Source organism: Bacillus cereus group sp. BceL062, assembly GCF_051780025.1.
Lineage (GTDB): Bacteria > Bacillota > Bacilli > Bacillales > Bacillaceae_G > Bacillus_A > Bacillus_A toyonensis.
Genome location: NZ_JBPWGY010000007.1, coordinates 288,356 through 346,026, shown reverse-complemented (window position 1 = coordinate 346,026; position 57,671 = coordinate 288,356). Strand labels below are relative to the sequence as shown.

Genomic DNA, 57,671 nt, shown 5'->3' with positions numbered 1-57,671 from the left:
TCGGGATATACTGTTCGATCAACAATCCCATCTTCCATTAACTCTTTTAATTGGTTCGACAAAACTTTATGAGAAATGCTTGGGAATAACCGTTGTAATTCGCTAAAACGATGAGGCCCTTCCACACCAAGATGCCACAGTATCACAACTTTCCACTTTCCACTAATAATAGAAAGCGTCAATTCCTTTTCACAATTAAAATTACCATTTTGTAGTTTCTCTTGAATATCTTTTCGAATATTTTCGGACATTAATAATCTCCTAACTCTGTATAAACTAAAAAGCTCTCTCACTATTGTAAATGAGAGATACTAAGATGTCTAAAAAGTAATGATACAGAAAAAAAGAAGCCGCATAAACGACTCCTTCTTTTTTTATATTAGTTGTCATCCATTTTCAGTACAGCCATGAATGCCTCTTGCGGTACTTCTACAGAACCAACAGACTTCATACGTTTTTTACCTTCTTTTTGCTTATCAAGAAGTTTACGCTTACGAGAAATGTCACCACCGTAACATTTTGCAAGTACGTTTTTACGCATCGCCTTAATTGTAGAACGTGCTACAACCTTGTTTCCAATAGTAGCTTGAATTGGCACTTCGAACTGTTGTCTTGGAATCAATTCTTTTAATTTCTCTACGATTACTTTACCACGGTCATACGCTGAATCACGGTGCACAATGAATGATAAAGCATCCACTTGTTCATTATTTAAAAGAATATCCATTTTCACAAGTTTAGACGGTTTATAACCAATTAACTCGTAGTCAAATGATGCATATCCTTTCGTATTTGATTTCAATTGATCGAAGAAGTCATATACGATTTCTGATAACGGGATTTCATATGTTAATGTAACACGCGTTTCATCTAAATATTGCATATCAATAAACGTTCCACGTTTACCTTGGCAAATTTCCATTACAGCTCCAACATAGTCATTCGGAACCATAATTGAAGCTTTAACAAACGGCTCTTCTACACGATCGATAGACTGTGGATCTGGCATATTAGATGGATTATCAACAATAACATCTTCACCGTTTGTTAAATAAACTTTATAAATAACGCTTGGCGCTGTTGTAATTAAGTCAATCTTAAATTCACGTTCAATACGTTCTTGAATGATTTCCATGTGAAGTAATCCTAAGAATCCACAACGGAAACCAAATCCTAGCGCTTGAGATGTTTCTGGTTCAAACTCAAGAGCAGAATCGTTTAACTCTAATTTTTCTAACGCATCACGTAAATCGTTATAACGAGCAGAATCAATTGGATACAGCCCACAGAATACCATCGGGTTTAATTTACGGTAACCTGGTAACGCCTCTGCAGCCGGACGTTTCGCATGTGTAATCGTATCACCAACACGTGTATCACCTACGTTTTTAATAGATGCTGCTAAGAAACCTACATCACCTACAGTTAACTCATCACGCTGCGTTGTTTTCGGTGTAAATACACCTACTTCTGTTACTTCAAACTCTTTACCAGTTGCCATCATACGTACTTTATCGCCAACTTTTACCGTTCCGTTTACAACACGGATATATGCAATTACACCACGATATGGATCATATAAGGAATCGAAAATCATACATTGTAACGGCTCTTCTGAATCACCCGTCGGAGCTGGTACTTTTTCAACGATTTGTTCTAAAATGTCCTCAATACCAATGCCTGCTTTTGCCGAAGCAAGTACAGCTTCCGATGCATCTAAACCAATTACATCTTCTACCTCTTGACGTACGCGTTCTGGATCCGCACTTGGTAAATCGATTTTATTAATAACTGGTAAGATTTCTAAATTATTATCAAGCGCTAAATATACGTTTGCTAATGTTTGCGCCTCAATCCCTTGCGCTGCATCAACAACAAGAATTGCACCTTCACAAGCCGCTAAACTACGAGATACTTCGTACGTAAAATCGACGTGTCCTGGCGTATCGATCAAGTGAAGAATATACTCTTCACCGTCTTTCGCTTTATACGTTAATTGTACTGCATTTAATTTAATTGTAATACCGCGCTCACGCTCTAAATCCATAGAGTCAAGCAACTGAGCTTTCATTTCGCGCTGTGTTAACGCGTTTGTTTTCTCCAAAATACGGTCTGCCAACGTTGATTTCCCGTGGTCAATGTGAGCAATGATGGAGAAGTTACGAATTTTGGACTGTCTTTTTGCTCTTTCTTCTTTATTCATCTATGTTCTCAACTCCTAATAGTCTCGCCAATATACACTAGCACTGATTATATCAATAGAGCAGCAAAGATTCAATGAAAACTCGTGCTGCTTACAAGACAAATCATTCTATCTATATCTTATGCGAACAAACCATAAGAGACAAACCTTTTTCAAATTAAAAAACGGCTGTCGTACAAAACGATAAGACAACCGTTCTTCCTGCTACTCTTAGCTAAAAATCTCTTTCACTTTCCCAACAACTATATCCGTTCCAAACTTTGTTATTTCATAAGCAACACTTGCTATCGCCATACCAATTCCTTCTACGACATTAAAACTTCTTAAACTTTCTAATTGTTTTTGTTTCTCAATAGTTGAAAACGAACTTCCCAAAATTTCTGATTCAGCACTCGCACCCTCTGTCCCTGTCATATGAGCTATTTGTTCATACGACAGCTGCTGATAACCTTTCATACTTTTCAAACCATGATTAGCAAGCGCAACTCCTGCTATCATCATAAGTAAACATAAAACTGTACTACATATACACAGAAGTGCAAAACGACTTAAACTATCATCGTCTCTCCCCCTCAATGTGTATATGCTCCTGTATTATCTTGGTCAATTTGATGATGCAGCGCTGCATTTAACCCACTCGCTATTACATTTGCCATATCCTCTATAAAAGCATCTACTTCTTTTGGGGTCACCATTAAATTATGACCGAGAGGAGACAGTACTTCATAGATCAATTTTCTTTTTTCTTCTTCTTCCAACGTACCAATAGCACCTAAAAACATATTCCGACTTTTTTCATCCGGCATATCTTCTTCTGTTAATTTTTTCTTTTCTCCGAATGAAAATCCCGCTGGTAATAAAGACCGTGACGGCTTATGTCCCTCTTTCATCTCTCTTCCAAAGTGCTTCAAAATAAAATCGATCGTATCACTCGTAATAGAAACTGCGTCTACTACAGTTGGAACACCAATCGCAATAACAGGGATTCCTAATGTTTCTTTACTTAGCTCCTTACGTTTATTCCCAACACCAGATCCAGGATGAATCCCTGTATCCGAAATTTGTATCGTACTATTTACACGTTCAATAGAGCGTGCAGCTAACGCATCAATTGCAATTACAAAGTCTGGCTTCGTCTTCTCAATGATTCCATAAATAACATCGCTCGTTTCAATTCCTGTAATTCCCATTACTCCCGGACGAATTGCACTAACAGGCCTAAAACCTTCTTCTATACTTTCAGGCTGCAATTGAAACAAATGTCTCGTTACCAATACGTTTTCTACAACTATCGGTCCAAGTGCATCCGGTGTTACATTCCAATTCCCAAGACCAACAATTAAACAGCTCGCTTCTTTTGTAACGCCAACCTCTTCTAAGAAATAAGAAAATTCTTTCGCAAAAATACGCTCTACCTTTTGTTGCAGTTCCGTATCTTGTTGACGTATACCTTGCACTTCAAGCGTTAAATAATTTCCAGGTTTTTTACCCATCGATTCAGATGCAACTTCATCAATTGTGACTTTTGTAATTGTAATACCCTCTTCTTCCCTCTCTTTTACAATAACTCCTTGTACCCCTTTTTGTTCTTCTTGGCGTTCTTGCAACATTTGATGCGCTTCTACAGCAAGGTCAGTTCTAACACTATATTTACTTAAATCTAATGGTTCTTTCATCGTATCTCCTCCGTAATTCATAGTAAATATCGTTAGATTTCCCAAAGTTATATAAGGTCATTCTTTCCTTTACGTGAAATTTCATTGATATACTATTGCAATTCTCTTCACCGTTTGATAGAATATCACTTGTTCTATGTTAAGAATCGAGTCATTCGATTGCACCAGGGAGGTGAAAAGTATGGCAAACATCAAATCTGCTATCAAACGCGCTAAACTTAGCGAAGAGCGTCGTGCACATAACGCTTCTATCAAGTCTGACATGCGTTCTGCTGTTAAAACTGTAGAAGCTTTAGTTACTAATAACGATCTTGAAAATGCTAAAGAAGCTTTCAAAACTGCTTCTAAAAAACTTGACAAAGCAGCTCGTAAAGGTCTTATCCACCAAAACGCTGCAGCTCGTCAAAAATCTCGCTTAGCGAAACAAGTAAACGCGTAAGGCGTTTAAAAAACGATCCATTTGGATCGTTTTTTTATATACAAAAAAGTTCACGTAACAAGTACATGAACTTTTTTGTATCACTACATATGATTTAGCCGCAGCAGGAAAAACTCAAGCACAAGTTTCTTATCCATTTTCCCCGTCTTCATACTATAATCAGCTTCCGCTAATTCTATAATAACTTTTTTTAATTCTTCAAAAGAGAAAAACTTCGTTTGATTCATCGCCAACTTTACACGATACGGATGTACACCAATATGAGACGCGATTTGATTTTGTCCGTAACCACGTTGTTGCAACTCTTTCACTTGATGCAGCAAGCGGAATTGACTCACTAATAACGCAAGCAATTTAATCGGTTCTTCCTGCTGCGTAAATAATCCATCTAAAATTTGCATTGCACCCGCAATATCCTTTTTCACTACTTTTTCTGTCAAAGCAAATACATTTTGCTCCACAGACTTCGGCACAAGCTCTGTAACAAGTTTTGGTGTAATCTCTCCGCCCATACCAACGTATAACGTTAACTTGTCCATTTCCTTCGCCAACATCGTTACATTACTTCCCACAAGCTCTAATAACAAACTAACAGCTGCATTATCAATATGCACATGTACTTCATCAGCACGAGCACCAATCCATTTCTGAACATCTTGCACTTGCATCGCATTCGCTTCTACTACATCCGCTGTTTTCTTTAATAGTTTTGTAATTTTTTTTCGTTCATCGAGTTTTTCGTAAGGCGCAACAAAAACAAGAATAGAAAATGGAGAAGGTTCACCAATATATTCTTCTAAAATTTTTATATTTTGTTCTAACTTTTCTTTTTGTGAAGTTAAAAAAAGTGGTGATTTCATTAATAGTACTTTCCGTTCCCCAAAAAAAGGAAGTGTACGCGCATCCTCAACCACATCTTCTAAATACGATTCTTCCAAATCGTATGTCACAACATTAAATTCTCGATCTTCCTCTTCAAGTGCTTCTGTTGTAATAAGCTTTATCGTTTCATTTATAAAAAACGCTTCCGTTCCATACAGTAAATATAACGGAGCAAACTGCTTCTTTTTAATTTTTTTATGTATATCACTCATACTTTTTTCCTACTCCCTAACTTGGCAATATATATTTATACTAATGCCCTAGCTTTTGTTTTACAAGTACAAAGGAACAGGCTTTACAACCCGCCCCTTTATTTATATTAAACGCCACGCAATAAGTCCCGGGTTTCTTATTGGTGTGCGGTAATCACCTTCCCTTTATTATTCACAATAAAAATCCGAGTATAAGTGCCAACTCTTAACATGCTTGGAAACGAAAAACTCATGTCACTTAACGAACTAGAAAGTAGTAAAAATACTCGGTTCCTCTTCATATGGAAATTGTAGATTTTTTTCTGACAATATTTTATACTAAAGTGGAATGTTGGGGAGGGATTCTAAATGAATGATTTTGAACAAAATGTTCAAAGTAAACGCAATGACGCTATTGATTCAGGGGTAGGATTTATCGTCTCATTTGGTTTTTTCGCAACACTTTTCATTATTGCAACTGTTATTAAATTCATCGGTTCTTAAAGGCTGCCATTTCATGGCAGTCTTCTCTTTTTCATCTATTATGTATTTCATCATATGTGATTTTACTTTTAAAGGTTCCGGTTTCCCCTTTAAAAACATAGGAAATAGCACCTTGTTTATCCGTTCGCCATATTTCAGTACCCATCTTCTCAAAACGCTCTATCACCTCCTTATCCGGATGTCCATACCTATTTCGTTCTCCCACAGAAACAATCGCTATACTAGGCTGTATAAGCCTCAAAAAAGGTGCTGTAGATGACGTTTTACTCCCATGATGCGCAACTTTTAAAACATCCGCCCGTAAATATGGATATGTCGATGCTAAAAGTTCCTCTCCCTCTTCTTCTAAATCACCTGTAAACAGCCATGTTAATCCTCCTAATTTGGCCCACATTACAATTGAAGAGTTATTTTCACTTTTTTCTTTCCCTTTCGGAGCTAGTATAAAAAATTCTGCTCCATTCATACTCCAATACTCCCCTTCTTCCACTATACTTATTTTCACTTCTTTTTCTAATGCCTTTTTCTTTAACACCTTTTCTAATACTGTCTCTTGTTTCTTTTGACCAAATACAACTTCTTTTACAGTTATATACGATAATAAATCCGATGCGGCACCTATATGATCCGCATCTCCATGCGTTATGATTAATTTATCAATTGTTTTCACACCTTCCTTTTGCAAAAAAGGAACAAGAATATCGTGACCAACAGAAAATTCATGCTTTTTCCGTTGCCATTCTTCTTTATTTATCCGAAGTGTTCCACCTGTATCAATAAGATAAACCCCTTTATCATATGGAAGTCGAATTAATATTGCATCACCTTGTCCAACATCAATAAATGTCACACTCCCACTCTCGCGAAAATACGGGTATACATAATGACACGTGCTAATAAAAAGAAAGCCACTCATGACTATGAACACAATTTTTTTCGGCATCCCTCTTTCCAAGACGATCAATATACTAATAATTATCACACAGTATACAACTATAAGAAGTATGGGTGTTTGCCCGAAAACTAGGCGGGTAAACGGTAAGCTTTCACAGTAACTTAGTAAATTATTAGAAATATTTAAACCTACTGACAGTACATTCGCAAGTCCTTTTGCGAGAAATGGGATAATTGGTATAAATACCAGAATAATAATACTACATGGTAATACAATTATAGATAAAAATGGAACGTATATGAAGTTGAGGAAAATACTATATGGAGAAAAATAACCAAAATGATATAACAAAATCGGGGTACTAACGAGCTGCGAGATAATAGAAATATAAATAGCATTTCGAATTACTCCATTACTATGCCTTAGTAGTATCGGAGCAGATAAAATTAAAGCGAAACTACCTACAAATGAAAATTGAAATCCTATATTAAAAACAAGATATGGGTCGTATATAAGCATACATATAGCCGTTATACTTAAGGCATCTAAACTAGATAAGCGAACAGAACAAATGAAAGCAACCAACAATAAAACACCTGTTATAGAAGCTCTTATAACAGACGGTGATGCGCCTGCTATAATCATGTACACTGGAATACAAACAATTAGAAATACTGTCGCCATCTCCTTCGTCACACCACTTCTCAGTAAAACAAAGTAAACTATCACCATTAACAGAACAATATGTGACCCTGAAATCGCCAATAAATGCACAAGACCAAATTGCTGATACTGTTCTTCAACTTCAAACGTCATTTGTTGTCGGTCACCAAATAATAATGCATTCATAAAAGCACCTGATTGCTCTGGAAACATTTCTGTAACTTTAAAGATTATGTGCTGCCTATAAAAAAGAATCCATTGCACAAATGATAATGATGTTTTTTGGCACTCAGAAATATATGTAGCATGGAATATAAAATGAATATTTTGTTTATATAAATAATCTCGGTAATCAAAACTATGAAAATTCCGAGCAGTTTGCGGTTCTTTCCTCTCACCTTTGAATACACAGGATACTCCCGCATATAATTGTTGTAATTGTTTCTTTTCCAAGGCTGATTTCATTTTGTAACTTAACTGCACTGTATTTTTATTCTGATCTTCAAATTGAAAAGATAGGCGATCCCCATTAATAAGAGGTGTATTTTGTATCACCCCTCTTGTAGCTTCATAGGGGTCTCCTAGAGGCTTATTTTGTCCTTGAACATACGAAGTGTACATAGCACCACTAAAACACGCTATCATACAAAAAATGAAGGTTTTACGCGAAGTACGATATAAACAGAAGAAAACATATAAAACGAAACAACAAGCAATCCATAAAAATGACAAGGAAAAGGCGATTGCAATCCCCATTATAAAAGAGATTGCAATATAGCCCCATTGTTCATGCAACTTATACTCACTCCTTATAGCATCATTTTTGCTTTCGTGAATACATGCTGTAATTCTTCCATTGATAAATTATCTTTTTCGAAAGACGCAAATAATTCTTTTAACTCCGTATAACGTTTTTGCTCCTCTAATGCAGCAATATCATATTCTAGTGGAACGTGCTTCACTGTTACATTCGCTTGTTCAAATAACTCTATGGCGTATGGATGATTTTTATAATCCTGCGCATAATAAACCGCTGTAATACCACTTTGAATAATTGCCTTACAACATTGTAAACAAGGGAAATGCGTAACGTAAATTTCTGCTTCCTCTGTTTTCGCACCAAACTTGGCACATTGTAATAAAGCATTCATTTCTGCATGAATTGTACGAACACAATGATTATCAATGACATAGCATCCATCATCGATACAATGCACCCCACCTTTAATTGAACCATTATAGCCGCCAGCAATAATCCGCTTGTCACGAACGATTGTTGCCCCTACTGCAAGTCTTGTACATGTACTACGTAAAGATAACAAATGACTTTGCGTCATAAAATATTGATCCCACGAAATTCGTTCCATATTTTTCACCTTCTTTTTTGTCTACTTGTAGTGTAGCGAATGAAGAAAAACTTCGTCAATCTTTTACGGAATAATAATTTGATCTTTTATTTTTTCCAAAGACTTCACACCAATCCCATCAATCTCTAATAAATCTTCTATTTTCTGAAACGGACCATGTTCCTCTCGATATTTCAAAATACTTTCCGCTTTTCGAGAGCCAATGCCTGTGATTTTTTCAAGTTGCTCTTTAGAAGCTGCATTTATTTGAACTTTCCCTTCCCCCTTTGAAGAGGTAGCCACATCTTGCACTTGCTCATTTTTATTGGGTACATAAAGAATCATTTGGTCTTGTACAATTTGTGCTAAATTCACCTTCTTTATATCTGCCTCGGGCAAAAAACCACCCGCCTTTTCAACGGCATCCTTGAACCGATCCCCTTCTTTCATTTCATACACCCCCTCTTTAACAACGGCCCCTTTCATATCAATTAGTATTTTTTTCTGTTCCTTTGCATCTAATATTTTCGGTTTACTTTTTTTCTCTACATCTTTCGCCTGAACATCCGTTGCAATGACCGATCGCTCTGTATGCTGGTTTGTTTTCCAGAAAAAAAGAAAAAGTACAGTTACAATAATAGCTACTAACCCCAACCATTTTTTCGGAAAATCCCACATCATTTTACACCTCTAATCATAAATTTATAACATCATTCATATTGTTTAGGAGAAAGCTGTTACGAAGGAGGGATGAAACATTGAACATAGGAATTATAGGGACAGGAAACATGGGGAATATACTAATCGATGCATTTTTAGAGACCCGTGCTGTCAAACCTTCGTGCCTTACAATCATTAATCGGACGCCTGCCAAAGCATATCATATAAAGGAAAAATACCCTTCTATTCATATAGCCAAAACAATCCCAGAAGTACTCGAACAATCACAACTTATTTTTATTTGCGTTAAACCGAAAGATATATACCCTATCCTACAAAAATATGCTGAATATTTTTCTGATGAAAAGTGCTTAGTTTCTATCACAAGTCCAATATCTCCATCACAATTAGAGACACTTGTACCTTGCCACGTCGCACGTATCATTCCGAGCATTACAAACCGCGCCCTATCTGGCGCATCATTATTTACATTTGGAAGTAAATGCTCTGAAGAGTGGCAACAAAAACTACTTCGGCTATTCAAAAAAATTTCTACTCCACTTGTAATAGAAGAAGATATAACGCGCGTTTCATCTGATATAGCAAGCTGCGGCCCTGCATTCTTTAGTTATTTATTACAATGTTTCATTAACGCTGCTGTAGATAAAACAAATATTACACATGAAGAAGCTACTACTTTAGTAAGTGAAATGGTCGTTGGAATGGGGAAATTACTTGAAAAAGAGATTTTCACATTACCTACCTTACAAGAAAAGGTATGTGTCAAAGGCGGCGTTACAGGAGAAGGTATTCTAGTTTTAGAAGAACATGTTGGAGATATGTTTCATAAATTAATCGAACGGACACACGAGAAGTTTGATGAAGATCTAAAATGCGTTAATCAGCAATTCAATAAACACACATAATAAATACGCCATCGCCATTCCAAATCCTTTTTATTAATACGTATCTTTTTTATGCTACATTTTCACTAAAACTAGCATTTTTGTACTTTACATGTATCATCTTTTTAATATTCTAGAAATAAAATCAAATCTTTTCTAAAAAACAAAAGCAACCTTATCGGTTGCTTTTGTTTTATCCATTCTTCTTCGCCATAAAAAAGATGCGCTCTGTTTGTTCTGTCACTTCAATTCGTTCAAAGTCTCCTGTGACGCGAAGCACTGTAAATCCAGCCTCTTCAAGCCATTTCGTTAATTCTTCAACCGAATATGCTCGTTGCACGTGACATTCATCAAAACGATGATATACATCTTCTTCTGGATCTTGTACAAAGAATGTCAAATCATGTTCCACACTATTGGATTCTTCTCCAGGGAAACAGTTCCAAATAAGTGATATTTCCTCGCCATTCACTGTATATGTTTCATTTTGAAATACGTGATGTATTTTATATAAAGAGTGTACGTCGAATAAAAACAAGCCATCTTGACGTAAATGATGGAAGACTCTTCTAAACGTTTCTTGCACTCCATCTTCTTGCAATACATAGTTTAACGAATCACAAAAGATTGTTACACAATCAAATTCACCAGGAACATCAAGTTCTCTCATATCTTGTTGGTAAAAAGGAAGAAAATAACCTTCTCCTCCTAATTTCTGCTGTGCGACAGTTAACATTTCTTCTGAAAGATCGACACCAGTTAAATCATAACCTTTTCGCATAAGCGGTAGTGTTACGTTACCAGTTCCACATGCTACATCAAGAATTTTTGCCTCTTTCATGCCCGCATGCTGCAAACTTTCCTCTGTGAACTCTACCCATTTATCATACGGGACATCATTCATCAGTTCGTCATACAGTAATGCAAATTGTTCGTATTTCATTGATCTAACTCTTCAGTAATATCTTCACGTGGTACATCGCCCCATAGACGCTCTAAATTGTAGTGATCACGCTCATCTTTATGGAATACATGAGCAACCACATCACCAAGGTCTACTAATACCCAACGAGCCTCATCAAAACCTTCCATACGTTGTACATTAATTTCGAATTCATGCGCCTTCGCTTTAATTTCACGCGCAATTGCTTGCACCTGTTTATCAGAGTTTCCGTGACAAATAATGAAATAGTCTGCAATTGGTGAAATCCCTTGCATATTTAGTACAACCATATCTTCTGCTCTCTTATCATCAGCTGCTTTTGCTGCTAATACTAATAAATCTTTATCTTTCATTTAATAATTTCCTCCTTGATAACTGCATTGTATGTTTGGAATGTTAATGGATAAATCGTTTGATCTTTTTCCATTAAAAATTGAATTGTTCGCTTTAAAGCAAACAGTAACGCTTGATTTATATCTTTATATGCGAGTTTTCTCGCTTCTTCTACACCAGGAAACTTACGCCCCGGCTCAATGTAATCTGCTACATAAATCACTTTATCTAACATCGTCATTTTCTCATGACCACTTGTATGGTATGTAATAGCTTGCAAAATTTCAGGATCCGTAATGCCTACTTCTTTTTCTACTAAGTATGCCCCAACAGGTGCATGCCATAACTCTTTGTTATAGTGAAGTAGATCCTTCGGCAAACCTTCCCCCTTAATAATCTCTTCCATTTCTGAAATCGCTCTACATTTTGCATAATCATGAAAGATAGCAGCTGTTTCTGCCTTTTTCTCATCTACATCATATAAACGAGCCAGTTCAATCGCTGTTTCCATTACACCTATTGTGTGTACATAACGCTTTTCATGCATTTGTTGTTTGACAATATGAAGTGCTTCCTCACGATTCATACAACCCATTCCTCTCGATATATACCTGTACTTTTTCCGGAAGTAAATATTTGCACGTTTTCTTCTCCATATACCTCTCACGTAACAAAGAAGAAGAAACTGCAAACTCTGGAATTTCCACTTTTACAATATTATAAGGCGTATGCAATGTATAACCTGGTCTCGTAACTCCAACGAAAGTTACAAGTGTAAGTAACTTTTCAATGTTATACCACTTTGGCAAATACTCAACCATATCTCCACCAATAATAAAGTGGAACTGCACATCCGGATACTTTTCCGTTAATTGTAACATAGTGTCATACGTATAAGATGGGCCTTCTCTGTTTAGCTCTTCTAAACAAATTGAAAAGTATGCTTCTTCCTCAGTCGCACGCTCTAACATCTTTAAACGACTTTCTACACTTGTAATATTCCGCCCTTGTTTATGTGGCGGAATTTGATTTGGCAGGAACCATACTTCTTCCAAGTCCAAAGCGTGATATACTTCATTTGCAATTAGCAAATGCCCATAATGAGGCGGATCAAATGTACCGCCAATGATGCCAATTTTTCTCAAAAGAAACGCCCCTTCCTTTTACATACAGCAACTCTCTTCCTATCAATTCGAAGAGAGTTCACTGTTAATAAAAGTTCAATTGGTTTCGCTCTCTACATCATTAAGCACTAGCAATAAAAGTACCGCATGCTAATCTTTTTATCGAGGAAGCTTAATTTGTTTATTTTCTCTTGATTCTTTATATAAAACAATTGTGCTTCCAATTACTTGAACGATTTCAGCACGTGCACCTTGTGCAAGTTCTTCTGCAACTTCACGACGATCGAATTCACAATTTTGTAGCACGCTCACTTTAAATAATTCACGAACCTCTAATGCTTCTCCAATTTGTTTCACCATATTTTCATTTACGCCGCCTTTTCCAACCTGAAAAATTGGTGTTAAATGATGTGCCTGTGCACGTAAAAATCTTTTTTGTTTTCCTGTTAACATATAATTAGCCTCCAAGCTTTCTCATTACTAATTGTTTCATTCTATCAATATTTGGCACGCGTCCTGTCCACATTTCAAATGCAAGTGCTCCTTGATAAACAAACATATCAATACCATTTTGAATGATTGCACCTTGCTCTTTTGCCTCACATAAAATTTTCGTTTCAAATGGATTATAAATTATATCTGATACAATTGTTCCTTCTTTTAAAGAACAAATTTGTAATGGCGTATGTTCGACATGCGGATGCATACCTCTTGTTGTCGTCTGAATGATAATATCATAATTCCCTTGTTCTTCTGTCGCTTTTTCTAACGATAAAGCAACAGAATGAACATCAGCCGCACATGCAGCAATAAGTTCTTTCGCCTTATCGACTGTACGATTTGCTACATCAATTTCTTTCACACCTACATCAGCAAGAGAAAAATAAATAGCTCGGCTAGCACCACCAGCGCCAAGTAATAAAATACGTTTCTCTTGAAGTGGTTCACTACTAATTGACTGTAAGGCTCGGAAAAAACCGATTCCATCTGTATTGTAGCCAATTAATTTTCCATCCTTATGAACCACTGTATTTACTGCACCAATTTGCCTTGCTAGTGGGTCAATCTCATCCAAATAATCCATAATAGCAACTTTGTGCGGAGTTGTTACATTAAATCCTGAAATACCTAACGCTTTTAAACCTCTTACTGCTTCCCCTAGCCCTTCTTCTACAAGAAACGCATGATAATGGGCATCCATATTCAAGTGTTCAAATGCATCGTTATGCATAACGGGCGATAATGAATGTCCAATTGGATTTCCGATTACACCATATAATTGTTTCATAAATCCCTCTCCATATTAAATTAAAGATTTACGCAATGAAACACTTACTCCTTTTGGTACGTGAGCAACAATTTTTGCTCCTGATTCGTTTACAGTAACCCATCCTAATCCAGAGAATACAACGTCCGTTTTCGGTTCACGAATATTAAACTCGTATTTCACCAGCTCAGGCATATTTTCTAATTCTTCTGGTGTTGGCGGGCTTAGTAAATCTCCGGCATGATTTTTATACAATTCATCTGCTTTCTCAAGCTTTGTACGATGAATTGTTAAACGATTTGAGAAGTGACAAGTAAACGCACGACGACCACCACTTACATAATCAAAGCGTGCCAATCCACTAAAGAATAATGTTTGTTCCTCATTTAATTGGAATACCATCGGCTTAATTTCTTTTGTTGGTGTAATAAGCTTTAAGCTTTCCTTTCCAACATAATGAGCCATTTGATGGTGGTTAATAATACCTGGCGTATCATATAAAGAAGATTCTTCGTCTAATGGAATATCAATTAAGTCAAGTGTTGTTCCTGGGAAATGAGATGTTGTAATTACATTTTCAGTCTCATCACTAAATTCTTTAATCATACGATTAATAAATGTAGATTTTCCTACATTCGTACATCCAACAACGTAAACATCTTTGCCGTCGCGATAATACTCAATAGCATCCGCTAATTCAGCAATCCCTTGTCCCTTCGCTGCACTAATTAAAAAGACATCCTCTGGCTTTAATCCTAACTGCTTTGCACTATAGCGCATCCAATGCTTTACTTTATCATGTTTTACTGACTTAGGAATTAAATCCGCCTTATTTCCTACAAGTAATACTTTATTATTTCCTACGAAACGATGTAAGCCAGGTAACCAGCTACCATTAAAATCAAAAATATCTACAATCTTGACTACTAATGCATCTGACCTTCCAATTCCATTTAGAATGCGTAGGAAGTCATCATCTGTTAGCGATACATCTTGAATTTCATTGTAATGTTTCAAGCGAAAACAGCGTTGACAAATCACTTGCTCTTTTTCTAAAGATGAGGCAGGCGCATACCCAACTTCATTTTTATTTTCTGTTTGAATTTCTACACCGCAACCAATACATTTAATTGTTTCAGTCAAACTTTATTCCTCCCAGTTAATTAAACCTTTTTTCTTCATATTTTTCATAATTCTTCGTTCAATTTTTCGATTAAAGCGAGTCACCAATCCATCCGTTTGCGCTACTGGCACAACTAAGATTGTATGAAGTCCTACACGATTTCCACCAAGCACATCTGTAAGCAACTGATCCCCAATTACTACAACTTCATCCGGCTGCAGGTGCATCTCTTGTATCGCACGCTTAAATGCACGAACAAATGGTTTACGTGCACTATGAATAAATGGAATATTTAATGGATCAGCAAAGTCTTTCACACGTTGCTCATTATTATTCGAAACGACCGTTACTTGAATGCCTTGCTCTTTCATTTTTAAAAACCACTCTTCAAGTTGCGGCGTTGCATTTGGACGATCCCATTCAATTAACGTGTTATCTAAATCAGTAATAACTCCTTTAATTCCACGTTTTTTCAAATCTTCTGGTTGAACATGATATACATTTTTCACATATTCATTTGGTAAAAATAATTTCAATTTCTTTCACCTCTTTGAGGATTTTTCGTAAAATTTTTCGACAACATTTTTCGATATACAACCTGTGGATAAAATTGTACACACTTTCCACATTAATTTTTCAGTCAATTTGGAATTTACTAACAATCTATACACAATTTATCCACTGTGGTATGTGGATAACCACTTGTTTGTGACTGTCATATTTTTTTGGTACATTAAATGCAACAACGAATCAATCCTTATATTATTAGGAGGTGACTCACCTTGAAAACAAAACATATGGAACAGTTATCTACTGAGTTACTCACTGAGTCTTATTATAAAGCAAAAGAACTAAAATTAAATCCCGACTTCATTTTACTTATAAAACAAGAAATTATTAGACGCTCATTAGAGGACAAGCTTGCCAAATCTTCTTGAGTACATATAGATTACTAATAACCTGTAAAAAGAGCCATCCTACGATGGCTCTCGAATAAACAAGTACTCCCATCTAGGGGATTTCATCATTAAGCATCTTTGTCCATAACTCTTATTTACGATTATAAAATCTTCTCTTTACTTGTGAGTTAATCGAGTAGCAATTTTTTCACCGAGACGAATTTCTTGTCCGCTCTTCAAATTCTGCACTACTTCTATCATATCTTTTTCAAACAATAATACAACTGTTGAACCAAATGTAAAGTATGCCATTTCTTCACCTTTTTGAACAGTACTTCTTTCATGCAAAAGCTCAATACTATTAACAAACATAGCCCCTACTTTTACAAGTGCCATATGTTCGCCGTTACTATTCACTTCTGTAACAGAACGATAATTTTTTGACAGTGGTTCTTTACCGTATTCCATACCAGCTGCATTTACCGGATATGATTTTCTACCGAGTACAAATCTTTCAGTCACAGCCCCAGAAAGTGGACTATGAATGCGATGATAATGACTTGGACTCAAATAAATGACCATGTATGTACCGCCTGCATATCGCTTTGCACGTTCTTCATTACCTAGCATATCCACAATTGAATAACGCTTACCTTTAATATCAAATGTTTTTGTATCCTCAATAGGACCGTGGTCAGCAAAAACACCATCAACAGGGCTAACGATACTCGATGTATCTGTATCAATACTACGCTTTCCTTCTTTTAGCCTACGCGTAAATAAGTCATGCAATGTTCTATATTCCTTCAAACCCTTTTCCATCTCATCTTGATTAATTTGAAAAACTTTCGCATATGATGGAATTATGATGGAGCTCAAACGAGATTGTGCAAATTTACGTAATATATAAGAAGTAAAGCGACCATTTGTAAGTTCTATCATAAGTCGATATAATGTACGTCGCAAATTGCGAAACCTCCTAACCAGTCTATAACTTTAGTTTTCCCTTATTTTCTTTCTATATCATATGTAAAACTGGTTCTTATTCCCACATATCATATAGAACTGTTCATTATGCAAATCGAAAACTAAGTTAAGTATGGTATTATTCTTAAATTGTTTAGCACCCTCTAATATTACAGATAGAATCCGTCATTTTCAACAGTGAACATGTATTTCTTCTTAATACAACTCGTTTTCTTTCCTTATTTACAAAAAGAAAAGCAGCCCATTTTAAAATTTGGCTGCTTGCAATGCACATTATTCTTTCGCTTTTTTCTCTTTCTCTGCTCTTACAAATTCATGGAACATTTTCATTAACGCACGCTTTTCAATTCTTGATACGTAGCTCCTTGAAATACCAAGTGCCTTCGCAATCTCCCGCTGCGTTTTCTCCTTATCAAGCCCAAGTCCAAAACGCTTTACGATAACTTCTTTCTCTCGTTCGTCTAAAATATCGATATACTCTTTAATCTTTTCTAACTCCATACTAAGCTGAATCATATCAATTACATCTTCAGACTCAGATTTTAATATATCAATAAGCGATATTTCATTCCCCTCTTTATCTTGCCCGATCGGATCATGAAGTGAAACGTCTTTTTTCGTTTTCTTTAGTACACGTAAATGCATCAAAATTTCGTTTTCAATACAGCGTGCTGCATACGTCGCAAGCTTTGTTCCTTTCCCTGCTGAATAACTCTCAATTGCTTTAATGAGCCCAATTGTACCAATTGAAATTAAATCTTCTGCATCTTCTCCTGTGTTTTCAAATTTTTTAACGATATGAGCTACAAGCCGTAAATTATGTTCAATTAAAAGATTTCTCGCTTGAGCATCACCTTGCTCCATTAACTCTAAGTACTTTCTCTCATCATCTGATGATAACGGCTGCGGGAACGCATTATTCTTCACATAAGAAACAAAGACAAACACTTCTCGAACCATATATCCAATTGCGGCGAATAGACTCAAACCTTTCACCTCCGCCAAAATAGTGGTCTTTATTATGTGTATGTGGGCGTGAGGTTGTTTGTGTCTGTACGATATCATTCCAATATGTTTTTACACATAATATTTGTCTCAAAAAGCTTTGCTACATATACTTAAACAAAAGATTGGAGAGTGGAATATGAAACATTTCATTACCCTCTTGTTCATAAGTAGCTTGTAAGAGATGAACTCCTTGTACGCTCTTGCAAGCTACTTGTACTACAAGGAGTAATTATACAAATATGAAATTTGAAAGAACACGTGCTTATACAAGGCACCAACGTCAGCGTACGATGCGCCGAAAGATGATTATCGTAAAACATGCATGAGGACATACACCTAAAACAGCTGTTATTTTTGCAAAAGGAAAAATTCACTGTTCCTGTGGAATGTGCACAACAAAGTGGAGAACAGAAGGACCACCTGCTAGTGTACAAAAGTGGTTATACAAAATCGATATATACGAAGAATAAATCGTTATTTCTAAAAAAAGGTCTTCTCTCGAAGACCTTTTCCTTATTCACTCCAAATTTTCTCCCCAGTATGCGCATCAATATAACGAATTTCTCGACTACAATCGAAGGATTCTTTATGATTTTCATCCGTTGTTTGTTTATACAGTAGTACGTAGTTCGTTTCCTCTACATCATTTTCTAAAAACCATTCTAAATTCACTCGCATGGCCCCTCTGTATATTTCTAGCGCTTTTTCTTTTGTTATTTTTATTGTTGTTTCATATGTAAGTAATTCTTTTATAAAGTTGCTAGACTCTCCGGAGTAGTGCATCACAGCACCATTTTCTGCATTGATATTGACCCTAAATTGGTTATACTCTGCTGGAATACCATTCACATATACGGAAAAGGTAAACCTTTCAATCCCATCTTCTGCTTCTTCACGTTCTTCCCAAAGACGTAGATATTGTGTGACATCTGGAATAACTTGTTCCAAAAATTGAAGTGCTTTTTGTATGCATTCCTCTCTAGACAGTATTTGCTTTACTTCATTATCGTCTGTCAGTTTTATAAAACCAGTTAATTCATTGGTAGATTTATCAATCATAATGCCAACAAAATTATTATATTTTAACATCGGTAAATGCTTTTTAAAAAATTCATTCATTAAATATGGATTCTTTTCTTCTTTCTGTTTCTGTAATTCCTCTTTCGGAACAAATTTCATCCTTATTTCATAATCATTTTCCTTCTCAGCTACTTTTGTAAAATTTTCTTTATCCCAATCAAACAAATCGAATATATCATCTTGTCGAATACCTTTTTTCGGGTTTTCAACAGCTACAGTTAGAGGCAATTTATAATGATCTGTTCCAAACAAATCTTTACCTGTACTTGCATCAATAAACGCATGACTAGGTTCTGGTTCATATACAAGATGATACCCTTTTACTTCCTCACCATTTTCATATTTACATGAAGAATGTGTTAAATCTACAAATACAAGTCTCATATCTTGTCTAGCTTTCAGATTTTCTAAAACGACGTTCTCCTCAACAATTTCACTTGGCCATAACGGTTTTTTCTCAATAGCTTTTTGTCCATTATAACGAAAATGTACAACATCGCCTGAAGGATGAACTCGCACAACACACCCTGCATTCGGTAATGGGTAGCCATTCACTTCTTGCATATAATTTACTTCTTTCCACCCACGCCTGTCATCCTTAACCGTTATATATGTATAAAACTCATATCCTTCTTTTGTATATTTTTTTAAGAATGCATTTGCAATCTCTCTTGCTTTATTCTCATCTATCGCTTCCTTACCACTCGAAAAATAAATTTCATCATCTATACTAAATTCAATTAAATTACCAGTATGTCTATTCAACGTAATTTGTATCGTTCTCTCCTCATCCTCTTTATGCTCCCACCATACTAGATGATATGGGTCATCCACACCTTCTTGATCATCTACAACAAGCCTATATTCATCTGGAATGTCAATCATATGAGCCACTTGCTCTTTTCTTTCTTTATCTTTTTGATTCATCATACCTCTCCTTGTATTACAATTTAAGGTAATTATAACAAACAAATCCAAAACTTATTAATAAAAAAGACTAGAGAAATCTCTAGTCTTTTACTTCGTTTCACGATGTAACGTTACTCGCTTTAATCGTGGACAATATTTTTTTAGTTCGATGCGCTCGGGATTGTTTCGTTTATTTTTTTTAGAAATGTAATTACGATCACCGCACTCCGTACAAGCTAATGTAATATTTACACGCATATGTAATTCTCCTCTCTTTCAAAGATCGCAACTAAAACGTAATGATTACGATTTATATATTATATAACTTCATTCTATTTGTCAATTACACAACAAAAGGATTCTAAATAGAACCCTTTTGTTTTTAGTAATCTATCATTTTGATTAAAACGATTCGTATGTAACGAACTCGCTAATTGGCTTTCGATATCCTCTAGGACGAATTTTAGTAGTATCACTTTTCCCTATCGTAACCATTAAAACAGGTACTATATGCCCTGGCATATTCAACTCATTTTGTACTGCTTTTTCATCAAAACCAATCATTGGACACGTATCATAGCCGTAATATTTAGCAGCGTACATAAAAGTCATTGCGCTTAACGAAGCATTTCTAATCGCTTCCTCTTCCATGAACCGCTCTCCTTTTCTTTCATATAACCCTTTCGTTTGCCTAATTGTATCTTCATATTCACATTCATCAATCATTTTTAAAACCTTCATACCAAAATAAATATTTTCAACATTTTGATACGCTCTCTTATCACCACAAACAAGCACTACAGCAGATGCACTCGCTACTTTATATTGTCCGAAAGCTAATTCTTTTAATTTTTCTTTTCGCTCTTGATCACGAATTACGACATAACGTGCATGTTGCAAATTATAACAAGAGGGGGAAAGCTTTGTTAACTCAAATATTTTTTTAAAATCCTCATCAGGGATTTCTATGCCTTGTATAAATTTCATTGCGGAACGCCTAGCAGTTGCCAATTCTTCAAAGTTCACCATATATCCTCCTTAATAACTATAAATTTAAATATACATTAATTTATACAAATGAATAAATCAAATTAAAACACTTTAAATTACAGATAATAATTATGATTTACAAAAAAAAAGACAAAAAGCTGAAACAATTAGTTCATACGAAATTCACATGAATCTATTACTATAGAAGTTGTACATAGTGAATTTATTAACAATCACGTTTACTCATATAGAATCTCACTCGAAAGGAGTTGAAAGTATGAAAACTAAATATCGTTTTATGATCTCATCATTTGCTGCTTGCGCTTATATGATTTGGTATTTAGTATAAATAACAACCTCACTTGTAAATAGGAAAAGGTGTGTATATAAATGGAATATAATCAATCAACAGTTAACTACTGGAAAGCTTTTGTATTACCGTATACATTTGCTTTAGAAGAGTTAAAAACAAAATTTGAAATTATGAACCGGGAAGCTCAATTTTTAGAGGATTACAACCCGTTTGAACATATAAAAACTAGACTAAAACAACCTGAAAGTATTATAAAAAAGCTAGAGCGAAAAAACTTATTGCCAACAATTGAAAATGCTCAAACAAATTTGCAAGATATCATTGGTATTCGTATTACATGTTGCTTCGTAGAAGACATCTATCATTTAAAAGAAGTAATTCAAAAGCGTGAGGATATGGAAGTCATAGAAGTAAAAGATTATATCGCTAACCCAAAAGGAAACGGATATAAAAGTTTACACATGATTATTAAGTATCCCTTATCACTAAATTCTGGTACAAAAGATGTATTTGCAGAAATTCAGTTACGTACACTTGCAATGGACTTTTGGGCAAGTTTAGAACATAAACTTTATTATAAATATGAAGGAAATATACCTGAATATTTAAAAGATGAACTACATGATGCAGCAATGAAAGCTGAAGATCTTGATAATAAAATGGCAACAATTCGTCAAGATATTGATGACATTGAAGCATGCTCAAATCAAATTCTGTTACCACTATAAAAAAGGTTCTCTTCAAGGAGAACCTTTTTTATTTCTTCTCTATCGTGCGGACCTCTTCGATCTTCCAGGTCTCATCTTCTTTTCCAAGCGCATACTGTACTTTCTTTTGAATAGCAATTTCCCCATCTAATTCTTTTTCCTTTGTTTCAACAATGATATACCCTGCTTTACTAGCTTTCATATCTATATGTTCCAATTCAATTTTTTTATTTCCCTTTTGAAAAGCTGCTTCTTTTTGTGTTTTTAAGTCTTCGGCACTAGGTAGCTTCTTTGAAAATAACTCCATATGTTCAGCAAATTTTCGTTCATTCGTCGTCCGTACAAATGCCTCAATAACGTCTTGAATAGACTGTTCTTCCTCTTTCGTTATCTGTACTTTTTCTTCAGTTTTTTTCGTAGTAGGTTTTTGTTCTATATTATTCTCTTGAGGTTGACATCCAACTAGCAATAATACAAAGAATAGAAGAAAACTTAAATTCCGTAAAAAAAATCTCATCTGTCCATCTCCTAAAAAGAAAAGTGAGGCATTTTGCCTCACTTTCGTTCATAATTAGCGTCTTCCTTTATTCGGGTCGCCACCGCCAACAATATCAAAGAAACGTTTCGCTATATTTGTATTCTCTTGAACACCGGAGAATAAGTATTTACCTGGTCCAAATGCATATACGTTTACATCTTCACCTGTATGTCCACCTGTTGTCCACCCTGTAACCGAACGCTTATTGAAGATATCTTCAATCGCATTATCAATCTTCGTTACATCTTTTGATGGAGCTATATCATTTACAGCTTTAATTTCTTCTGGTGTTAATTGTAAATCGATATATTTTTTCAATGTTTCTTCTACATTTGCACCTTTTGCAATCTCATTTGCCATAAAGTCTGGTGTACGTTTTGCAGCTTTAATTGGATCTACTTTAAAGTTGTACTCACCATTCGCACCTAGAGATAATCCACCTGTAGCGTGGTCTGCGGTTGCAACGACTAACGTATTTTTATCTTTTTTCGCAAACTCAATCGCTGCTTTAAATGCTTTTTCAAAGTCCTCCATTTCACTCATTGCACCGACAATATCATTATCATGCCCAGCCCAGTCGATTTGACTTCCTTCAACCATTAAGAAGAAACCATCTTTGTTTTTGTTTAAACGTTCAATTGCTGCATTCGTCATTTCTTCTAGTGAAGGTGTTTTCTCATTGCGATCAATCATTTTATCTAAACCGCCTGGTGCAAATAAACCAAGGATTTGATCATTTTTATCATTTAACAATTGATCTCGGTCTGTTACGTAGCTATAACCAGATTTCTTAAACTCTTCTGTAAGATTACGATCTTTTCTAACAAAGTTCTTTACACCGCCGCCAAGCATAACATCAACTTTATGCTTCCCTTTAATTTTTTCATCAAAATAATCATTTGCAATTGCGTCCATATTTTTACGGCTAATATCATGAGCACCGAAAGCAGCTGGTGTTGCATGTGTAATTTCAGAAGTCGCAACAAGTCCCGTTGATTTCCCTTTTTCTTTCGCTTGTTCAAGAACAGTTTTCACTTCTGCTTTATCATTATCAACCGCAATTGCCGCATTATATGTTTTAATCCCTGCTGACATAGCTGTTGCCGCTGATGCAGAGTCTGTAATATTTTCATGTTCATCTTCCGGATATGTTTTTTGTGTTCCTACAAGATGCTTATCAAATTCTGTAGATTCCATCTCGAATGTTTTTGGATTATCCTTCATATAACGATGAGCCGTCATATATGAAGGACCCATGCCATCTCCAATTAACACAATAACATTTTTAATCTTTGCATTGTTTCCGCTCTCATCTGCATTAACCTCACTAGAACGTGTAAAATTCCATGTTGCTACCGAAGTAACTGCTAACGACGCCACAACTGCAAATGGCCATGCTTTTTTTACAAACTTTTTCACTGTCTTGTCCCCCTAATTAGGTTATTCATTTCCCACTATCAAATTTAATAGAAGACTGTTAAGGGAAAATTAGTTATATGTAAATTTTTTGTTAACTTATGTAAATATAAGTTATAATTTGTATAAGTTTGTCTTTTCATATCAAGCATCGTTCCCTTTACAATCTAAATATAAACAAGTTGGATTTCCTTTAACGTAAACCTCTTATTTTACATTTCGAATCTATTTTTATGAAAACAAATAGAAATGTGGTGTACTTTTATGAAAATAGTAAAGCTAAATGAATCTTTCATTTTTGAATTACTCAATCTTTGCAAATCTGTTGGATGGTTACAAGATGAAATCTTTATGAAAAAACAATTCAAAATGTACCTCTCTATTGGCACACTTGTAGGTTATATTCATGAAAATAAACTCATTGCAACTGGAGGTGTATTTCCCTTTACAAGTAGCTTTTCTTCCATTGGCATGTTAATCGTTCATCCTCATTTTCAAGGACGAGGAATTGGACGTATGTTACTAGATAGCTGTTTGAAACACGCTCACTCAAAACAACCAATTGCACTTATTGCAACAAAAGCTGGCGAGCCCTTATACACATCTTGCGGATTTCAAACAGTAACGACGATACATCGTTTTGAAAAACAAACTACTAAGACGAATACCGTTCAAACACAACAAGTGAAAGAAAAAGACCTTATCTCTATTACCTCTCTCGATGAAATTGTAACTGGTGCCAATCGCTCTCTACTCTACTCATTATTATTACCAAGAGCTGTACACTCTTTTAAAATTGAGAGAAATAACTGTATAGAAGCTTTTTCCTTCTGTATACAGAAAGGGAATATTTTATGTATCAATCCACTTATCGCAAAACAAGAGGAAGATGCTATTCGATTATTAAAAAAGATTTGTGAGTGTTGGCATGGTATCGTACGAATTGATGTCCCGCATTCACAATTTACATTTCGTAACTTTCTTCAAACAGACAATTTCCAAGAAACGCTCCTTTCACCTCTTATGATAAAAAATGGTAGCCAACTTCCTGGAAATCGTAATATGCTATTTGCTGTGATAGATACAGCATTATGTTAGAAAGGAGACAACTAATTGAAGCAGTTTAGCTATTTTATGGTAGGTTGTCTTACTCTTACACTATTAGTAGGATGTAGTGCAGCAGAAAAGCCAGTAGAACAAGTAAAACAAGTTAAAAATACAATTACAGCAAAACTAGCTACCGAGGAAAAAATGGTAGAAATAGACGGTCAAACGATTTACTTTAAAAAAATCGGTAATGAAAAACCACCTTTACTTATGATCCATGGATTTGGAGGATCATCAGATGGTTTCCAAAAGATTTATTCCGATTTAGCAAAAGATCATACGATTATTTCTGTAGATGCTTTAGGATTCGGGCGTTCATCTAAGCCGATGGATTTTTATTATTCTTTCCCAACTCATGCAAATTTGTATTATAAGTTAATGAAAAAACTAGGGTATGATTCATTCGCAATATTAGGGCATTCGATGGGTGGAGAAATTTCTCTTAATTTAACATATTTATACCCTGAAGCGGTTACCCACCTCATTTTAACTGACGCTACAGGTGGCCCTCATACATTCGTTCATAAACAAGGATCACCAAAGCCACAGTTGTCGACTGATTTAAGTGCCGTTTCTTCAATTGCAGATTATGATGAGAGCAAAGTGAAATTCAAGCGTAATGATGAAGAGCATTATAATAAAATGAAGTTATGGCCTAGACGACTTAAAATCAATGCAAATGAAATGAAACAACCAACTTTAATTATATGGGGAAGAAATGATAGTAGCGTTTCTTGGAAAGAAGGAGAAACGTATCACCAATTCTTAACAAACAGCACTTTACATATTATTGAAAAAGGTTATCACGCACCATTTCGCCAAGAACCACAAGAATTTGTAGGGTATGTAAAAGACTTCTTTAACAATAATCCGATCCAATTTGAAAAATAACATAAACGGGTATCTCATTTTGAGATACCCGTTTTCATATATTAAGCAGCTTGCTTTTGACGTTTTTGAGTTTTTGATCCCAATACTTTCGGGATAATGAAACCATCCATTCCAAATTTCCCAGCGTTCATACCGGAAACAAGAACAAACATAGATAAGATAACCATCTCAGGGTTCATACCGATTGACCCACTAAACATATAGGAAAAGTTCATTACAAGGCCAAAAAAGACCGCTGTTTTTGTTAAACAGCCTACAATTAAACCAATTCCAACTAAAATTTCTCCCCATGTTACAAGTGTATTAAACAAATCTACATTTGGAATTGCAAATTCTTGTAAAAATGATGCCCACCAAGATTGAACAGCCGGTTGTGCTCCTTTAGATTTTTCAATTGCACCTTGTAAATAACCCGTTGCATCGAATCCTTTTCCTTGTAGTTTACCAATTCCAGCCATTAACCATGTGTAACCAAGATATACTCGAATTACTGCTAATACAAAAGAAACTGCTTTGTTTTCTCTTAAAAATTGAATAACCATATCTTCCTCCTAAAGGTGTAATTAAGTCAGTTACAGATAATATAATAACATTAGTTACTTATTTTTCAAACGTTAATTATGAATAATTTGTGTCATACATATTAAACATTAAAAACTAACGTTTATATAGTAACTTTTATTACCTATAAAAACTTGAACATATCATACCACAGCTGATAATCATTTTCATTGAAAAAATTGTAAAAAAAATGTGTGCTAAATGTGAAACGTGTTTATTCTATATTTAAATAAACACGTCTCGCACTACTTATATAATCGAAAAGTATCGGTCTCTTCATCAATTAATCTCGCTTCTTGAAAGGCTTCTTCTAACGTTTTGTCATGGTTAATAACACTGTAAAATAAGCGTATTGTAAACATAAGCGCTGCATTCCCATCTACGTAATCTATCGACCCAATATACGATTTCGCGCCACTATATAAAAATGATTCTGCTAATTTCCCCTCCCCTAACGTGCACCCACTATTTACAATATGTGTATTATGCAATTTTGCATATTTATAAATTTCTTTCGCTCCAAAGTTCCCTCTCGGTTCATCTTGTTCGTAAATATCTTCACCTAACTCTTCCATGACAAACTTTCCTTCCTCACCATGAAAGCAAAAAACAACATAATTGATATCGTTATATAAGTTCTTTCCAGAAAGAATTTCCACGAAATCATTCGGCCTACCAATCCAATATGTCACAACTCTTGCCCCAAAATATTCGAGCGATGCTCGGATTGATTGTGCCTCTAAATCAGAATTAAAGCCAACTACTAGTGCAACATTCAACATACACCCTCCATCCTATAATTAGATCTACTCAATCAAACTTTTAAGGGATACATCCATTTTATATATACCCGTTTCTTTCAAAAAATCAGATCTAGTTAAAACGACTTTCTGTAAATATTGCCGATACGCTGTAATTGTCCCGTCGTGAGATACAATGCAAATTCTTTCCGCCCCCAGCTCATAACACCAAAGAAGAAATTCATCTACTATTTGCTGAAAACGATTCTCTGAAATAGTATTTATACCTTCCGTCCATAACTGCTTATTTGTACTTTTCGCAATCGAAAAATGTGGAAATAAATTTGTTATTATTCCTTGATCTACTATGTGATCACATGGTAATGTTTTCGCTCCTTCTCGATAAGGAAAAATACGTGGGGATGCATATGGATGAACGATTTTTTGACAAGCTACTTTCTCACTCCATATCGCCGCCGTTTGTAAAGTTCTAAGTGTAGGGCTAGCGATTAATATATCTGTTTTCTGTAATGGTACATTGAATTGAATGAATCCAGCCTGATTCCTTCCCTCATCCGTTAATGATGGATTCAACATTTGTAAACTTGCCGGCAAATCCTTTGTATGTTCTCCTTCACCGTGCCGAACAAAGACGAGTTTCATACCCATCCTCCTCTCTCCATGAAATCCTTCAACATAATTTCTTCCCTATCTCATTCATTATTCCTGCTATAAAAAAACAATATGTAAAAAATATTTGACATAAATAACAGGAAAATATTACAATTTCATCTGTAAAATACTTTTTACAAGGGAGAGGGGAATTATAAATATGCAATGGATAACCATCTTAATTGGAATAATTATATGGGGATATATAAACGGATTTTTTAGTAGTGATAAAACTGCTAATCCTTGGATTACAGGTGATGAACGAGAAACAAAAATTAAACAGAAAGCAATTATTGCAAGCTGGTCCGGTGTTTTTATGTTTTGTACCATTAACCTCTTAAACAAATGGTTAGGTGTAGAAACAAACAATACATCACCTTACTTACCATCTTCTATCGCAGCTATTTTAAAAGAAAATATAGAGTTACAAATTTTACTTATGCTATTTATTACGTATGGCATCTTTTACATATACTACCGAAGAAAATTAAGCGCTTAACTTTTTATCTCATGATTATCCTCCTAAATGGTTATAGTAATTAGGACGAAATGAAAGGAGCGATAGCAAAATGAGTAACTCGAATGATTTTTTAGATACACTGCATGAAAAACAAGCAAAAGATGAACAAAATAGAAAACGTCAGGGGAACGGAAACCCAGCGAAAAAGAAGCCAAATAAAACACATAAATAACAATAAAAAACCTGCCTAAAATTATCTTTTAGGCAGGTTTTTTATTCTTCTTTCACCGAGATAACATTTTCCCAATTCCATTTCTCGTAATACCACTCTGGTACATCTATATTTTCAATCCACTTCATTTCATGCTTTCCATCTTTATGAGCAAGCCATACATCCGCTTTCTTACGGTCTGAACGTATCCATATTAATTGATTACTCTTATTCATGAAGAGCGGATGATAATCTCCTTGCCTATGAGGTGGCTTTGTGATTCGATGTTGTTCGTCGCTTGTACTATCGATTTCATATAAAGATGGTAGTGGTCTTTTTTCTGGTGGAGTTTCTATCCCCGCCTCTTTTGCTCGTGAAACGATAATTACGTTATCATTCTTCCATGTAAAATCCCAATCGACATATCCTTTCGGTGTAAATGTGTTCTGTTGAAGTGCTGGCAATTCTTTTACTTTTAAATGTTTATTCTCTAACGCAACTCTCCCGCTTCCTTCAATATAGGCCAATATATTGTTGGCTGGCGCCCATTTGAACCATTGTGTGTTTAATAACATTTGATCTACCTTTTCAAAACGACTACCATCTGCACGAACTAAGCAAAGCGTATTGCTATCAGCTGACCATGAAGCTGTCGGTACTGCTAAAAATGAAATCCACTTTTGATCTGGCGACCACTGAAAGCCACTTGCAACTAATGCTAGGAAATCATCATGTTCATTTGGTAATGCATACAAATGCTTCATTTTGTGAGGATTCATATGTGCATCTTTTTGTACTTCATATAGCTGGGCTCCTGTCCACCCTGTTGGAAGTAAATGTGCTTCAGAGGATACAAAAAACTTCTTTCCATCAGGATACCATGCATAATCTCCTACACCTGCCGATACATTTTCAAAATCTGTATTCTTTTTTTCTACATCAAATGTATTTAATGTACCTGTAAATATAAATGCAATTATATTTTCTGTTGGTGACCATTGATAATTCGATGCTTCTGAGTGAAACGGCGTAACTTTCTTTCCATCTTTCAGCCGATATAACTCAAGACTACCTTCTTTCTTTCCTTTTACATATGCCAGCCACTCTCCATCATGAGACCACTTTGGCCCTGTTATATACTCTCCTTTTGTAAGTTGTTTCTCTTTCCCCTCAACTTTAATCCAGAGGTCATGATGACGAATAAAAGCAATTTTCGCTTCATTATTTTCTGCGCTACTATTAATGATTGAACATAAAAATAAGACTAACATTGTACCAACGCTTACTATGAACCGTTTCATAATACCCCTCCATTTCCCTCATAGCATTCCTCAATGTCCACCTACAATATGTAAAAAATACCTATTCGACATAATCAGAAAAAATTTCCCAAGAAATTTTAAATTCATAGAGGATTGGTATGAATTATGTCGAAAATATAGTTTATCTAACATCCGATTATGTAATTCGAGATAAATTTGTAAGATTAATTTCCGGAATATTGACACTTTTTACCAGGGGGAGTTTCTATGAAAAAAACTACATCTACACTACTGAGTATGGCGCTCGTCTTTTCCAGTTTTGGAGCTTTAAGCGCCCATGCTGAATCACTACAAAAAGAGAAGCAATTTAGTCCACAGTTAAAAGCAAACATTACACAATGGGGAGAAAATAAAATTGCGCAAAATGTTGAAACAAAAACATCAAAAGAAATATCTGTCATTGTAGAATTGCAACATGCTCCACTCGCTTCACAAAGTAACATTCAACATGCTCCAGATTTACAAAATAATAATGCCCAGTCTTATCATGCGCAACTAAAAAAAGCACAAGAAGATACTACTAAGAAAATAAAAGAAAAAGCACCGAAAGCAACGATAAAAGAAACGTATAGTACCTTATATTCTGGGTTTTCTATCTCTATCCCAGGGGATCAAATTACCGCTCTAGCTTCTTTACCTGAAGTAAAAGCAATTTATCCAAACTTAACATACAAATTACATGAAACGTCAAAAAGTCCGGCTAATCAAGAAACACCAAATATTGGAGGACCGACAGTTGGTGCGCCTGAAGCTTGGAATTTAAAAGATTCGACTGGCAAACCACTTGATGGAAAAGGAATGAAAGTCGCTATTATCGATTCAGGTGTAGACTATACACACCCTGATTTAAAAGCAAATTATATCGGCGGCTATGATACAGTCGATGAAGATAATGATCCGATGGACGGAAACGTACACGGTACTCATGTTGCTGGAATTATCGCTGGTAATGGAAAAATAAAAGGGATTGCTCCAAATGCCTCTATACTTGCTTACCGTGTCATGAATGATGGGGGTACTGGTACAACCGAAGATATTATTCAAGGTATTGAGCATGCTATTCAAGATGGTGCCGATGTTTTAAATCTATCTCTTGGTCAAGATTTAAATGTACCCGATCAACCTGTAACAATGACGCTAGAACGTGCGGCGAAACTTGGTGTTACTGCGGTCGTATCAAATGGAAATGATGGACCCAAACCTTGGTCTGTAGATGCACCTGGGAATGCAAGTAGTGTCATCTCTGTTGGAGCATCTACAGTTTCTATTCCATTTCCAACATTTCAAGTAGCTGGTTCCAATAAATCTTACCAAGGATTACCGTTATCAAAATCGGATTTCCAAGTAGGAAACGATGCCCAGCTTGTATATGTTGGATACGGTAATCCAAGTGATTACGCTAAACAAGATGTAAAAGGTAAGTTCGCGCTTGTCTTACAAGGGACTTCGAGCACGTTAGTAAAAGCAGAACAAGCAAAACAAGCTGGCGCTCTCGGCGTGCTACTAATTTCTAACGAAAAAGAAATTAATATTATGCCAGAATATTTTGGTCGTGAAGAAGTAGCTCTTCCTGTTATGCAGCTATCCAATACGAATGGCGAAGAGTTGAAAAATTTAATTACAAAACGAAAGAAAAATATAAAAATTGGACAACCAAAACAAACAGAACTTATTGGTAATTTTAGTTCAAGGGGACCATCACAAGGAAGTTGGCTTATAAAGCCTGATGTTGTTGCACCTGGCGTACAAATTACAAGTACAGTACCAAGAGGTGGCTATGAATCTCACAATGGGACAAGTATGGCTGCGCCGCAAGTAGCTGGAGCCGTTGCTCTATTACGTCAAATGCATCCTGATTGGACGACAGAACAATTAAAATCATCTCTTGCCAATACAGCCGAAACATTAAAAGACGTAAATGAAAACACATATCCTGTTATGACACAAGGATCGGGCTTAATTAATATTCCAAAAGCAGTAAAAGCGGACGCATTAGTTACACCAAACAATGTAAGTTTCGGTCTAATTAAACCAAATAGCGGAAAAGTAAAATTAACACAAAATATTACATTACAAAATCTTTCTAGCAAAAAGAAAAACTTTTCAACTCGCATTGAACTATTAGATACAAAAACGAAAGTTCAAACTTCTTTCGCTTCTTCTGTGAGCGTAAAACCGAATAGTAACATAGAAAAACCTTTTACCATTACTGTGGATAGTTCTTTGCCACAAGGTGTATATACAGGGAATGTATATGTAAAAGAACAAGGTAAGACAGAAGAAATACGTATTCCATTTACATTTAGCATTGATCCAAAAGAATACAAACGTATTGATGGCCTTGAAATTGTTAATTCTACTTTCAGTCCAAATAATGACCAAATACTAGATGACAACCTTATCAATTACTATTTAGTTACACCCGTTGAGGATGTAACGTTTCACGCTAATTTAATTACGAAAGACCGAGTAACCTATCAAGGTATCGTTTATCAAGGTAAAAATGAAACACCAGGTTATAAATCTTTCAAATGGAATGGTACAAAAGTTGGTGGATCCCCTCTGCCTGACGGCTTATACCAAATTGAAGCTGTTGCTTCTAATTCTGGTGGAGAAACGAAACAAATAGGGGCTGTGTTTGTCGACCGCACTGCACCTAAATTAACACACGAAGTTGATCAAGAAAATCTCATAATTAGAGGGAAAGTAACTGATATACTGTTAGATTGGATGACAGAATCCGGATGGATTGCTCCAGGGCATCCTGTCACGATACAGTATGAAATTAACGGGAATGGCACATGGGAAAATGCATTCCTGAACCATTGGGAGAAAAACTACGAAATTTATTTCGATCGTAGTCAATTACAGCAAGGAAAGAATACAATTCACATTGTAGCAACTGATGCCGCTGGAAATACATCTAATTTGAATGTTGATTTAGAAGTGAAATAATTAAATTATTGTTGACAATCTTTTAAAAATAGTTTTATAATACGAAACATAGTTTAGTTGAACGAATTATATATCGGCTTTGAAGGAATACTAGTAGCGACTTATATCCCTGTCTCAGAGAACTGATGGTTGGTGTAAATCAGTACATATACAAGCGTGAATTACAATTCTGGAGCTTCTTTCCCGTAGTGCACATAGTGCATGAAGAGGAAGACGGATCTTTCCGTTATCTTAAAGTGAGTGGTAAACAATTTTTATGTTTACAATTAGGGTGGTACCGCGATTTTTATCGTCCCTATCGGATTTTCCGATAGGGGCTTTTTTGCGTCCTTCCCTTTTATACAACTTCATATATACGCATTGAAAGAATCGCAGTAGTATATTATATCCCTGTTACAGAGAGCTAGTGGTCGGTGGAAATTAGCACATATATAAGTACGAATTACAATTCTGGAGCTTCTTTTTCGTAGTGCTTTTATGCATGAAGGAAAAGACGGAGTTTTTCCGTTATCATGAATTGAGATGTAAGTGTATTTTCACTTACAAATAGGGTGGTACCGCGATTCTTTCGCCCCTATCGGATGTTCCGATAGGGGATTTTTCTATTTCTCAAAGAAACAAATGTTAAATAATTCCGAATCTTATGATAAAATTTTATAAGCGCTTACAATTTGAAAGGGGGTGATATAAGCTATACGAAACTCATATTCAATTTTATAGAAAACAAGGAGGATGTCTAAATGACAAAGAAAACAGAAATCCCATCGCATTTAAAACCATTCGTATCCACACAACATTATGATCAATACACACCGGTGAATCACGCTGTGTGGCGTTACATTATGAGACAAAATCATAGCTTCTTAAAAGACGTTGCCCATCCAGCCTATGTGAATGGACTACAATCATCTGGTATTAATATAGATGCAATTCCAAAGGTAGAAGAAATGAATGAATGCTTAGCACCAAGCGGCTGGGGAGCTGTAACAATTGATGGCCTTATTCCTGGCGTCGCATTTTTCGATTTTCAGGGGCACGGATTACTACCAATTGCAACAGATATTCGTAAAGTAGAAAATATCGAGTACACACCAGCTCCAGATATTGTACACGAAGCGGCAGGACACGCACCGATTTTACTTGATCCTACATATGCAAAATATGTGAAACGTTTTGGGCAAATTGGTGCAAAAGCTTTCTCTACAAAAGAAGAACATGATGCATTTGAAGCTGTTCGTACATTAACGATTGTCAAAGAAAGCCCTACTTCTACTCCTGATGAAGTTAAGGCTGCTGAAAATGCTGTAATTGAAAAACAAAACTTAGTTTCTGGTTTATCAGAAGCTGAACAAATTTCACGTCTTTTCTGGTGGACAGTGGAGTACGGATTAATTGGAAATATTGACGATCCAAAAATTTACGGTGCTGGTCTTCTTTCCTCTGTCGGTGAAAGCAAACATTGCTTAACAGATGCTGTAGAAAAAGTTCCTTTCTCAATTGAAGCTTGCACAGGGACAACTTATGATGTGACAAAAATGCAACCACAGCTATTTGTTTGTCAATCATTTGAAGAGTTAACTGAGGCGCTTGAGACGTTCTCTGAAACGATGGCATTCAAAACAGGTGGTACAGAAGGATTAGAAAAAGCAATTCACTCTGAAAATCATGCCACAACTGAGTTAAGTAGCGGATTACAAATTACAGGTACATTTACAGAAACAATTAAAAATGATGCTGACGAAGTCATTTACATGCGAACAAGCTCTCCAACTGCATTAGCAATTCATAATAAGCAGTTGGCAAATCATTCTACATCTGTACACAGTGATGGATTCGGGACACCGATCGGATTACTAAATGGTAATATCGCACTAGAAGATTGTACAGAAGAAAAGTTACATTCATTAGGCATTACAATTGGAAACGGTGCAGATTTTACTTTTGCAAGTGACATTCATGTAAAAGGAACAGTAACTGATATTGTAAAGAATGGTAATAAAATTGCCCTTATCTCGTTTATAGATTGTACAGTTACTTATAAAGATCGTTTACTATTTGATGCTTCATGGGGCGCATTTGATATGGCTGTTGGTTCAACAATTACTTCCGTATTCCCAGGTGCCGCAGATGCCGCAACATTTTTCCCAATGGATGAAGAAGTACAAGAAATTCCTGCTCCACTTGTACTGAATGAACTTGAACGTATGTATCAAACAGTTCGAGATATTCGAAACGAAGGTATTTTACACGACGTCCATATCGATCAATTAGTAGCAATTCAAGAAGTATTAAATACATTTTATGCGAAAGAATGGTTGCTGCGCCTTGAAGTATTAGAGTTACTTTTAGAGCATAACAAAGGGCATGAAACATCTGCAGCATTACTACATCAACTTTCTACTTTCACAACTGACGAAGCTGTAACACGCCTTATTAACAATGGTCTTGCATTACTGCAGGTAAAGGATGTGAAAAATGATGCTAAGATTAACTGAAGAAGAAGTTCGCGAGGAGTTATTGAAGGTAGATAAATGGATGGTAAAAGATGAGAAATGGATTGAACGAAAATATATGTTTTCCGACTACTTAAAAGGAGTCGAATTTGTCTCTGAAGCCGCCAAACTATCAGAAGAACATAATCACCATCCATTTATCCTTATCCAGTATAAAGCAGTTATTATTACTTTGTCATCTTGGAATGCAAAAGGTTTAACGAAACTAGATTTTGAGCTTGCAAAACAATTTGATGAACTATTTTTACAAAACGAAAATGCAATTATAAGAAAATAAAAAAAGAGAAGCCTTTTTAGGCTTCTCTTTTTATTCTGAAATGGATACAATGTCCAAATGGATCCTCGACTTGTAATATTCCATCTTTGTACGTAGCAATTTTGCCAATATTTTTTAAGCTTTCACATACTTGCTCTTTTTGTTTTTCATCCGCTAGTACAATTGTGAAATATTTCAAACCAACAGAACCTGGCATTTGCGGTGGTACCCCTTCACCTTGCCACGTATTTAAACCGATATGATGATGATAACCACCTGCTGATACGAACAACGCTCCATTACGAGCTGGGATCGTTATTTCAAAACCAAGACCATCAACATAGAAACGTTTCGCTTCCTCTAAATCAGCTACATGGAAATGAATATGCCCCATCACAGTACCAGCTGGAAATCCATTCCATGTACTTCCTTGCTGTAATAATTCTTCACCAGCTAACGGGTTACTAACAAATGGGAGTTCTCCATTCTCATCACGCCAAACTTCTTTTTGTCGATCATGATAAATTTCAATCCCGTTTCCATCTGGATCAGCTAAATAAAGAGCTTCACTAAAGTAATGATCGGCTCCACCATGTAGTGGATATACCATCTCTACAAGATGACGAAGAACATTCGCTAAATCCTGCCTACTTGGTAATAAAATTGCGTAATGATATAACCCTGTTCTCGCTCTTTGCTTCGGAAAAGCTTCTTTCTTTTCTTCAATGATAAGAAGTGGTTCATCATTTTCATTCCCAAATGTAACGACTGCTTCTTCTTCTTTTAGCACCTTCATACTTAGTACTTCCGTATAAAACTCTAGTGATTTCTTTACATTAGATACGTATAAATGAACTACATCAAGTGTTGTATCGGGATGAAGTTGAAAACTCATCTTGTTAGCCCCCCATTTAAATTAGTTCTTCTTTGACATTTTTTCTTTTAAGAAATTATCTACAAAACCATCAGCTTTTGCAACAAATAAGTATGCACCCATTGCTAATAATGCAAGTTCTAATTCGAAACCAGGATTTTTTCCATCTCCCAATAAACCAGCTGACCATTTCACTTTTACGATTGCCCCAACCATAACAAGTGCAAATAATAATCCAATATATCTTACACCTAAACCTAGAATTAATAATAGGCCTCCAACTAATTCAAATGTTGCTACACCGTATGCCAGTCCTCCTGGTAAACCAATGCTTGTAAACCACCCTGCAATATTGTCAATTCCTGATTGGAATTTTGTTAAACCGTGCATAAAGAACGTTACCCCTAACACGATACGAATAATTAAGTTACCAATATGTTGATTCATTTCTTTCTCTCCTTTATAGTTTTCTTATATAAAACTTTTATTTACATTACAAAACATACACTAATTTTTTTTATTCGTCAATTCATTTTCATTGGGAAAAAATATATTTTTTTTGCTATGATACAAATAGTTGTTTACAAAAAGGAGCTTGATTTTATGAATATTGGTTCTGCAATACGTGAAATTCGTCAACGTAGAGGCATAACAATTGCACAAATTTGTGAAGGAACAGGTCTTTCTAAAGGCTTTATGAGTCAGGTTGAAAATAATAAAACATCACCATCTATCTCAACGTTAGAAACGATCTCAAATTTTTTAAACGTTCCCCTTCCCTATTTATTGTTAGAACAAAAAGATCGATTGAAAATTGTCAAAAAAGAAGAACGAAAATACAGTGTATACGGCAAAGATGAGCAAAGAATTGAACATGTTGCGGAGCAAGGTGGCCTTCGCCTGAATCTCGTAGAAATTCCTGCCGGGTTTCCGAAAGAAAACTCACCAAATGCCCATGAAGGTGAAGAGTGTCATCTTGTATTACGCGGAAAGCTAGAAGTTCAACATGGTGAAGATATTGCAATTGTAGAAGAAGGTGATTCTTTCTCTTGGAATGCATGCGTTCCACATATTGTTCGTAATGTAGGAAAAGAATCCGCACTATTACTTATCTCTAGTCATGCGGAGAATCGAAAACGCGTTTACTAATCAATAAAAAAGAAGCCTGCTTCAAACAGGCTTCTTTTTTATTCTCGTATAATCCCGTAACTTGTCCCAACTAGCACCGTCTTTTCATGTTGATTGCGATAAACTGATTCGATTGAAACTTTTTTATACCCTTCCATTTGCTCTATATTTGTTAAAGTTAATTCACAAGTAATCGTATCCCCTGTAAAAACTGGTCTAATAAACTCACTTACTAATTCTCTTGCTATGTAATGTAACTCTTCGCCTACTTTCGTTCCAATGCTAGCAGTCAATAAACCATGAACCATTAATCGGCCATTCTCATCATATTCCATATGATGTCTCCCTTTATCACCTGTAATATTTGCAAATTCGAAAACTTCTTCCTCAGTAAATCTTCTTTCATATTTAAATACTTCCCCAACTTTTATACTCATTTTTATCCCCCTAATAATAAACTGAATTTTCTTTCATTTTATCATGAAATGAGTCTTAATTCATTTTCTATTACAAAAAATAATTAGAAATACTTATAACTGTATTTCTTTACTTTTCACCCATTTACCGATGACCATCTCTTTTTGCGACTTGGTATCCATAATACGCACATGTACCATTTCTGGATAACTCTCTAACTTCAAATCCACAACTTCTATAAAAATCAAAATTGTTCGCAGATGTATGTGCAAACCAATCACCATGGGGAAGCTTTTGTAAACAAAGAGCTACAAGTTTCTTACCCAATCCTTTCCCCCTATACTCACACTTCACAACCAAATTTACTATGTTAGCAACCATCATTTGATCAGAAATCACTCTAACCATCGCAACCATTTCTTCTTCATCCCAAATTGTGAAAGCCCATGTTGAATTTTCAAATGCAAGCGTAAACTTTTCAATTTGCCAAGAAGGGATATTATCATTACTCCAACCGGCATCTTCAAATAAAGTTTTAATTGCATATGCTGGTACTCCATTCGTTCCTTCACGGATAATAAGCCCATTATGGTAAATATACATGTAATCCCCCCTTTATTTTTATATACCATTCTTCAAAAGATGCAATTTACCTTTTTTCATCCAACTCGCTTAATCGAATAAACAAGAACATCCATCCCCTGAAATGAAGTTGTTTTCTCATAACTAAGCCCTGTTTTTCTAGCAACAAATATTGAGGCGGGATGGTTCGGATTAATAAGAGAAATTAATTTATTCATTTGTAATGCTTGGAAACCGTAGTCTCGAAATGCCGCAGCTGCTTCTTTCGCATACCCTTTTCCCCAATACTGAGGAAGTAACCAATAACCAATTTCAATTTCCTCTTTTCCATCTATCTTCTGCTTTACTAGTCCCGCATGACCAATTCGTATTCCCGTTTCCTTTTCAATCATTACAAATAAACCGAGACCATTTTTATAATTAGGAATTACCCACTCCTCCAAGCTATTTTTGCATTGCATATATGTTTTTAACGTCCCATTTCCAATATAGCGCATTACCTTCTCGTTTCCCCATAGTGAAGCGTAGAACTGTAAATCATCCATTGTATATTTGCGAACTTGTAAACGATCTGTATGAAACATTTCTGCACTCCTTCCCACTAATGTGTTCTTTATTTCACGACCATATTTTACATGTATAATAAGTATTACTATCTATTATAAATGAACGAAACAAAAAATGCAGAATGTTCATTCTTTTACCCGATAAAAAAAGCAGTAGACAAATATTGTCTACTGCATCCATATCATAACTAGCACAAAGAAAACTACAATTGAGGGGGGTGTAGGATTTTCAAATATACTAGATACTTATCCCGTTCTAACGGGCGGTAAACTTTTCAATTATTTGAAAGTGAAAAGTTTACCGCACATAAGAACTTTTGCGGTCATTAAGACAGCACTGTTAAGTAATCAAACACACGCTGTGCTTTTTCTCCACCCATTCGCGCATGTTGAAGAAGGGAAATACCATGTGGGCCAGATGCACGTAATGCTTCTGGTTGTGCTACTAAAATAGCTTGTACAACTTCTAACTCTCCAAGCATAGCTGCAGCAAAAATATCCATGCGAGCACCCTTTTCCAGTAAATAAAGAGCAATATCTTTACGACCTACATGCGCAGCTGCTCCTAAGGCACTTTCCCAATCTGATCCGCCCCAATTGTAAGAGGCATGAAGTAAGCTTGGCGATTCAACCAACAGTTCCTGTACTTTTTCTAAATTTCCGTGAGCTGCCATAACAAATTCTCTTACTAACTCAGTGGTAATACGCTCTTCTGTATGCATCGCTCTTCTCCTTTTTTTGAAATTCGTTTCGGTGTAAAAAATGGTTTGTCACTTCCTTGAAAAATATCCACTTCTATACCAAATACATATTGAAACATTTCATGACATAATACTTCTTCTGGTACACCGTCATACTGAATCTTCCCTCGCTTTAATACGAGTAAACGATCACTATATTGAGTAGCTTGGTTAATGTCATGTAAAACCATTACAATTGTCATACCAAACTCCTCATTTAATCGTTTCACAAGTTCCATTACTTCCAACTGATGAACGATATCTAAAAAAGTTGTTGGCTCATCTAATAATAAAACATTCGTGCGTTGTGCTAGCGTCATTGCAATCCAAGCACGCTGCCTTTCTCCTCCTGATAAAGATTGTAAAAGACGATATTCATACCCTTCAAGATTTGTAACAGACAATGCCCAATTAACAATTTCTTCATCTTCTTTATTTAAGCGAACACTCCATGATTTATGGGGGCCTCTTCCAAATTCAATTAATTCTTTCACTGTTAAATCTAATTGATGATCATGCATTTGTGGTAACATCGCTAATTGCTTCGCTACATCGGCACTCTTCATCGTATGAATATTTTTCCCATCTAAAATGATTTCCCCTTCGCTTTGTTTAAGTAGCCTTGCCATTAAACGAAGCAAAGTAGATTTCCCCGATCCATTCGGTCCAATTAAACTAACAACTTCTCCAGCTTTAATATGTACATTCATATTTTGCATTTGAAATCTTTCAGAATGTGCGTAAAACACTTTTTCAACGGAAATCACGTTGTTTTCCTCCTCTATGAATTAAATATAAGAAGAACGGACCACCTAAGAAGGATAATAAAATACCAACAGGCAATTCGATTGGATCGAACCAACTTCGAGCTATCGCATCCGCAAAAACAAGTAATACCCCGCCGCCAAGACATGATAGAGGCAGCAAATATTTATAATCATTTCCAACTAATAAACGTAGCATATGCGGTACAACAAGACCGACAAACCCAATAAGTCCAGAAACACTAACTGCTATTCCAGCTAATAATGTACTTACTACGATTAAATAAAAACGACTTTTTTCCACGTTATGTCCTAATAACTTTGCCATTTCATCTCCAAGCATTAATACTCGAATATGCTTAATACCAAAGAAGGCTAATATAATAGCAAATATCGCATAATAAATAATCATATTTAAATGTGCCCAGCTTACACCACCAATGCCACCAGCTAACCACGGTAAAACAGATTGTACTTTGTCACTATGTAATAACATTAATGCTGACGTTGCTGCACCAATCAATGCATTAATCGACACACCTACTAAGACAATTCTTGAAGGTGGTGCCCCTTTTTGCCATGATAAAGCATAGATGACCATTGCTGTGATGAAAGCTCCTAAAAACGCCCCTAGCGGTAAAAAAGCCATGTGCTGAGGAAATAAAATCATAATTATAATTGCTACAAGACCCGCTCCAGATGAAACCCCGATAATACCAGGGTCTGCAAGAGGGTTTCTCATAACCCCTTGCAATAATGCACCTGATGCCGCTAAACACGTTCCTACTATAAATCCAACGAGCACCCTTGGTATACGAAGATCCCATACAATTCGATGAACTATCGAACCTTCATCTTGCATCCCTGTTAGGATGTCTCGTAAAGAAAAGGATAAACTTCCCGCGAAAAGACCGTAAAAAAGACCTAGAATCGTTAATACGACTAAAATAACTGCTATTCCCCATCTTTTTTTCGCAAAAGGATGTTCCTTTTCTCTTACTACTTCATTACTCTCCATACTTATCATTTCCTTACATCTTGTATACTTTTATACATAAAGTCCATAGCTTCTGTTACTTTTGTTCCAGGATTTGATCCAAATAAGTCTGGTGGTAAAATAACTACACGATTTTGTTTTACTGCATCTAAATTTTTCCACGCTTCATTTTTCATCATTTCGCCTTCAAATGCTTTTTTCACGCTATTCGGGTCTCCGTGTGTAATTAAATAAATTACATCTGGATTCGCCTCAATAATACGTTCTACACTTAGCTGTGCATATTGCGGATATTCTTTCATTTCTGGAAAACCAGCTGCAATATTTTTTCCGCCCGTTTTCTCTAAAATGTCACCTGACAGAGATGTTGGTAATGCTGCTAAATAAGTTCCTGGTGCTCCATACACTAGCAATGCTTTCACATCACTCTTTTTCTCATATTTCTTCATTTGATCATTCATTTTTTGATTCAGTTCTTTTGCTTTATCTTCTTTCTTCATTACTGCTCCGTATATTTCAATATTCTTTTGAATATCTTGTACAGAATTTGCAGTAGAAATGACTACTTTCGTCCCTTGACCTTCAACCGTTGGAACATTCTTTTGGAATCCATTGTTAGCAACAAGTACATCTGGCTTTAAGCTAGCAATTTGCTCAAAATTCGGCTGATGTGCATTCCCAATTACTTGCGCTTTCTTTAACTCCTCCGGAAGAGTTAATTTCGTATCTGGACGACCTATAATCTTTCCGCCTAAAGCATGAATAATATCCATATCACCCATACTTAATGTTGCAAAGCTCTCTGGTGTTTTATCGAATGTTACCTTTCTTCCCGAAAGGTCGGTAATTTCGATTTTTTCTTTTCCTTTTTCTGTTTTGGTTGCAGATGCTTTGTCGTTTCCCTTTGCATTGCAACCTATTAATAAGAAAAAAACAGATAAAATCGCTGTAAATAGCGTAATAGACTTTTTCATTCTTCCACCTCTAATTGATAATGATAATCATTAACTACTATTCTACTTTAATTGATAAGGATTATCATTGTCAACAAAAACGCATACATTTTCTTCAAAAAAAACAAAAAGCGCTACAAAAAAATCCTTTCTTTTTGTAGCGCTTTATTTAATACTATTACTCACATTCATTTTCCTCCAACTGGTCACGCATCACTTTTACACGCTGAAAGAAAAAGAACGATAGACTTAAAAATATAACGATGCTCCCCATCATAACAACAAATTGTATCGTTTCTTTTGCTCCATTCGGAATCGATAAGCCAACCATTAACAATGTGCTTACAGCGAGAAGGATCTGTCCGAACCGAGTATAATCTTCTATTTTCCCTTGTAATTCTTTCATCATATTCTCACTCCTCCATTTCACTGTATCATATTCTATGAAACTGAAAGACAAGTAAATGCAGCCATTAGGGGAGATGTTTTCCAAAAGAAAAAGAGCCGCTTAATTGCGACTCTTTCCTATCTATTCCACACCTTTATATGCTTCCATATAAATTTCTTTCAACTCTGAAATGAGCGGTAATTTCGGATTAGCTGTTGTACATTGGTCTTCAAAAGCCCGTTCTGCTAATACTCCAACAACCTCTTCAAATTTCTCTTTATCGACTCCTTGCCCCATAATACTCATATTAATATTCAAGCTTTTTCCAAGCTCAATAATTGCTTGGACAAGTGATTCCACCCCTTCTGCTGCCGAACTTGCTGGAAGCCCGAGCATTCTCGCTATATGTGCATATCTTTCATCTGCCACAAAGTACTCATATTTTGGGAACAATGCGTGTTTTCTTGGCTTAATAGCGTTATAGCGGACTACGTGCGGGATTAGAATGGCATTTGCGCGTCCGTGCGGAATATGGAATTCTGGTCCAATCTTATGTGCTAAGCTGTGATTAATACCGAGGAAAGCATTTGCAAATGCCATCCCTGCAATTGCAGAAGCGTTATGCATTTTTTCTCTTGCTTCTTCATCATTTCCATCTTTATATGCTCTCGGTAAATATTTGAATACGAGATCAATAGCTTTTAATGCTAATCCATCTGTATAGTCATTTGCCATAACAGACACATACGCCTCAATTGCATGTGTTAAAACATCCATACCAGTATCTGCTGTTACATGTGGTGGTACTGTCATTACAAATTGCGGATCAACAATCGCTACATCTGGTGTTAATTCATAATCTGCAAGCGGATACTTTATATTATTTTTCTTATCTGTAATAACCGCAAATGGTGTCACTTCTGACCCTGTTCCTGATGTTGTTGGAATGGCAACAAACTGCGCTTTATTTCCTAATTCCGGATATTTACATGTACGTTTTCTTATATCTAAAAATTTCTGTTTAATGCCATAGAATGATGTTTCTGGATGCTCATAGAATAACCACATCCCTTTTGCCGCATCCATAGCTGAACCGCCACCAAGTGCAATAATTACATCAGGCTTAAAGCTTCTCATCATTTCCGCACCTTTAAAAACAGTTTCATCTGACGGATCTGGCTCGACCTCAAAGAACACTTCAACTTTCACATCATTTGCATGCTTACGTAAATAGTGCGTAACTGTGTCTACATAGCCGTGCTCAACCATTCCTGGATCCGTTACAATAAATGCGCGTGAAATATTAGGCATATTTGCTAAATACGCCGTAGCATGTTTTTCAAAATAAATTTTTGGTGGCAACTTGAACCACTGCATATTCTTTTTTCTATTTGCCAGCCTTTTTATATTTAATAAATGAGTCGCTGTTACGTTTTGAGAAACTGAGTTTTTCCCATATGAACCACAACCCAGTGTAAGCGATGGAATAAACCCATTATATATGTCACCTATTCCGCCTTGTGATGAAGGTGCATTTACAATAAGACGGCAAGCTTTCATACGTAAACCAAATTGTTTTTGTACTTCTTTATTTGTAGAATGAATGACTGCTGAATGCCCTAAACCTCCAAGATTCAACATTTCTTCGCAATATGTAAATCCTTCTTCTAATGAATTCGCTTTTACACAAGCTAATACTGGGCTCAGTTTCTCACGAGATAGTGGATACGCTGCCCCAACTCCTTTAATTTCAGCTACAAGTATTTTTGTATGTTCAGGCACAGTAATCCCAACTAATTCGGCAATATACTGTGCAGATTTCCCTACAATATCACTATTTACTGCACATGTATTTTCATTTATAACGAGCTTTTCTAATTTCTTTCTCTCCTCCTCTGTTACAAAGTAACAATTATTTGCAATCATTTCTGTTTTGACATCATCATAAACTTCTTTATCGATAATGATTGCCTGTTCCGATGCACAAATCATACCGTTATCAAATGTTTTCGATAAAATTAAATCATTAGCAGCTCGTTTTACATGTGCTGATTTCTCTATATAACACGGTACATTACCAGGACCTACACCTAGTGCTGGTTTACCAGTAGAATAAGCCGATTTCACCATACCAGCGCCTCCAGTTGCTAGAACGAGTGCGACACCATCATGGTTCATTAATTGTTTCGTTGCTTCGACAGATGGTCTTTCAATCCATTGAATACAATGCTTTGGCGCACCCGCCTTCACCGCTGCATCATATACTGTTTTGGCGGCTGCAACGGAACAATTTTGTGCAGAAGGATGAAATGCGAAAATAATTGGATTTCTCGTTTTTATCGCGATTAATGCTTTAAACATTGTTGTTGACGTTGGATTCGTTACTGGCGTTACTCCAGCTACTACACCGACTGGTTCCGCAATTTCTATTATTTCTTCATGAGGATCTTCATGAATAACTCCTACCGTTTTATCTTGCTTTATACTATGCCAAATATATTCAGTGGCAAAAATATTTTTTATGCATTTGTCTTCATAGACACCACGGCCTGTTTCTTCAACAGCCAATTTTGCAAGCGACATATGTTGATCAACACCTGCTAGTGCCATTTCATGAACAATGTTGTCAATCTGTTCTTGTGTAAAACTTTCTAATGCTTGTAAAGCTTCTTGACCGTTATTTACTAACGTATCAATCATCTCTTTTACCTCTTGCATTTCATTTACAACTTTCTCTTTGACTACCATGTAAATTTCCTCCTATTCTGTTATCACGGTCTTTATAAGTCCCTATAGGTCATAAGAAGTCCCGATTAGCGAAAAAAAATAGAGTTACCGTCCTACATGAATCCCATTGTTTGTGAAATATTTCACAAGTTTATTCGTGAATAACATTTCATGAATTCAATATACATGAAATCATTTCATTTGTGTATGTCTAATTTGTGAAATATTTCACAAATAAACATAATAAAAATGCACTGCTCCACATTAGCAGTGCATTTTTATTATGCTAGCGCTTGTGCTAAATCTTCAATTAAATCTTCACCATCTTCAATTCCGACAGAGATACGAATTAATGTATCTGTAATTCCTAATTCTTTACGACGATCTGCTGGGATTGATGCATGTGTCATTTGAGATGGGATAGAAATTAAACTTTCGACTGCTCCTAGGCTTTCAGCAAGTGTAAAGTATTGCAGTTTCTCAAGTACTTTATTTAATGTTTCCTCACTATCTACATCAAATGAGATGATAGCACCAAATCCGTTTGCTTGTTCTGTTGCTAATTCATGGTTTTGATGTGATTCAAGGCCTGGATAATATACTTTATTTACTTTTGGATGATTATTTAAGAATTCAGCAATTGCGCGTGAATTCGTTTCATGTTCTTCCATACGAATTCCTAATGTTTTTAAACCGCGAAGTAGTAAGAAGCTATCTTGTGGTCCAAGAATACCTCCCGTTGAGTTTTGTACAAAGTGAAGGTCTTCTGCTAGTTGTGGGCTATTTACCACTACTAGACCTGCAACTACGTCACTATGACCTCCTAAATATTTCGTTGCACTATGAAGTACAATGTCTGCTCCTAAAGAAATCGGCGACTGCCAATATGGCGTCATGAATGTATTATCAATAATTGTTAATAAATCTTTCTCTTTAGCAAGAGTAGATATTTTCTTAATATCAGTAATTTTTAGTAGTGGATTCGTTGGTGTTTCCACATAGATCGCTTTCGTATTTGGACGAATTGCTTCTACAACTTCCTCTAAGTTTGTTGTATCTACAAATGTATGCTCAATACCGAAGCGGTTTAATACTTTCGTAATAACACGATACGTTCCCCCATAAACATCATCTGTTAAAATAACGTGATCACCTTTTGAGAACAACATAATTGTTGCTGTAATAGCAGCCATTCCCGAACCAAATGCAAATCCAGCATGACCGTTTTCTAATACGGCAATCATTTCTTCTAAAGCTGCTCGTGTTGGGTTGCCTGTACGTGAATATTCATATCCTTGATGCTTACCAACTGCTTCTTGTTTATACGTACTTGTTTGATAAATCGGTACGTTTACAGATCCAGTTGAAGGTTCTCCTATGCGAATACCATGAATTAACTTTGTCTTTGCTCTCATTTTTTATTCCCATCCTTTGTATATGTCTTTACTTAAATAGCGCTCACTACTATCAGGAAAAATCGTTACAATATTTGTACCTGGTGTTGCTTTCTCTGCCTCCAGTAAACTTGCATGAAATGCTGCTCCTGAAGAGCTCCCAACTAAAAGTCCTTCTTTTTGCGCTAATTCTTTTACTCGTAAAAATGCATTTCGATCAGAAATCGTATGAATTTCATCAAAATAAGATGTTTTCAAAAATGGTGGAATAAATTCAAGACCAATTCCTTCTGTTTCATGTGAACCAGCTTTACCACCATTTAAAATAGATCCTTCTGGTTCTACAATAACTGTTTTAATATCTATATTTTTTTCTTTCAAATAAGATGCAGTTCCCATGAATGTACCGCCGGTTCCTGCTCCAGCAACAAATATGTTAATCTCTCCATTCAATGCATTCCAAAGTTCAGGACCTAATGTTTTGAAATAAGCACGTGGGTTTGCTTCATTCGCAAACTGACTTGGAGAGTATGAATTCGGTATTTCATTTACTAACTCTTTTGCTTTTGCAATTGCTCCGGTCATTCCTTGCTCAGTCGGTGTATGCACGACTGTTGCGCCTAGCGCTTTCATTAATTCTTGTTTCTCAATACTAAATTTCTCTGGTACACAAACAATAACGCGTAAATCATGTTCTAACGCTGCAAGTGCCAGTCCAATACCAGTATTTCCAGCAGTCGGTTCAATAATTGTTCCACCCTGCGTGACAAGCCCTTTTTCTAGCGCGTCTTCGATTAATTCTCTTCCTAAACGATCCTTAACGCTTCCGCCTGGGTTATAAAATTCAAGCTTCGCAAATAAACGGACCCCTTCTGGAAGTGAAAACCGAGTAATTTCTACAATTGGTGTATGACCAATTAACTCATGAACTCCACGATATACATTCATCGTGTTCTCCCCCTTATTTGCCAATAAAGAAAAGGCAACTGTATGTATTTTCTTTATATGAGACAGTTGCCTTTTTGTTACATTACTTTAACTCTTCTAGTACTTTTACGATAAAGTTTGTAGAATGAAGGGCTGCTTGATCTAAAAATTGATCAAATGAAACATTTGATTCTTTACCAGCAATATCGGAAAGTGCGCGGATGATAACAAACGGAACTTCGTATTGATGGCACACTTGTGCAACAGCTGCCGCTTCCATTTCTACTGCATAAAGATTTTCAAATTTATCACGAATTGCTGCAACGCGGTTCGGATCACTCATAAATGAATCACCTGTTGCAATCATACCTTTTACAACTTGAATATTCTCTTCAGCTTGCATACATTTCTCAGCTAATGCAACTAATGCCTCATCAGCTTTAAATCCAGGTGGCATTCCTGGTACTTGACCATATTCATAGTTAAATGCTGTTACATCTACGTCATGGTGACGAACTTCTGTTGAAATAACTACATCTCCAACATTTAGAGAATGATGGAATCCACCAGCTGAACCAGTATTAATTACTTTTTCAGGCTTATATTTTTCTAATAAAATTGTCGTTGACATCGCTGCATTTACTTTACCAATACCAGACTTTAACAAGATTACTTCATGTCCTGCTAATAGTCCTTTCGTAAATTCACAACCCGCAACCGTTTCTGTTTTTGCTTGTTCTAATTTGTCACGTAAAATACGTACTTCTTCTTCCATTGCTCCAATTACAGCAATTCTCAATCTAATCCCTCTTTCTATTGCTTAGTTGCCTCCATTACCCAAACGAAATGATTTAATCTCGTAAACGTTACATGGAAGCCATTGTTTTCAAATATAGTCTGCATGATTGGAATACGTGTATAGTATTCCGTTTGCAAATCGTTTGCTAACTGGTGAAAACCTCTTTGTTTTGCTGTTTCAACAGTTTTATCATATGCATCTTGATCTGCAAATATCGTATCAGCAAACACTATTTTACCACCTTTGTTTAGCAATTGACTATACTTCGCAACAGCTACATTTTTTTCATCATCTGTTAAATGATGAAATGCATAGGTGCTTACAATGGTATCAACTGAATTCGGAACTTCAAACGAAAGAAAATCACCTTCTGTAATAGAAAATTCCTTTGGCAATTTCTCTTTTGCAATCATGCGCATTTCACGCGACGGTTCTATACCGTAAACTGTACGACCGGCAAGTAATAATTTATTTGTTAAATTGCCAGTACCAACACCAAATTCTAATACGTTACCAAATGACTTGTTAACTACATCCTCTAAAATGTCCTCATAATGGGCGAAAACTTCTTTATATTGTATATCTTCGCCTTGTACGAATGAGTCGTACGTATGAGCCCACTCATCAAATAAACCATTAAATTCTGTGCCCATAAAAATTCCCCTTTTTCTTATCGGTTTTATCAGTATGATATTCCCTCTTTCTAAAAATGTCAATTGAAATGCACATGGTATTTCCTTCTTTTCTTTGTTACACTGTAGTTGATTACATAGGAGAGGGGGCATCTTCATGTCATTTACCTTTGAAATGTTAGAAGATAAAATAGAATTTTTTGAAGCGGGAGACTTAGCTTCCTTAGAAAGAAAAATTAGTGAACAAATTGATAATAATAAAGCACTTATGCTTGAAGTTCATCACATCTCGCATCAAATGGTTATGGATCCCGAAAGCAAAAGACCGTATTACAGCGCGGTTGTTCATTTTAAATTAAAGAAATTACGCTAACTAAAAAAGAGAAGCTCCTAGGAGCTTCTCTTTTTTAGTTTAGAGTTTGAACAAGCACTGGTTTCCAGCCCTCATTTTCTACCCAATCAATATTTACATAATATTTTTTACCTGATTGCTTATCTTGTACGTTGCCGTAAGCTTTATTCTTACCGTTATTTCCGATTCTATGAATAACTAATTGCTCTACCGGAACGTCAATTGCAGCGGAAATCGCTTGATTCATCTCATTCCAATCTGCTGTACCTTTGTTAAACGTCATCGCAGGTGTTGCACCTTGCTCTGTACCTACTGGCTTCCAAGAAGGTTTCGTATAAGCATCTGTTGCCTTTGGCTGTGTTTTTTCAGCTGCCACTTTCTCATTAGCTTTCGCTTCTTCTTCAGCTTTTTGCTTTTCTTCTTCAGCCTTTTGCTTCTCTTCTTCTTCCTTCTTCTTAGCCTCTGCCTTCTCTTGTTCGTCCTTCTTCGTCTCTTCTTTACCTTTAGCTTTCTCAGCTTTATTTTCTTTTGTTGTTTGCTGAGCTACCTTTTTATCATTAGAAGACGCTTGCTCTTTTGTGTCAGGAACGAACAATTGATATGCTACAATAGCTACTGCCACTAATACAATAGCGATTGCAATATTTAAAACACCGTTTTGACGACGTTTTTGTTGTTTCTGTTGGAATCTAGATCCTCCTGCCATTCTTCAAACCTCCATGCAGTTTTTCATACTTGCTATTGTAACATTAAATCTAGAAAGGTTGAACATTTACAATAATATTTTCATGAAATGAAAACATTTCACTATGAATTGCAAGATTACTTTTCATTCTCTAATCGATGGATTTCTTCTACGATATCTTTGAAAATGGATGTGACTTTATTTACACTGCTGTCCGTTTCTATATCAACGACAACTAAAGCATATCTTGGATTTTCATATGGAAAATAACCTGCAAACCAGCGATTGACCTTCATCCCTTTTCCTGTTTGTGCTGTCCCAGATTTTCCAGCGACACTTAGTGGCAACGACCTGAATACTGCTCCTGTTCCTTTCCCTGTTGTTACAACGCCTCTTAATAACTCTTGTAATGTTTTTACTGTTTCATAAGAAAGCTGTTTTCCATTTAATTTATGGTTTTCAAATGTAAAAAAGTCACTTCCATTTTTATACACTATTTTTTTAACAGCTTTCACTTCCATTTTTTCTCCATTCCTAGCAATCGTCGCCATCATATTAGCGATTGCTAGAGGTGATATACGTACATCTTTCTGTCCAATTGCTGTTTGCGCTACCGCTTTCTTACTAGTCTTATTTTCCTCACTCCCCCAGATAATAGCACTCTTCTCCTCTGGCATTTGCTCGAAACGCGATGTATGAAATACCGAACCGTTCCAACCAACCTTTCCAACTGCTCCTAAAGCCGCTACGTACGTTTCTAACACCATCTTATCCTTTTGTATTAGCTCGTTACCTAACTGTGAGAATGCCCTGTTACAGCTTCTAGCAAAGCTCCCTTTAAAACTAAGTGTTCCCATCAAAACTTGTGGGTCGTTTTCACCATATAAATCTTTATTACAATTAAATGTGCGATTCAATACATTTATATTTTGATCAATCGCTGCCGCTGCAACTACTGTTTTAAAGACAGAACCAGGAAAATGCGGTGTTAACATTTGATTTTCAAGTGTAGCTTTATATAATCTTTCGTTTTTAACCTGTAAAGATGGTTTGCTAACCATCGCTAGTATTTCATTTGTTTTTACATCAAGTAATACTAATCCCCCCTTCTTTATTTCACTTTTTTCAATTGTCTCTTCTGCTTCTTGCTGCAACTCTTTATGTAAAGTAGTTTGAATTGTAACTGGATAAAATGGATTTCCTGGCGAAGTGTATTTCGCCTGTTTTCCAAAAATCGGTTCTCCTTGCCGGTCCACTTGATACAATACTTTTGCCTCTCCATCAGTTAATAAAAATTCATCAAAAGATTGCTGTAATCCCGAAATACCAATTGGCGTTTGTTTTGAAATTTTTTCTACTTCTCCATATCGCTTTTGGAATTCTCGTTCATTCTCCCCCACTTCACCCACTAAATGATTTGTCCCTCCAGTTTGTTTTAATCGAACTTCAGCCGCTACAATGCCCAATACATTTAATTGATTAATCTTCTCCATCTGCTCTCGTACTAAAGGAAATGGCTCATTTCCTCTTTGGAGTATAAATGCATTTTTTTTATCTTTCATTTGTATTTTGATCTCTTGTCTCGACACACCAATGATATGCGCAATTTTCTTTAACATGTCATTTTTTATTTGTAAAAAAGGAAAAATAATTAAAACTGGGTATTTCTCTTCACCAATTTCTTTATCATTCCGATCTGTAAAATGTCCTCTTCCATTATCTACTGTAAGTGATTGTGTTCGTTGCGTAACGCTTCTTTCGATTAAATTGATATTTCGATCAGTAAAAGATTCAGTATCTATAATCTGTATTTGGAGTAAACGACAAAGTAATAAAAACATCACACATATAAAACAAATTAAAACAACTGTAATTCTCCGTCTTATTTTCATAAAAAAACACCTCGTCTATTATAGTTTGGACGAGGTGTTTAACCTTTTATACAAATAAAAAAACCACTCGTTTTTACACGAGTGATTTTTATTATTTAACAGAGATAATCTCTACTTGCATTTCTCCGCCTGGCGTTTGAATTGCTACCTTCTCACCAATTTGCTTACCTAATAAGCTCTTTGCGATTGGAGAATCGTTAGAAATTCTTCCTTCGAATGGGTCAGCTTCCGCGCTACCTACGATTGTGTAAGCTTCTTCATCTCCATTTGGTAATTCTTTAAATGTTACTGTTTTACCTAATGTAACGACAGTAGATTCTTCGCCATTATCTTCGATGATAACTGCGTTACGAATCATGTTTTCTAATTGTGTAATACGTCCTTCTACGAACGCTTGCTCATCTTTCGCTGCATCGTACTCAGAGTTCTCAGAAAGATCGCCGAAGCTACGCGCGATTTTAATACGCTCTACTACTTCTTTACGTCTTACTGTTTTTAATTGCTCAACTTCGTTCTCTAATTTTTGCTTACCCTCTTGCGTCATAGGGTATGTTTTTTCTGTTGACATATTTTCCACTCCTTTTATATACCAATCCCCCGAAAAAAGAGGAGTTCCATATGAAAACTCCTCCGCTTCCATTGTTAGCGGAGGTTTCTAGTACCCTTGCACTAGCGGAGTTGTCACATACAACCCCGTGTTTCCAATTCTTCTTTTAAAGAAGATATGTATGGAAAGTTGATATAAATATGCCCTCACCTATATATAGATGAGGTTGCATGCTTCATTGTATTCGATAGGAAGGGAAAAAATCCCTTCCTATCGTATATCTTTTACTATGCTATTACAAATTTACTTTTTGTTCAAGAATTGTTGCAATTTTTGTCACCATAATATCAATTGCAACATGGTTTTGTCCACCTTCAGGGATAATAATATCCGCAAATTTCTTAGAAGGCTCAATAAATTGATTGTGCATTGGACGCACAACAGTTACGTATTGATCAATAACTGAATCCATCGTACGACCGCGCTCTTTAATATCACGCTGCATGCGGCGCAGGATACGAAGATCTGCATCTGTATCAACGAATAACTTAATGTCCATCAACTCACAAAGACGTGGGTCTTCTAAAATAAGAATTCCTTCTAAAATGATTACATCTTTCGGCTCAACTGGAATAATTTCTTCTGAACGCGTATGCAATGTATAGTCATATACAGGCTTATCAATTTGCTCATATGCAAGCAACTGCTGCAAATGTTCAATTAACAGATCATTATCAAACGCAAGCGGATGATCATAATTTGTTTTTAAACGCTCTTCCATCGGTAAATGGCTTTGATCTTTGTAATAATAATCTTGCTCCAAGATTAAAATGGAATGACCTTTAAAATGGTCAAAAATCGCTTTCGTTACACTTGTTTTTCCTGATCCTGAACCACCAGCGATTCCAATTACAACAGGCTTATTCGTCCCCATTCGACTACCACTCTTTCTTATTGAAGTATGTTTTTGCGCATCATATTATTCACATACACTGGTTGATCCACTTTGAATTTCACGATTTGCAACGGATGTCTCGCTGCATCTAATTCGTTTCCATCCTCATCCCAAATTTTCTCCACCGTCTGCGTAAAGTTTTCTATTTCTGGTCCAAAGAACTCCACTTCATGTCCTGGTTTGAAGTGATTACGTTGCTCAAGCGTTACGATGCCCGTTTCTTCATTATAATCTAACACTAAACCAGCAAAATCATACGTTGTTTTCTTACTATGATTTCCAAACATTTGCTCTTGATGTCCTGGAACCCCTTCAAAGAATGCAGGAGCTGTATCACGATTTGCACATTTATCAAGCTCATCTAACCATTCTTGTTTAAACTCAAAGTTATCCGGATCCGCACAATACGCATCAATTACTTTGCGATATACAGTTGCTACAGTCGCTACGTAATGGATAGATTTCATACGTCCTTCAACTTTTAAGCTATCAATTCCAATTTCAATCATTTTCGGAATTGACAAGATTAAATTTAAATCTTTTGGACTCATCGCAAAGTGAGCATCTTCTTCTTGGAATAAAGGAAGCTCTTTTGCATCTTTATGTTGTGATACCGTTTGAACTAAGTCATAGTCCCAGCGACAAGATTGACAACAACCACCACGGTTAGAGTCACGCGCTGTCATATGGTTACTTAATGTACATCTTCCTGAATATGCGATACACATTGCACCATGGACGAATGCTTCAATTTCAATGTCCACTTTGTCTTTAATTTCTTTCATTTCTTCATAGCTTGCTTCACGAGCTAATACAAGACGATGTAAACCTTCTTCTTTCCAATACTGTGCTGCCTTCCAGTTGGATAGCGATTGTTGTGTACTTAAATGCACCTCAACAGAAGGCGCTACACGTTTACACGTCTCAATAATAAGCGGATCTGCAACGATAATTCCCGTTACACCAGCTTTTTCAATCCCTTTTAAATATTCCTCTAGCCCGTCCATATTTTCATTATGTGCGAAAATATTTGTTGTTACGTATATTTTCGCTCCATATTTCTTTGCAAATTCAACGCCTTCTGCCATATCTTCTAGCGTAAAGTTACCTGCATTAGAACGAAGACCAAATTCTTGTCCACCTAAATATACAGCATCTGCCCCATAATGGATAGCTACTTTTAATTTTTCTAAGTTACCCGCAGGGATTAACAGTTCAGGTTTCTTCACAATAACGCGCTTGCCATCGATCACTCGTGAAATTTCTTGTACAGTCATTTCCTACACCCTCCTCGTTTAGTAAACCGTTTCTTTAAAGAAGAATCCTGTATCTAATGGACGATTTACTGGTTGCATCTCTTCTATTTCTTTATATAGATCATCTTTCACGTCATAATACGCATCACGATCTTCCACACACAAATCAATCGCTTGACGATATTTCTTCGTTACTTCAATAATGTATTCAGAGCTTTTTAGTACACCATCGATTTTTAAACTATCAACTTCAGCCTCGATTAGTTCCTCTAATTCATCGATGAAACAAATATCATTCGGACTCATAATGTGAGTACCATTTTCATCTTCATAAATTGGATATTTATTGTTACGCTCTGGGTCATACAAGAACATATTCTCTTCATATTTTTTCTTTTCAATGTCAAGATTACGTCCTTGATACTCAAAGTAGTTTCCTACTAACGAACGCTTTGATTGGAACATACAAGTCATACCGTGAATTTGCACTTCAAGTTCCACTTCAGCATTTTCTTTTAAATCAACAATTTCATCTAAGCTAAGCTCACGAGCTAATACAGCACGCTTCGCTCCTCTTTGACCCCAGTAGTTACAAGTGAACCAATTTGTTGCTGTCGTTTCTGTATTCCAGTGCAGTTGCATATTTGGTGCTACTTCGCGAACAGCCATTAATACCGCTGGATCTCCGAAGACAATTGCATCTACATGTACTTCGTTTAAAAATGCAACGTAATCTGTTAATTCTTCTACTTTATCATTATGGAACATAGCATTCATTGCTACGTATACTTTCACACCATTTTCATGTGCAATTTTAACAGATTTTTTTACATCTTCACGTGAAAATTCCCCTGCTAAACGTAAACCAAACTTTTGTTCACCGATCATTACTGCATCTGCTCCTGCTTTCGCAAGAGGTTCGATATCCGCCACCGCTCTTGGCGTTACTAACAATTCAGGTTTCTTCATACCTTGGTCACCCTCTCTTTTTACTAACAGCTACTCCATCTCCAATTGGGAAAATCGTTGTATCATATCCTTCATGGTTCATAAGCCATTCATTGTACGTCTTAATACGACGGATTAAACCACGTGTACGTCTATTTTCAATTTTCTCTTTTGTCGTTACAAGACCATGGTACATAACATTATCTGAAATAATTACGCCACCAGGGTTTAATAACGGTTCATATAAGTCAAAAAAGCGACGATATTGTCCTTTTGCTGCATCAATAAAAATAACGTCAAATGTTCCGTGTTCTTTTACTTGTTCACCCGTCTCTAACGCATCACCGTATATAACTGAAATACGTTCTTTTACTGGGGAACGTTCTATATATTCAAGTGCTTTTTCATATCGTTCACGATTGCGCTCAACTGTCACAATACGTGAATTTGGAATAGCTTGCATCATACGAATACTAGAATAGCCAATTGCTGTACCAAGCTCTAAAATGCTTTTCGGTCCAATTAAACGTAAAAATTGCAGCATAAATTCCATTCCAAGTCGATCCATAATCGGCACATGATTTTCTGTTGCATATTCTTCCATTTCAAGAATTAATTTATCTTTTGGATCAATAAATGATAATAGGTACTCGTTAACTGCATCCTCCATAAATGGTCCTCCTTATTTACATGGAGAAGTGCCTCTATGACGTCTTTTCACACATAGAATGCAATAAAAATACAAGCCAGCTTTACCCTTAGCTTGTACGTCCCGTTTTGATATTAAAAACGATTCTTCTGCCAGTTTTTAACCCGATATATTTTACCACAAAAAAGAGGGATGTGCGACCTTTTTCGCTATCCCTCCCCATTTCACTGTTTTTTCGTAATATATTTTTGCTTTAATGCATTATGCTCTTCTAATGTTTTCGCATAGTACACTTCACCACTTGGTGCAGCTAAGAAATAATAATAATCTGTTTGCGCAGGTTCTAACGCAGCTTCCACTGAATGTTTACCAGAGTTCGCAATCGGTCCAACTGGTAATCCTTTTACAACATACGTATTATACGGTGAATTCACCTTTAAATCCTCGTATAATACACGTTGCTTATGCTTTCCAAGCGCATATAATACCGTTGGATCTGTTTGAAGCGGCATACCTTTTGCTAAACGATTATAAAAGACACTAGAGATCTTTTGACGATCTGTAAAACCAGTTGCCTCTTCTTCAATAAGTGAAGATAGTGTTAAAAGCTGATGAACATCCCAATTCTTCGCTTTCATTTTCGCCTCATTTTGAACAATGATTGCATTTGTTTTCTCAAGCATTGGAATTACAATTTCTTCTAACGTCGTATCTTTCTTATAAAACGAATACGTTGCAGGATATAAATAACCTTCTAATGGGTATTTAATATTACTATCAAAGATTTTATCCGTTAATAACTTCGGATAC

General features: G+C 35.9%; 64 protein-coding genes, 1 pseudogene and 2 other annotated features (2 of these 67 running past the window's edge). Of the genes and pseudogenes, 15 read left to right on the top strand and 50 right to left on the bottom strand.

The annotated features are described in order from the left end of the window. The 4 genes from ACS2MN_RS18670 to gpr all read right to left on the bottom strand — a co-directional run. Positions 1–251 carry the 5' portion of a winged helix-turn-helix transcriptional regulator gene (locus ACS2MN_RS18670; protein WP_001293547.1) on the bottom strand. It extends 124 nt beyond the left edge of the window, so the window shows 251 of its 375 coding nt (coding positions 1–251); the start codon lies at positions 249–251; its stop codon lies off the left edge, out of view. A 128-nt stretch (positions 252–379) separates the two neighbouring features. Beyond that, the gene (gene lepA, locus ACS2MN_RS18665) at positions 380–2,203 is read right to left on the bottom strand and encodes an elongation factor 4 (protein ID WP_001030961.1); all 1,824 of its coding nucleotides are present in this window, start codon (positions 2,201–2,203) and stop codon (positions 380–382) included. A 210-nt stretch (positions 2,204–2,413) separates the two neighbouring features. Further along, on the bottom strand, positions 2,414–2,779 hold the full coding sequence (locus ACS2MN_RS18660) for a YqxA family protein (protein ID WP_087949253.1): 366 nt from the start codon (positions 2,777–2,779) through the stop codon (positions 2,414–2,416). Then, the gene (gpr, locus tag ACS2MN_RS18655) at positions 2,776–3,879 is read right to left on the bottom strand and encodes a GPR endopeptidase (protein ID WP_087949252.1); all 1,104 of its coding nucleotides are present in this window, start codon (positions 3,877–3,879) and stop codon (positions 2,776–2,778) included. The genes ACS2MN_RS18660 and gpr overlap by 4 nt, the downstream gene beginning before the upstream one ends. A gap of 181 nt (positions 3,880–4,060) precedes the next feature. Between gpr and rpsT the strand changes: the two genes are divergently transcribed. Next, a complete protein-coding gene (gene rpsT, locus ACS2MN_RS18650; protein ID WP_001274011.1) occupies positions 4,061–4,318 on the top strand; it encodes a 30S ribosomal protein S20 in 258 nt (85 codons plus the stop codon). 83 nt (positions 4,319–4,401) lie between these two features. Here the strand turns inward: rpsT and holA are convergent, their stop codons facing one another. Continuing rightward, a complete protein-coding gene (holA, locus tag ACS2MN_RS18645; RefSeq protein ID WP_001279927.1) occupies positions 4,402–5,412 on the bottom strand; it encodes a DNA polymerase III subunit delta in 1,011 nt (336 codons plus the stop codon). Positions 5,413–5,760: 348 nt separating this feature from the next. Between holA and ACS2MN_RS18640 the strand changes: the two genes are divergently transcribed. Continuing rightward, entirely contained in the window at positions 5,761–5,895 is a 135-nt protein-coding gene (locus ACS2MN_RS18640) for a YqzM family protein (RefSeq protein ID WP_000997609.1), read from the top strand. Between the two features lie 31 nt (positions 5,896–5,926). Here the strand turns inward: ACS2MN_RS18640 and ACS2MN_RS18635 are convergent, their stop codons facing one another. The 3 genes from ACS2MN_RS18635 to ACS2MN_RS18625 form a co-directional block, all read right to left on the bottom strand. Then, positions 5,927–8,248, bottom strand: a complete 2,322-nt coding sequence (locus ACS2MN_RS18635; protein ID WP_346994372.1) for a DNA internalization-related competence protein ComEC/Rec2 — start codon at positions 8,246–8,248, stop codon at positions 5,927–5,929. Positions 8,249–8,262: 14 nt separating this feature from the next. After that, positions 8,263–8,820 (bottom strand): ComE operon protein 2, encoded by a 558-nt coding sequence (locus ACS2MN_RS18630; protein ID WP_000439772.1) that lies wholly within the window; start codon positions 8,818–8,820, stop codon positions 8,263–8,265. 63 nt (positions 8,821–8,883) lie between these two features. Further along, positions 8,884–9,480, bottom strand: a complete 597-nt coding sequence (locus tag ACS2MN_RS18625; protein WP_000989943.1) for a helix-hairpin-helix domain-containing protein — start codon at positions 9,478–9,480, stop codon at positions 8,884–8,886. 77 nt (positions 9,481–9,557) lie between these two features. Between ACS2MN_RS18625 and comER the strand changes: the two genes are divergently transcribed. Beyond that, the gene (gene comER / locus ACS2MN_RS18620; protein ID WP_001020546.1) at positions 9,558–10,385 is read left to right on the top strand and encodes a late competence protein ComER; all 828 of its coding nucleotides are present in this window, start codon (positions 9,558–9,560) and stop codon (positions 10,383–10,385) included. Between the two features lie 172 nt (positions 10,386–10,557). Here comER and ACS2MN_RS18615 read toward each other — a convergent pair whose 3' ends face one another. The 8 genes from ACS2MN_RS18615 to ACS2MN_RS18580 all read right to left on the bottom strand — a co-directional run bounded on the left by ACS2MN_RS18615 (position 10,558) and on the right by ACS2MN_RS18580 (position 15,690). Next, positions 10,558–11,307 (bottom strand): class I SAM-dependent methyltransferase, encoded by a 750-nt coding sequence (locus ACS2MN_RS18615; protein WP_000873061.1) that lies wholly within the window; start codon positions 11,305–11,307, stop codon positions 10,558–10,560. After that, on the bottom strand, positions 11,304–11,660 hold the full coding sequence (gene rsfS, locus ACS2MN_RS18610; protein ID WP_000653199.1) for a ribosome silencing factor: 357 nt from the start codon (positions 11,658–11,660) through the stop codon (positions 11,304–11,306). Before rsfS ends, ACS2MN_RS18615 begins: the two co-directional genes overlap by 4 nt. Beyond that, positions 11,657–12,226 (bottom strand): bis(5'-nucleosyl)-tetraphosphatase (symmetrical) YqeK, encoded by a 570-nt coding sequence (yqeK, locus tag ACS2MN_RS18605; protein WP_001078249.1) that lies wholly within the window; start codon positions 12,224–12,226, stop codon positions 11,657–11,659. Before yqeK ends, rsfS begins: the two co-directional genes overlap by 4 nt. After that, positions 12,216–12,785: a nicotinate-nucleotide adenylyltransferase gene (locus tag ACS2MN_RS18600; protein ID WP_001226036.1), complete on the bottom strand. Its 570-nt coding sequence runs from the start codon at positions 12,783–12,785 to the stop codon at positions 12,216–12,218. The genes yqeK and ACS2MN_RS18600 overlap by 11 nt, the downstream gene beginning before the upstream one ends. 138 nt (positions 12,786–12,923) lie before the next feature. Continuing rightward, entirely contained in the window at positions 12,924–13,217 is a 294-nt protein-coding gene (gene yhbY, locus ACS2MN_RS18595; protein WP_000955228.1) for a ribosome assembly RNA-binding protein YhbY, read from the bottom strand. Between the two features lie 4 nt (positions 13,218–13,221). Continuing rightward, positions 13,222–14,052: a shikimate dehydrogenase gene (gene aroE, locus ACS2MN_RS18590; RefSeq protein WP_346994373.1), complete on the bottom strand. Its 831-nt coding sequence runs from the start codon at positions 14,050–14,052 to the stop codon at positions 13,222–13,224. A gap of 15 nt (positions 14,053–14,067) precedes the next feature. Beyond that, positions 14,068–15,174, bottom strand: coding sequence for a ribosome biogenesis GTPase YqeH (yqeH, locus tag ACS2MN_RS18585; RefSeq protein ID WP_000140803.1), 1,107 nt, complete (start codon positions 15,172–15,174; stop codon positions 14,068–14,070). Positions 15,175–15,177: 3 nt separating this feature from the next. Continuing rightward, positions 15,178–15,690: a YqeG family HAD IIIA-type phosphatase gene (locus ACS2MN_RS18580; RefSeq protein ID WP_000765312.1), complete on the bottom strand. Its 513-nt coding sequence runs from the start codon at positions 15,688–15,690 to the stop codon at positions 15,178–15,180. A 246-nt stretch (positions 15,691–15,936) separates the two neighbouring features. On the opposite strand from ACS2MN_RS18580, the gene ACS2MN_RS18575 reads away from it, so the two are divergent. Further along, positions 15,937–16,092: a sporulation histidine kinase inhibitor Sda gene (locus ACS2MN_RS18575; protein ID WP_000850093.1), complete on the top strand. Its 156-nt coding sequence runs from the start codon at positions 15,937–15,939 to the stop codon at positions 16,090–16,092. Positions 16,093–16,230: 138 nt separating this feature from the next. On the opposite strand, the gene ACS2MN_RS18570 is transcribed toward ACS2MN_RS18575, so the two are convergent. Together ACS2MN_RS18570 and sigK are read right to left on the bottom strand one after the other, a co-directional pair. Continuing rightward, positions 16,231–17,019 (bottom strand): phosphatidylserine decarboxylase, encoded by a 789-nt coding sequence (locus tag ACS2MN_RS18570; RefSeq protein ID WP_001254987.1) that lies wholly within the window; start codon positions 17,017–17,019, stop codon positions 16,231–16,233. 294 nt (positions 17,020–17,313) lie between these two features. After that, positions 17,314–18,027 (bottom strand): RNA polymerase sporulation sigma factor SigK, encoded by a 714-nt coding sequence (gene sigK / locus ACS2MN_RS18565; protein ID WP_000051382.1) that lies wholly within the window; start codon positions 18,025–18,027, stop codon positions 17,314–17,316. 260 nt (positions 18,028–18,287) lie between these two features. Here sigK and ACS2MN_RS18560 point away from each other — a divergent pair. Then, a pseudogene (locus ACS2MN_RS18560) lies at positions 18,288–18,518 on the top strand (hypothetical protein). 43 nt (positions 18,519–18,561) lie between these two features. On the opposite strand, the gene ACS2MN_RS18555 reads toward ACS2MN_RS18560, so the two are convergent. The 3 genes from ACS2MN_RS18555 to ACS2MN_RS18545 all read right to left on the bottom strand — a co-directional run bounded on the left by ACS2MN_RS18555 (position 18,562) and on the right by ACS2MN_RS18545 (position 21,066). Beyond that, on the bottom strand, positions 18,562–20,058 hold the full coding sequence (locus ACS2MN_RS18555; RefSeq protein ID WP_015000978.1) for a YcdB/YcdC domain-containing protein: 1,497 nt from the start codon (positions 20,056–20,058) through the stop codon (positions 18,562–18,564). An 87-nt stretch (positions 20,059–20,145) separates the two neighbouring features. Further along, complete coding sequence (gene rpmG / locus ACS2MN_RS18550; RefSeq protein ID WP_001265617.1) at positions 20,146–20,295, bottom strand: 50S ribosomal protein L33; 150 nt, start codon at positions 20,293–20,295, stop codon at positions 20,146–20,148. A gap of 144 nt (positions 20,296–20,439) precedes the next feature. Then, complete coding sequence (locus ACS2MN_RS18545) at positions 20,440–21,066, bottom strand: nitroreductase family protein (protein WP_000245989.1); 627 nt, start codon at positions 21,064–21,066, stop codon at positions 20,440–20,442. A gap of 351 nt (positions 21,067–21,417) precedes the next feature. Between ACS2MN_RS18545 and ACS2MN_RS18540 the strand changes: the two genes are divergently transcribed. Beyond that, entirely contained in the window at positions 21,418–22,068 is a 651-nt protein-coding gene (locus tag ACS2MN_RS18540; protein WP_000456209.1) for a GTP pyrophosphokinase, read from the top strand. A gap of 28 nt (positions 22,069–22,096) precedes the next feature. Here the strand turns inward: ACS2MN_RS18540 and ACS2MN_RS18535 are convergent, their stop codons facing one another. After that, the gene (locus ACS2MN_RS18535; RefSeq protein ID WP_001210411.1) at positions 22,097–22,564 is read right to left on the bottom strand and encodes a hypothetical protein; all 468 of its coding nucleotides are present in this window, start codon (positions 22,562–22,564) and stop codon (positions 22,097–22,099) included. A gap of 54 nt (positions 22,565–22,618) precedes the next feature. After that, complete coding sequence (locus tag ACS2MN_RS18530) at positions 22,619–24,004, bottom strand: alkaline phosphatase (protein ID WP_346994375.1); 1,386 nt, start codon at positions 24,002–24,004, stop codon at positions 22,619–22,621. A 261-nt stretch (positions 24,005–24,265) separates the two neighbouring features. Between ACS2MN_RS18530 and ACS2MN_RS18525 the strand changes: the two genes are divergently transcribed. Both ACS2MN_RS18525 and ACS2MN_RS18520 read left to right on the top strand, forming a co-directional pair. Next, positions 24,266–25,099 (top strand): GNAT family N-acetyltransferase, encoded by an 834-nt coding sequence (locus ACS2MN_RS18525; protein ID WP_000706706.1) that lies wholly within the window; start codon positions 24,266–24,268, stop codon positions 25,097–25,099. 15 nt (positions 25,100–25,114) lie between these two features. Further along, on the top strand, positions 25,115–25,999 hold the full coding sequence (locus tag ACS2MN_RS18520; protein ID WP_000808868.1) for an alpha/beta fold hydrolase: 885 nt from the start codon (positions 25,115–25,117) through the stop codon (positions 25,997–25,999). A 41-nt stretch (positions 26,000–26,040) separates the two neighbouring features. Here the strand turns inward: ACS2MN_RS18520 and ACS2MN_RS18515 are convergent, their stop codons facing one another. The 3 genes from ACS2MN_RS18515 to ACS2MN_RS18505 all read right to left on the bottom strand — a co-directional run bounded on the left by ACS2MN_RS18515 (position 26,041) and on the right by ACS2MN_RS18505 (position 27,963). After that, on the bottom strand, positions 26,041–26,541 hold the full coding sequence (locus tag ACS2MN_RS18515) for a DoxX family protein (RefSeq protein ID WP_000236606.1): 501 nt from the start codon (positions 26,539–26,541) through the stop codon (positions 26,041–26,043). Between the two features lie 264 nt (positions 26,542–26,805). Continuing rightward, positions 26,806–27,342, bottom strand: coding sequence for a hypothetical protein (locus tag ACS2MN_RS18510; protein ID WP_000935637.1), 537 nt, complete (start codon positions 27,340–27,342; stop codon positions 26,806–26,808). Positions 27,343–27,366: 24 nt separating this feature from the next. Next, on the bottom strand, positions 27,367–27,963 hold the full coding sequence (locus ACS2MN_RS18505) for a histidine phosphatase family protein (protein WP_087950730.1): 597 nt from the start codon (positions 27,961–27,963) through the stop codon (positions 27,367–27,369). A 169-nt stretch (positions 27,964–28,132) separates the two neighbouring features. Here ACS2MN_RS18505 and ACS2MN_RS18500 point away from each other — a divergent pair, with 169 nt between their 5' ends. Then, a complete protein-coding gene (locus tag ACS2MN_RS18500) occupies positions 28,133–28,471 on the top strand; it encodes a phosphoglycerate mutase (RefSeq protein ID WP_098709872.1) in 339 nt (112 codons plus the stop codon). 70 nt (positions 28,472–28,541) lie between these two features. Further along, complete coding sequence (locus tag ACS2MN_RS18495) at positions 28,542–28,664, top strand: DUF4023 domain-containing protein (RefSeq protein WP_000071861.1); 123 nt, start codon at positions 28,542–28,544, stop codon at positions 28,662–28,664. A 41-nt stretch (positions 28,665–28,705) separates the two neighbouring features. On the opposite strand, the gene ACS2MN_RS18490 is transcribed toward ACS2MN_RS18495, so the two are convergent. After that, positions 28,706–29,944, bottom strand: coding sequence for an eIF2A-related protein (locus tag ACS2MN_RS18490; RefSeq protein ID WP_000819442.1), 1,239 nt, complete (start codon positions 29,942–29,944; stop codon positions 28,706–28,708). Between the two features lie 228 nt (positions 29,945–30,172). Here ACS2MN_RS18490 and ACS2MN_RS18485 point away from each other — a divergent pair, with 228 nt between their 5' ends. From ACS2MN_RS18485 to ACS2MN_RS18475, 3 genes are all read left to right on the top strand, one after another. Then, positions 30,173–32,920 carry a S8 family serine peptidase gene (locus tag ACS2MN_RS18485; protein ID WP_200203398.1) on the top strand — a complete coding sequence of 916 codons (2,748 nt, stop codon included), beginning with the start codon at positions 30,173–30,175 and terminating at the stop codon, positions 32,918–32,920. Positions 32,921–32,990: 70 nt separating this feature from the next. Continuing rightward, positions 32,991–33,220: a binding site (T-box leader), on the top strand. Positions 33,221–33,271: 51 nt separating this feature from the next. Further along, positions 33,272–33,499: a binding site (T-box leader), on the top strand. 161 nt (positions 33,500–33,660) lie between these two features. Next, entirely contained in the window at positions 33,661–35,415 is a 1,755-nt protein-coding gene (locus tag ACS2MN_RS18480; RefSeq protein WP_000163197.1) for an aromatic amino acid hydroxylase, read from the top strand. Beyond that, positions 35,396–35,710 carry a 4a-hydroxytetrahydrobiopterin dehydratase gene (locus ACS2MN_RS18475; protein ID WP_000979552.1) on the top strand — a complete coding sequence of 105 codons (315 nt, stop codon included), beginning with the start codon at positions 35,396–35,398 and terminating at the stop codon, positions 35,708–35,710. The genes ACS2MN_RS18480 and ACS2MN_RS18475 overlap by 20 nt, the downstream gene beginning before the upstream one ends. A gap of 16 nt (positions 35,711–35,726) precedes the next feature. On the opposite strand, the gene ACS2MN_RS18470 is transcribed toward ACS2MN_RS18475, so the two are convergent. Next, positions 35,727–36,584, bottom strand: a complete 858-nt coding sequence (locus ACS2MN_RS18470) for a VOC family protein (protein WP_088055290.1) — start codon at positions 36,582–36,584, stop codon at positions 35,727–35,729. A gap of 21 nt (positions 36,585–36,605) precedes the next feature. Beyond that, positions 36,606–37,010 (bottom strand): DoxX family protein, encoded by a 405-nt coding sequence (locus ACS2MN_RS18465; protein WP_001071553.1) that lies wholly within the window; start codon positions 37,008–37,010, stop codon positions 36,606–36,608. 156 nt (positions 37,011–37,166) lie between these two features. Here ACS2MN_RS18465 and ACS2MN_RS18460 point away from each other — a divergent pair, with 156 nt between their 5' ends. Continuing rightward, entirely contained in the window at positions 37,167–37,712 is a 546-nt protein-coding gene (locus ACS2MN_RS18460; protein WP_001020691.1) for a helix-turn-helix domain-containing protein, read from the top strand. A 38-nt stretch (positions 37,713–37,750) separates the two neighbouring features. On the opposite strand, the gene ACS2MN_RS18455 is transcribed toward ACS2MN_RS18460, so the two are convergent. The 13 genes from ACS2MN_RS18455 to ACS2MN_RS18395 form a co-directional block, all read right to left on the bottom strand. Further along, positions 37,751–38,128, bottom strand: a complete 378-nt coding sequence (locus tag ACS2MN_RS18455) for a MaoC/PaaZ C-terminal domain-containing protein (protein ID WP_000025016.1) — start codon at positions 38,126–38,128, stop codon at positions 37,751–37,753. A 124-nt stretch (positions 38,129–38,252) separates the two neighbouring features. Then, positions 38,253–38,711, bottom strand: a complete 459-nt coding sequence (locus ACS2MN_RS18450) for a GNAT family N-acetyltransferase (RefSeq protein WP_000276122.1) — start codon at positions 38,709–38,711, stop codon at positions 38,253–38,255. A gap of 56 nt (positions 38,712–38,767) precedes the next feature. After that, a complete protein-coding gene (locus ACS2MN_RS18445) occupies positions 38,768–39,346 on the bottom strand; it encodes a GNAT family N-acetyltransferase (protein ID WP_224993035.1) in 579 nt (192 codons plus the stop codon). Positions 39,347–39,582: 236 nt separating this feature from the next. Beyond that, positions 39,583–39,978: an ankyrin repeat domain-containing protein gene (locus ACS2MN_RS18440; protein WP_000556700.1), complete on the bottom strand. Its 396-nt coding sequence runs from the start codon at positions 39,976–39,978 to the stop codon at positions 39,583–39,585. Continuing rightward, complete coding sequence (locus ACS2MN_RS18435; protein WP_000626362.1) at positions 39,945–40,763, bottom strand: ABC transporter ATP-binding protein; 819 nt, start codon at positions 40,761–40,763, stop codon at positions 39,945–39,947. Before ACS2MN_RS18435 ends, ACS2MN_RS18440 begins: the two co-directional genes overlap by 34 nt. Beyond that, complete coding sequence (locus tag ACS2MN_RS18430; RefSeq protein WP_000445394.1) at positions 40,750–41,778, bottom strand: FecCD family ABC transporter permease; 1,029 nt, start codon at positions 41,776–41,778, stop codon at positions 40,750–40,752. Before ACS2MN_RS18430 ends, ACS2MN_RS18435 begins: the two co-directional genes overlap by 14 nt. Positions 41,779–41,783: 5 nt before the next feature. Then, the gene (locus ACS2MN_RS18425) at positions 41,784–42,731 is read right to left on the bottom strand and encodes an ABC transporter substrate-binding protein (protein WP_000748487.1); all 948 of its coding nucleotides are present in this window, start codon (positions 42,729–42,731) and stop codon (positions 41,784–41,786) included. 157 nt (positions 42,732–42,888) lie between these two features. Further along, positions 42,889–43,116 (bottom strand): YrhC family protein, encoded by a 228-nt coding sequence (locus ACS2MN_RS18420; RefSeq protein WP_043323140.1) that lies wholly within the window; start codon positions 43,114–43,116, stop codon positions 42,889–42,891. A 123-nt stretch (positions 43,117–43,239) separates the two neighbouring features. Further along, positions 43,240–45,846, bottom strand: coding sequence for a bifunctional acetaldehyde-CoA/alcohol dehydrogenase (gene adhE / locus ACS2MN_RS18415; protein ID WP_346994380.1), 2,607 nt, complete (start codon positions 45,844–45,846; stop codon positions 43,240–43,242). A 260-nt stretch (positions 45,847–46,106) separates the two neighbouring features. Then, positions 46,107–47,240 carry a bifunctional cystathionine gamma-lyase/homocysteine desulfhydrase gene (locus ACS2MN_RS18410; protein ID WP_001201921.1) on the bottom strand — a complete coding sequence of 378 codons (1,134 nt, stop codon included), beginning with the start codon at positions 47,238–47,240 and terminating at the stop codon, positions 46,107–46,109. A gap of 3 nt (positions 47,241–47,243) precedes the next feature. Then, a complete protein-coding gene (locus ACS2MN_RS18405) occupies positions 47,244–48,167 on the bottom strand; it encodes an O-acetylserine dependent cystathionine beta-synthase (protein ID WP_001103866.1) in 924 nt (307 codons plus the stop codon). An 82-nt stretch (positions 48,168–48,249) separates the two neighbouring features. After that, positions 48,250–48,945, bottom strand: coding sequence for a 5'-methylthioadenosine/S-adenosylhomocysteine nucleosidase (gene mtnN, locus ACS2MN_RS18400; RefSeq protein ID WP_001217044.1), 696 nt, complete (start codon positions 48,943–48,945; stop codon positions 48,250–48,252). A 14-nt stretch (positions 48,946–48,959) separates the two neighbouring features. Next, positions 48,960–49,598: a class I SAM-dependent DNA methyltransferase gene (locus ACS2MN_RS18395; protein ID WP_000536326.1), complete on the bottom strand. Its 639-nt coding sequence runs from the start codon at positions 49,596–49,598 to the stop codon at positions 48,960–48,962. A 136-nt stretch (positions 49,599–49,734) separates the two neighbouring features. Between ACS2MN_RS18395 and ACS2MN_RS18390 the strand changes: the two genes are divergently transcribed. Next, on the top strand, positions 49,735–49,950 hold the full coding sequence (locus tag ACS2MN_RS18390; protein WP_000010979.1) for a YrzA family protein: 216 nt from the start codon (positions 49,735–49,737) through the stop codon (positions 49,948–49,950). 34 nt (positions 49,951–49,984) lie between these two features. On the opposite strand, the gene ACS2MN_RS18385 is transcribed toward ACS2MN_RS18390, so the two are convergent. From ACS2MN_RS18385 to mltG, 8 genes are all read right to left on the bottom strand, one after another. Continuing rightward, positions 49,985–50,635: a YrrS family protein gene (locus tag ACS2MN_RS18385; RefSeq protein WP_000897105.1), complete on the bottom strand. Its 651-nt coding sequence runs from the start codon at positions 50,633–50,635 to the stop codon at positions 49,985–49,987. Positions 50,636–50,751: 116 nt separating this feature from the next. Next, positions 50,752–52,506 carry a peptidoglycan D,D-transpeptidase FtsI family protein gene (locus tag ACS2MN_RS18380; protein ID WP_000702460.1) on the bottom strand — a complete coding sequence of 585 codons (1,755 nt, stop codon included), beginning with the start codon at positions 52,504–52,506 and terminating at the stop codon, positions 50,752–50,754. Between the two features lie 91 nt (positions 52,507–52,597). Beyond that, positions 52,598–53,074 carry a transcription elongation factor GreA gene (greA, locus tag ACS2MN_RS18375; protein ID WP_000102593.1) on the bottom strand — a complete coding sequence of 159 codons (477 nt, stop codon included), beginning with the start codon at positions 53,072–53,074 and terminating at the stop codon, positions 52,598–52,600. Between the two features lie 274 nt (positions 53,075–53,348). Beyond that, positions 53,349–53,987 (bottom strand): uridine kinase, encoded by a 639-nt coding sequence (udk, locus tag ACS2MN_RS18370; RefSeq protein WP_000537080.1) that lies wholly within the window; start codon positions 53,985–53,987, stop codon positions 53,349–53,351. 17 nt (positions 53,988–54,004) lie between these two features. Further along, on the bottom strand, positions 54,005–55,285 hold the full coding sequence (locus tag ACS2MN_RS18365; RefSeq protein WP_000217960.1) for a peptidase U32 family protein: 1,281 nt from the start codon (positions 55,283–55,285) through the stop codon (positions 54,005–54,007). Between the two features lie 18 nt (positions 55,286–55,303). Beyond that, the gene (locus ACS2MN_RS18360) at positions 55,304–56,233 is read right to left on the bottom strand and encodes a peptidase U32 family protein (protein ID WP_000742797.1); all 930 of its coding nucleotides are present in this window, start codon (positions 56,231–56,233) and stop codon (positions 55,304–55,306) included. Between the two features lie 7 nt (positions 56,234–56,240). Then, positions 56,241–56,882 (bottom strand): O-methyltransferase, encoded by a 642-nt coding sequence (locus tag ACS2MN_RS18355; protein WP_000389100.1) that lies wholly within the window; start codon positions 56,880–56,882, stop codon positions 56,241–56,243. Between the two features lie 203 nt (positions 56,883–57,085). Then, positions 57,086–57,671, bottom strand: partial view of an endolytic transglycosylase MltG gene (mltG, locus tag ACS2MN_RS18350; RefSeq protein ID WP_000572128.1) — the 3' portion only. It continues 485 nt past the right edge of the window; the window shows 586 of its 1,071 coding nt (coding positions 486–1,071); the start codon falls outside the window, past its right edge; it ends in the stop codon at positions 57,086–57,088.

Coding starts and splice junctions, on each gene's coding strand:
- lepA (WP_001030961.1), bottom strand. CDS start 2,203: ATGAATAAAGAAGAAAGAGCAAAAAGACAGTCCAAAATTCGTAACTTC.
- gpr (WP_087949252.1), bottom strand. CDS start 3,879: ATGAAAGAACCATTAGATTTAAGTAAATATAGTGTTAGAACTGACCTT.
- rpsT (WP_001274011.1), top strand. CDS start 4,061: ATGGCAAACATCAAATCTGCTATCAAACGCGCTAAACTTAGCGAAGAG.
- holA (WP_001279927.1), bottom strand. CDS start 5,412: ATGAGTGATATACATAAAAAAATTAAAAAGAAGCAGTTTGCTCCGTTA.
- ACS2MN_RS18640 (WP_000997609.1), top strand. CDS start 5,761: ATGAATGATTTTGAACAAAATGTTCAAAGTAAACGCAATGACGCTATT.
- ACS2MN_RS18630 (WP_000439772.1), bottom strand. CDS start 8,820: ATGGAACGAATTTCGTGGGATCAATATTTTATGACGCAAAGTCATTTG.
- ACS2MN_RS18625 (WP_000989943.1), bottom strand. CDS start 9,480: ATGATGTGGGATTTTCCGAAAAAATGGTTGGGGTTAGTAGCTATTATT.
- ACS2MN_RS18615 (WP_000873061.1), bottom strand. CDS start 11,307: ATGAAATACGAACAATTTGCATTACTGTATGACGAACTGATGAATGAT.
- rsfS (WP_000653199.1), bottom strand. CDS start 11,660: ATGAAAGATAAAGATTTATTAGTATTAGCAGCAAAAGCAGCTGATGAT.
- yqeK (WP_001078249.1), bottom strand. CDS start 12,226: ATGAATCGTGAGGAAGCACTTCATATTGTCAAACAACAAATGCATGAA.
- yhbY (WP_000955228.1), bottom strand. CDS start 13,217: ATGTTAACAGGAAAACAAAAAAGATTTTTACGTGCACAGGCACATCAT.
- aroE (WP_346994373.1), bottom strand. CDS start 14,052: ATGAAACAATTATATGGTGTAATCGGAAATCCAATTGGACATTCATTA.
- ACS2MN_RS18555 (WP_015000978.1), bottom strand. CDS start 20,058: ATGATGAATCAAAAAGATAAAGAAAGAAAAGAGCAAGTGGCTCATATG.
- rpmG (WP_001265617.1), bottom strand. CDS start 20,295: ATGCGTGTAAATATTACATTAGCTTGTACGGAGTGCGGTGATCGTAAT.
- ACS2MN_RS18545 (WP_000245989.1), bottom strand. CDS start 21,066: ATGGTGAACTTTGAAGAATTGGCAACTGCTAGGCGTTCCGCAATGAAA.
- ACS2MN_RS18540 (WP_000456209.1), top strand. CDS start 21,418: ATGGAATATAATCAATCAACAGTTAACTACTGGAAAGCTTTTGTATTA.
- ACS2MN_RS18535 (WP_001210411.1), bottom strand. CDS start 22,564: ATGAGATTTTTTTTACGGAATTTAAGTTTTCTTCTATTCTTTGTATTA.
- ACS2MN_RS18525 (WP_000706706.1), top strand. CDS start 24,266: ATGAAAATAGTAAAGCTAAATGAATCTTTCATTTTTGAATTACTCAAT.
- ACS2MN_RS18515 (WP_000236606.1), bottom strand. CDS start 26,541: ATGGTTATTCAATTTTTAAGAGAAAACAAAGCAGTTTCTTTTGTATTA.
- ACS2MN_RS18510 (WP_000935637.1), bottom strand. CDS start 27,342: ATGTTGAATGTTGCACTAGTAGTTGGCTTTAATTCTGATTTAGAGGCA.
- ACS2MN_RS18505 (WP_087950730.1), bottom strand. CDS start 27,963: ATGAAACTCGTCTTTGTTCGGCACGGTGAAGGAGAACATACAAAGGAT.
- ACS2MN_RS18500 (WP_098709872.1), top strand. CDS start 28,133: ATGCAATGGATAACCATCTTAATTGGAATAATTATATGGGGATATATA.
- ACS2MN_RS18495 (WP_000071861.1), top strand. CDS start 28,542: ATGAGTAACTCGAATGATTTTTTAGATACACTGCATGAAAAACAAGCA.
- ACS2MN_RS18490 (WP_000819442.1), bottom strand. CDS start 29,944: ATGAAACGGTTCATAGTAAGCGTTGGTACAATGTTAGTCTTATTTTTA.
- ACS2MN_RS18485 (WP_200203398.1), top strand. CDS start 30,173: ATGAAAAAAACTACATCTACACTACTGAGTATGGCGCTCGTCTTTTCC.
- ACS2MN_RS18480 (WP_000163197.1), top strand. CDS start 33,661: ATGACAAAGAAAACAGAAATCCCATCGCATTTAAAACCATTCGTATCC.
- ACS2MN_RS18475 (WP_000979552.1), top strand. CDS start 35,396: ATGATGCTAAGATTAACTGAAGAAGAAGTTCGCGAGGAGTTATTGAAG.
- ACS2MN_RS18470 (WP_088055290.1), bottom strand. CDS start 36,584: ATGAGTTTTCAACTTCATCCCGATACAACACTTGATGTAGTTCATTTA.
- ACS2MN_RS18465 (WP_001071553.1), bottom strand. CDS start 37,010: ATGAATCAACATATTGGTAACTTAATTATTCGTATCGTGTTAGGGGTA.
- ACS2MN_RS18460 (WP_001020691.1), top strand. CDS start 37,167: ATGAATATTGGTTCTGCAATACGTGAAATTCGTCAACGTAGAGGCATA.
- ACS2MN_RS18455 (WP_000025016.1), bottom strand. CDS start 38,128: ATGAGTATAAAAGTTGGGGAAGTATTTAAATATGAAAGAAGATTTACT.
- ACS2MN_RS18450 (WP_000276122.1), bottom strand. CDS start 38,711: ATGTATATTTACCATAATGGGCTTATTATCCGTGAAGGAACGAATGGA.
- ACS2MN_RS18440 (WP_000556700.1), bottom strand. CDS start 39,978: ATGCATACAGAAGAGCGTATTACCACTGAGTTAGTAAGAGAATTTGTT.
- ACS2MN_RS18430 (WP_000445394.1), bottom strand. CDS start 41,778: ATGGAGAGTAATGAAGTAGTAAGAGAAAAGGAACATCCTTTTGCGAAA.
- ACS2MN_RS18425 (WP_000748487.1), bottom strand. CDS start 42,731: ATGAAAAAGTCTATTACGCTATTTACAGCGATTTTATCTGTTTTTTTC.
- ACS2MN_RS18420 (WP_043323140.1), bottom strand. CDS start 43,116: ATGAAAGAATTACAAGGGAAAATAGAAGATTATACTCGGTTCGGACAG.
- adhE (WP_346994380.1), bottom strand. CDS start 45,846: ATGGTAGTCAAAGAGAAAGTTGTAAATGAAATGCAAGAGGTAAAAGAG.
- ACS2MN_RS18410 (WP_001201921.1), bottom strand. CDS start 47,240: ATGAGAGCAAAGACAAAGTTAATTCATGGTATTCGCATAGGAGAACCT.
- ACS2MN_RS18405 (WP_001103866.1), bottom strand. CDS start 48,167: ATGAATGTATATCGTGGAGTTCATGAGTTAATTGGTCATACACCAATT.
- ACS2MN_RS18395 (WP_000536326.1), bottom strand. CDS start 49,598: ATGGGCACAGAATTTAATGGTTTATTTGATGAGTGGGCTCATACGTAC.
- ACS2MN_RS18390 (WP_000010979.1), top strand. CDS start 49,735: ATGTCATTTACCTTTGAAATGTTAGAAGATAAAATAGAATTTTTTGAA.
- ACS2MN_RS18385 (WP_000897105.1), bottom strand. CDS start 50,635: ATGGCAGGAGGATCTAGATTCCAACAGAAACAACAAAAACGTCGTCAA.
- ACS2MN_RS18380 (WP_000702460.1), bottom strand. CDS start 52,506: ATGAAAATAAGACGGAGAATTACAGTTGTTTTAATTTGTTTTATATGT.
- greA (WP_000102593.1), bottom strand. CDS start 53,074: ATGTCAACAGAAAAAACATACCCTATGACGCAAGAGGGTAAGCAAAAA.
- udk (WP_000537080.1), bottom strand. CDS start 53,987: ATGGGGACGAATAAGCCTGTTGTAATTGGAATCGCTGGTGGTTCAGGA.
- ACS2MN_RS18365 (WP_000217960.1), bottom strand. CDS start 55,285: ATGACTGTACAAGAAATTTCACGAGTGATCGATGGCAAGCGCGTTATT.
- ACS2MN_RS18360 (WP_000742797.1), bottom strand. CDS start 56,233: ATGAAGAAACCTGAATTGTTAGTAACGCCAAGAGCGGTGGCGGATATC.
- ACS2MN_RS18355 (WP_000389100.1), bottom strand. CDS start 56,882: ATGGAGGATGCAGTTAACGAGTACCTATTATCATTTATTGATCCAAAA.